Annotated in this window: 50 protein-coding genes and 2 pseudogenes (1 of these 52 only partly in view); 31 read left to right on the top strand and 21 right to left on the bottom strand. The window is 66.5% G+C overall.

Going from position 1 to position 57,671, the window contains the following annotated elements:
* A protein-coding gene (locus tag ACFWPH_RS19875) for an ABC transporter substrate-binding protein (RefSeq protein WP_378753017.1) crosses the window boundary here: on the bottom strand, positions 1–899 show its 5' portion. It extends 739 nt beyond the left edge of the window; the window shows 899 of its 1,638 coding nt (coding positions 1–899); the start codon lies at positions 897–899; its stop codon lies off the left edge, out of view.
* Entirely contained in the window at positions 896–2,296 is a 1,401-nt protein-coding gene (locus tag ACFWPH_RS19870; RefSeq protein ID WP_378753015.1) for an NtaA/DmoA family FMN-dependent monooxygenase, read from the bottom strand. The genes ACFWPH_RS19875 and ACFWPH_RS19870 overlap by 4 nt, the downstream gene beginning before the upstream one ends.
* A 298-nt stretch (positions 2,297–2,594) precedes the next feature.
* Here ACFWPH_RS19870 and ACFWPH_RS19865 point away from each other — a divergent pair, with 298 nt between their 5' ends.
* Positions 2,595–3,680: an LLM class flavin-dependent oxidoreductase gene (locus ACFWPH_RS19865; protein WP_378753013.1), complete on the top strand. Its 1,086-nt coding sequence runs from the start codon at positions 2,595–2,597 to the stop codon at positions 3,678–3,680.
* 112 nt (positions 3,681–3,792) lie between these two features.
* Here the strand turns inward: ACFWPH_RS19865 and ACFWPH_RS19860 are convergent, their stop codons facing one another.
* The 3 genes from ACFWPH_RS19860 to ACFWPH_RS19850 all read right to left on the bottom strand — a co-directional run bounded on the left by ACFWPH_RS19860 (position 3,793) and on the right by ACFWPH_RS19850 (position 6,739).
* Positions 3,793–5,163 (bottom strand): MFS transporter, encoded by a 1,371-nt coding sequence (locus ACFWPH_RS19860; protein WP_378753011.1) that lies wholly within the window; start codon positions 5,161–5,163, stop codon positions 3,793–3,795.
* Between the two features lie 31 nt (positions 5,164–5,194).
* The gene (locus ACFWPH_RS19855) at positions 5,195–5,587 is read right to left on the bottom strand and encodes a carboxymuconolactone decarboxylase family protein (RefSeq protein ID WP_378753010.1); all 393 of its coding nucleotides are present in this window, start codon (positions 5,585–5,587) and stop codon (positions 5,195–5,197) included.
* A gap of 141 nt (positions 5,588–5,728) precedes the next feature.
* Positions 5,729–6,739, bottom strand: a complete 1,011-nt coding sequence (locus ACFWPH_RS19850) for an AraC family transcriptional regulator (protein WP_378753008.1) — start codon at positions 6,737–6,739, stop codon at positions 5,729–5,731.
* 183 nt (positions 6,740–6,922) lie between these two features.
* Between ACFWPH_RS19850 and ACFWPH_RS19845 the strand changes: the two genes are divergently transcribed.
* From ACFWPH_RS19845 to ACFWPH_RS19810, 8 genes are all read left to right on the top strand, one after another.
* Positions 6,923–7,897 carry a quinone oxidoreductase family protein gene (locus ACFWPH_RS19845; RefSeq protein WP_378753006.1) on the top strand — a complete coding sequence of 325 codons (975 nt, stop codon included), beginning with the start codon at positions 6,923–6,925 and terminating at the stop codon, positions 7,895–7,897.
* Between the two features lie 102 nt (positions 7,898–7,999).
* Positions 8,000–8,848 carry a TauD/TfdA dioxygenase family protein gene (locus ACFWPH_RS19840; protein ID WP_378753527.1) on the top strand — a complete coding sequence of 283 codons (849 nt, stop codon included), beginning with the start codon at positions 8,000–8,002 and terminating at the stop codon, positions 8,846–8,848.
* A 56-nt stretch (positions 8,849–8,904) separates the two neighbouring features.
* A complete protein-coding gene (locus ACFWPH_RS19835) occupies positions 8,905–9,957 on the top strand; it encodes a 3-keto-5-aminohexanoate cleavage protein (RefSeq protein WP_378753004.1) in 1,053 nt (350 codons plus the stop codon).
* 86 nt (positions 9,958–10,043) lie between these two features.
* Positions 10,044–10,625: an RBBP9/YdeN family alpha/beta hydrolase gene (locus ACFWPH_RS19830; RefSeq protein ID WP_378753002.1), complete on the top strand. Its 582-nt coding sequence runs from the start codon at positions 10,044–10,046 to the stop codon at positions 10,623–10,625.
* 88 nt (positions 10,626–10,713) lie between these two features.
* Positions 10,714–12,282, top strand: coding sequence for a long-chain fatty acid--CoA ligase (locus ACFWPH_RS19825; protein ID WP_378753000.1), 1,569 nt, complete (start codon positions 10,714–10,716; stop codon positions 12,280–12,282).
* Between the two features lie 53 nt (positions 12,283–12,335).
* A complete protein-coding gene (locus tag ACFWPH_RS19820) occupies positions 12,336–13,352 on the top strand; it encodes a YeiH family protein (RefSeq protein WP_378753525.1) in 1,017 nt (338 codons plus the stop codon).
* Positions 13,353–13,518: 166 nt separating this feature from the next.
* Positions 13,519–13,968, top strand: a complete 450-nt coding sequence (locus ACFWPH_RS19815; RefSeq protein ID WP_378752998.1) for a hypothetical protein — start codon at positions 13,519–13,521, stop codon at positions 13,966–13,968.
* Positions 13,969–13,995: 27 nt separating this feature from the next.
* A complete protein-coding gene (locus ACFWPH_RS19810; RefSeq protein ID WP_378752996.1) occupies positions 13,996–14,637 on the top strand; it encodes a pentapeptide repeat-containing protein in 642 nt (213 codons plus the stop codon).
* A 2-nt stretch (positions 14,638–14,639) separates the two neighbouring features.
* Here the strand turns inward: ACFWPH_RS19810 and ACFWPH_RS19805 are convergent, their stop codons facing one another.
* Positions 14,640–15,200 carry a TetR/AcrR family transcriptional regulator gene (locus ACFWPH_RS19805; RefSeq protein ID WP_378752994.1) on the bottom strand — a complete coding sequence of 187 codons (561 nt, stop codon included), beginning with the start codon at positions 15,198–15,200 and terminating at the stop codon, positions 14,640–14,642.
* Between the two features lie 137 nt (positions 15,201–15,337).
* On the opposite strand from ACFWPH_RS19805, the gene ACFWPH_RS19800 reads away from it, so the two are divergent.
* Positions 15,338–17,848: an FAD-dependent monooxygenase gene (locus tag ACFWPH_RS19800; protein ID WP_378752992.1), complete on the top strand. Its 2,511-nt coding sequence runs from the start codon at positions 15,338–15,340 to the stop codon at positions 17,846–17,848.
* An 11-nt stretch (positions 17,849–17,859) separates the two neighbouring features.
* Here the strand turns inward: ACFWPH_RS19800 and bla are convergent, their stop codons facing one another.
* Positions 17,860–18,804, bottom strand: a complete 945-nt coding sequence (gene bla, locus ACFWPH_RS19795) for a class A beta-lactamase (RefSeq protein WP_378752990.1) — start codon at positions 18,802–18,804, stop codon at positions 17,860–17,862.
* Between the two features lie 163 nt (positions 18,805–18,967).
* Here bla and ACFWPH_RS19790 point away from each other — a divergent pair, with 163 nt between their 5' ends.
* Together ACFWPH_RS19790 and ACFWPH_RS19785 are read left to right on the top strand one after the other, a co-directional pair.
* Complete coding sequence (locus tag ACFWPH_RS19790) at positions 18,968–19,843, top strand: LysR family transcriptional regulator (RefSeq protein ID WP_378753524.1); 876 nt, start codon at positions 18,968–18,970, stop codon at positions 19,841–19,843.
* Positions 19,840–20,736 (top strand): serine hydrolase, encoded by an 897-nt coding sequence (locus ACFWPH_RS19785; protein ID WP_378752988.1) that lies wholly within the window; start codon positions 19,840–19,842, stop codon positions 20,734–20,736. The genes ACFWPH_RS19790 and ACFWPH_RS19785 overlap by 4 nt, the downstream gene beginning before the upstream one ends.
* A 15-nt stretch (positions 20,737–20,751) precedes the next feature.
* Here the strand turns inward: ACFWPH_RS19785 and ACFWPH_RS19780 are convergent, their stop codons facing one another.
* The 4 genes from ACFWPH_RS19780 to ACFWPH_RS19765 all read right to left on the bottom strand — a co-directional run bounded on the left by ACFWPH_RS19780 (position 20,752) and on the right by ACFWPH_RS19765 (position 24,242).
* Positions 20,752–21,405, bottom strand: coding sequence for a Uma2 family endonuclease (locus tag ACFWPH_RS19780; protein WP_378752986.1), 654 nt, complete (start codon positions 21,403–21,405; stop codon positions 20,752–20,754).
* 49 nt (positions 21,406–21,454) lie between these two features.
* The gene (locus ACFWPH_RS19775) at positions 21,455–21,874 is read right to left on the bottom strand and encodes a hypothetical protein (protein WP_378752984.1); all 420 of its coding nucleotides are present in this window, start codon (positions 21,872–21,874) and stop codon (positions 21,455–21,457) included.
* Positions 21,875–22,079: 205 nt separating this feature from the next.
* Positions 22,080–22,916, bottom strand: a complete 837-nt coding sequence (locus ACFWPH_RS19770) for a mycofactocin-coupled SDR family oxidoreductase (protein WP_378752982.1) — start codon at positions 22,914–22,916, stop codon at positions 22,080–22,082.
* Between the two features lie 57 nt (positions 22,917–22,973).
* A complete protein-coding gene (locus tag ACFWPH_RS19765; RefSeq protein ID WP_378752980.1) occupies positions 22,974–24,242 on the bottom strand; it encodes a cytochrome P450 in 1,269 nt (422 codons plus the stop codon).
* A gap of 213 nt (positions 24,243–24,455) precedes the next feature.
* Here ACFWPH_RS19765 and ACFWPH_RS19760 point away from each other — a divergent pair, with 213 nt between their 5' ends.
* Positions 24,456–25,040 carry a TetR/AcrR family transcriptional regulator gene (locus ACFWPH_RS19760; RefSeq protein ID WP_378752978.1) on the top strand — a complete coding sequence of 195 codons (585 nt, stop codon included), beginning with the start codon at positions 24,456–24,458 and terminating at the stop codon, positions 25,038–25,040.
* Between the two features lie 11 nt (positions 25,041–25,051).
* On the opposite strand, the gene ACFWPH_RS19755 is transcribed toward ACFWPH_RS19760, so the two are convergent.
* Positions 25,052–25,816, bottom strand: a complete 765-nt coding sequence (locus ACFWPH_RS19755) for an enoyl-CoA hydratase/isomerase family protein (RefSeq protein ID WP_378752976.1) — start codon at positions 25,814–25,816, stop codon at positions 25,052–25,054.
* Positions 25,817–25,861: 45 nt separating this feature from the next.
* On the opposite strand from ACFWPH_RS19755, the gene ACFWPH_RS19750 reads away from it, so the two are divergent.
* The 6 genes from ACFWPH_RS19750 (at position 25,862) to ACFWPH_RS19725 (ending at position 33,547) form a co-directional block, all read left to right on the top strand.
* Positions 25,862–27,490: an AMP-binding protein gene (locus tag ACFWPH_RS19750; protein WP_378752974.1), complete on the top strand. Its 1,629-nt coding sequence runs from the start codon at positions 25,862–25,864 to the stop codon at positions 27,488–27,490.
* A gap of 38 nt (positions 27,491–27,528) precedes the next feature.
* On the top strand, positions 27,529–28,725 hold the full coding sequence (locus ACFWPH_RS19745; RefSeq protein WP_378752972.1) for an amidohydrolase family protein: 1,197 nt from the start codon (positions 27,529–27,531) through the stop codon (positions 28,723–28,725).
* Positions 28,726–28,735: 10 nt separating this feature from the next.
* Complete coding sequence (locus ACFWPH_RS19740) at positions 28,736–30,163, top strand: FadD3 family acyl-CoA ligase (RefSeq protein ID WP_378752970.1); 1,428 nt, start codon at positions 28,736–28,738, stop codon at positions 30,161–30,163.
* A gap of 160 nt (positions 30,164–30,323) precedes the next feature.
* Complete coding sequence (locus ACFWPH_RS19735; protein WP_378752968.1) at positions 30,324–31,592, top strand: amidohydrolase family protein; 1,269 nt, start codon at positions 30,324–30,326, stop codon at positions 31,590–31,592.
* Between the two features lie 133 nt (positions 31,593–31,725).
* Positions 31,726–32,382, top strand: a complete 657-nt coding sequence (locus tag ACFWPH_RS19730; protein WP_378752966.1) for a hypothetical protein — start codon at positions 31,726–31,728, stop codon at positions 32,380–32,382.
* A 424-nt stretch (positions 32,383–32,806) separates the two neighbouring features.
* A complete protein-coding gene (locus ACFWPH_RS19725; protein ID WP_378752964.1) occupies positions 32,807–33,547 on the top strand; it encodes a hypothetical protein in 741 nt (246 codons plus the stop codon).
* A 468-nt stretch (positions 33,548–34,015) separates the two neighbouring features.
* On the opposite strand, the gene ACFWPH_RS19720 is transcribed toward ACFWPH_RS19725, so the two are convergent.
* On the bottom strand, positions 34,016–35,203 hold the full coding sequence (locus ACFWPH_RS19720) for an erythromycin esterase family protein (RefSeq protein WP_378752962.1): 1,188 nt from the start codon (positions 35,201–35,203) through the stop codon (positions 34,016–34,018).
* A 79-nt stretch (positions 35,204–35,282) separates the two neighbouring features.
* Here ACFWPH_RS19720 and ACFWPH_RS19715 point away from each other — a divergent pair, with 79 nt between their 5' ends.
* Positions 35,283–35,996 (top strand): MerR family DNA-binding transcriptional regulator, encoded by a 714-nt coding sequence (locus ACFWPH_RS19715; protein WP_378752960.1) that lies wholly within the window; start codon positions 35,283–35,285, stop codon positions 35,994–35,996.
* Here ACFWPH_RS19715 and ACFWPH_RS19710 read toward each other — a convergent pair whose 3' ends face one another.
* From ACFWPH_RS19710 to ACFWPH_RS19695, 4 genes are all read right to left on the bottom strand, one after another.
* Positions 35,997–37,223 (bottom strand): cytochrome P450, encoded by a 1,227-nt coding sequence (locus ACFWPH_RS19710; RefSeq protein WP_378752958.1) that lies wholly within the window; start codon positions 37,221–37,223, stop codon positions 35,997–35,999.
* A 19-nt stretch (positions 37,224–37,242) separates the two neighbouring features.
* Positions 37,243–38,283: a radical SAM protein gene (locus ACFWPH_RS19705; RefSeq protein ID WP_378752956.1), complete on the bottom strand. Its 1,041-nt coding sequence runs from the start codon at positions 38,281–38,283 to the stop codon at positions 37,243–37,245.
* Positions 38,284–38,761: 478 nt separating this feature from the next.
* Positions 38,762–39,856, bottom strand: a complete 1,095-nt coding sequence (locus tag ACFWPH_RS19700; RefSeq protein ID WP_378752954.1) for a cytochrome P450 — start codon at positions 39,854–39,856, stop codon at positions 38,762–38,764.
* Positions 39,857–40,175: 319 nt separating this feature from the next.
* Positions 40,176–40,613, bottom strand: coding sequence for a TIGR03667 family PPOX class F420-dependent oxidoreductase (locus ACFWPH_RS19695; protein WP_378752952.1), 438 nt, complete (start codon positions 40,611–40,613; stop codon positions 40,176–40,178).
* 206 nt (positions 40,614–40,819) lie between these two features.
* Here ACFWPH_RS19695 and ACFWPH_RS19690 point away from each other — a divergent pair, with 206 nt between their 5' ends.
* On the top strand, positions 40,820–41,077 hold the full coding sequence (locus ACFWPH_RS19690; RefSeq protein ID WP_378752950.1) for a hypothetical protein: 258 nt from the start codon (positions 40,820–40,822) through the stop codon (positions 41,075–41,077).
* A 24-nt stretch (positions 41,078–41,101) separates the two neighbouring features.
* On the opposite strand, the gene ACFWPH_RS19685 is transcribed toward ACFWPH_RS19690, so the two are convergent.
* On the bottom strand, positions 41,102–43,267 hold the full coding sequence (locus tag ACFWPH_RS19685; protein ID WP_378752948.1) for an acyltransferase family protein: 2,166 nt from the start codon (positions 43,265–43,267) through the stop codon (positions 41,102–41,104).
* Between the two features lie 528 nt (positions 43,268–43,795).
* On the opposite strand from ACFWPH_RS19685, the gene ACFWPH_RS19680 reads away from it, so the two are divergent.
* Together ACFWPH_RS19680 and ACFWPH_RS19675 are read left to right on the top strand one after the other, a co-directional pair.
* Entirely contained in the window at positions 43,796–44,896 is a 1,101-nt protein-coding gene (locus ACFWPH_RS19680; protein ID WP_378752946.1) for an acyltransferase, read from the top strand.
* A 182-nt stretch (positions 44,897–45,078) separates the two neighbouring features.
* A pseudogene (locus ACFWPH_RS19675) lies at positions 45,079–45,243 on the top strand (hypothetical protein); the annotation flags it as partial.
* A 59-nt stretch (positions 45,244–45,302) separates the two neighbouring features.
* On the opposite strand, the pseudogene ACFWPH_RS19670 reads toward ACFWPH_RS19675, so the two are convergent.
* A pseudogene (locus ACFWPH_RS19670) lies at positions 45,303–46,301 on the bottom strand (LacI family DNA-binding transcriptional regulator); the annotation flags it as partial.
* A gap of 158 nt (positions 46,302–46,459) precedes the next feature.
* On the opposite strand from ACFWPH_RS19670, the gene ACFWPH_RS19665 reads away from it, so the two are divergent.
* The 5 genes from ACFWPH_RS19665 to ACFWPH_RS19645 all read left to right on the top strand — a co-directional run bounded on the left by ACFWPH_RS19665 (position 46,460) and on the right by ACFWPH_RS19645 (position 52,064).
* Entirely contained in the window at positions 46,460–47,779 is a 1,320-nt protein-coding gene (locus ACFWPH_RS19665) for an aryl-sulfate sulfotransferase (RefSeq protein WP_378752944.1), read from the top strand.
* A gap of 39 nt (positions 47,780–47,818) precedes the next feature.
* Positions 47,819–48,673: an ABC transporter permease gene (locus ACFWPH_RS19660; RefSeq protein WP_378752942.1), complete on the top strand. Its 855-nt coding sequence runs from the start codon at positions 47,819–47,821 to the stop codon at positions 48,671–48,673.
* Position 48,674: 1 nt separating this feature from the next.
* Positions 48,675–49,445, top strand: a complete 771-nt coding sequence (locus ACFWPH_RS19655) for an ABC transporter ATP-binding protein (protein WP_378752940.1) — start codon at positions 48,675–48,677, stop codon at positions 49,443–49,445.
* A gap of 19 nt (positions 49,446–49,464) precedes the next feature.
* A complete protein-coding gene (locus ACFWPH_RS19650) occupies positions 49,465–50,439 on the top strand; it encodes an ABC transporter substrate-binding protein (RefSeq protein ID WP_378752938.1) in 975 nt (324 codons plus the stop codon).
* Positions 50,440–50,612: 173 nt separating this feature from the next.
* Positions 50,613–52,064, top strand: coding sequence for an MFS transporter (locus ACFWPH_RS19645; protein WP_378752936.1), 1,452 nt, complete (start codon positions 50,613–50,615; stop codon positions 52,062–52,064).
* Between the two features lie 64 nt (positions 52,065–52,128).
* Here ACFWPH_RS19645 and ACFWPH_RS19640 read toward each other — a convergent pair whose 3' ends face one another.
* Both ACFWPH_RS19640 and ACFWPH_RS19635 read right to left on the bottom strand, forming a co-directional pair.
* The gene (locus ACFWPH_RS19640; protein ID WP_378752934.1) at positions 52,129–53,337 is read right to left on the bottom strand and encodes a CaiB/BaiF CoA transferase family protein; all 1,209 of its coding nucleotides are present in this window, start codon (positions 53,335–53,337) and stop codon (positions 52,129–52,131) included.
* A 148-nt stretch (positions 53,338–53,485) separates the two neighbouring features.
* Positions 53,486–54,952 (bottom strand): aldehyde dehydrogenase family protein, encoded by a 1,467-nt coding sequence (locus ACFWPH_RS19635; RefSeq protein ID WP_378752932.1) that lies wholly within the window; start codon positions 54,950–54,952, stop codon positions 53,486–53,488.
* A 232-nt stretch (positions 54,953–55,184) separates the two neighbouring features.
* Here ACFWPH_RS19635 and ACFWPH_RS19630 point away from each other — a divergent pair, with 232 nt between their 5' ends.
* From ACFWPH_RS19630 to ACFWPH_RS19620, 3 genes are read left to right on the top strand one after another with little or no spacing between them, the layout of a single operon-like run.
* Positions 55,185–55,892, top strand: coding sequence for an SDR family NAD(P)-dependent oxidoreductase (locus ACFWPH_RS19630; protein ID WP_378752930.1), 708 nt, complete (start codon positions 55,185–55,187; stop codon positions 55,890–55,892).
* A gap of 47 nt (positions 55,893–55,939) precedes the next feature.
* The gene (locus ACFWPH_RS19625) at positions 55,940–56,134 is read left to right on the top strand and encodes a ferredoxin (RefSeq protein WP_033245846.1); all 195 of its coding nucleotides are present in this window, start codon (positions 55,940–55,942) and stop codon (positions 56,132–56,134) included.
* A gap of 25 nt (positions 56,135–56,159) precedes the next feature.
* Positions 56,160–57,512 carry a cytochrome P450 gene (locus ACFWPH_RS19620; RefSeq protein ID WP_378752928.1) on the top strand — a complete coding sequence of 451 codons (1,353 nt, stop codon included), beginning with the start codon at positions 56,160–56,162 and terminating at the stop codon, positions 57,510–57,512.
* Positions 57,513–57,671: the final 159 nt, after the last annotated feature.

Here is a 57,671-nt window from a genome sequence, read left to right as displayed (position 1 = left end):
CGATCGGTGAACGGCCCCTGGGCGGTGTTGAAGGTGAGGGCCTGCGGCCGGCCGGTGGCAACGTAGTTGAGCACCTGGTAGTCGCGGTTGGCCGCCTGCCACTGGGACGAAGGAATGTCGTACACCGCGTCTGCCTGGCCGGTCAGCAGTGATCCCCAGCGGGTGGTGGCGTCGGGGACGAACTTCCAGTCGAGGCGTTCGGCGTAGGCCGGTCCTTGATGCCGGGCGTTGGCAGGTGCCGAGTTGTAGTCGTCGTTGCGCACGAAGTGGATTCCCTCCCCCCGCTTCCATTGTTCGACGATCCACGGCCCGGTACCGACCGGGGCGAGGCAGTTCTGCTCGGCCGAATGTTCGCGCAGCGCCGTCGGCGATTGGATCCCGAAATGACCGTTGGCGAGTTCGTTGAAGATCTCCGGGTTGGGTTCGCTCGTGTGCAGGACGACCGTGTGCTCATCGACGGCTTCGGCGCCGGTGAGGAACGAATAGTCGACCCAGCCCAGGTTTTCCAGCCAGTAGTCGACATTGGCGACCACGGCCTGCGCGTCGAACGGGGTGCCGTCGGTGAAACGGATATCACGCCGTAGCGTGAAGGTCACTGCCTTGTCGTCTGCGGACTGCTTCCAGGATGTGGCAAGCCACGGACGGATCTCGCCGTTGTCGTAGCTGACCAGTGAGTCGAATACCTGGCGCGACAGGTATGCCTGCTGCACCCAGCCTCCCCACAAGCAGGGTGGCTCCTGATAGTGAGCGTAGGTGATGGTGCCGCCCTCCACCCGCCGGGTGGCCGCGGAATCGGGGAGCGTGGTCGCCGCGCCGCATCCGCCGGCCAGTACCGCGGTGAGGATCAGCGCCACCGCGGCACCGGCGGCGCGAGGCGCACGTCGTAGCGGACCGGTCACGCGTCGACAGCCCGCCCGGCGCTCAGGGTGACCGTATGCGCGCGGTGCGTGGGATCGATCGCGGCGCCGTTGCGGAACAGTTTCTCCCGCAAGGTGCCGGGATGGTACTCGCGCTGGGCCAGACCGCGGCGCTGCAGTACCGGCACCACCTGGTCGACCCATTCGTCCCACCAGCCCAGCGTCGTGATGGGGACGACGTTGAACCCGTCGACGCCGGCGTCGGCCCAGCGCTGCACCTCGTCGGCGATCTGGTCCGGAGTTCCCGCGAATCGTCCCGGTAGCAGCGCGTGCCGCAGCAGGTAGTCGCCCCAGGTGACAGGCTCGCCGTTGCCGTGGTCGGCGTCGGCCGCGGCTCGCAGGGTGGAGCGAACGTGCTCGCCGAACGAGGCGCGCTCCTGCAACTCGGTCAGCGTGGTCGCGGGATCGAGTCCGAAGAAATCGATACCGGTGCCGCCACTGTAGAAGGCCTGCAACGCGGCGAAGTCGATGTTGTCGTGCAGGTGGCGTTGTTTGCGCAGCGCTTCTTCCTCGGTCGATCCGATGACCGTGGACAGTTGGACGATCTTCTTCAGCGACGCGGGATCGCGACCTTGCGCGCGGGCGAGATCATCGAGGATCGCGATATCGCGGCGCGCAGCCTCCGGCGTCACCGACGGCAGGAATGTGACTTCCGCATTGCGCACGGCAAATTCCCGGCCGACCGGTGAATTGCCGGCCTGAAAGAGAACGGGTGTGCGCTGCGGAGAGGGTTCGACAATATGCGGACCGGCGACGCGATATCTCGGGCCACTGTGGTCGATTCGGTGAATCTTTTCCGGATCGAAGAATCTGTTCGTCTCCGGTTCGTGCAGAACGGCACCGTCTTCCCACGACTTCTCCCAGAGCTTGTACGTCACATCGACGTATTCCTGCGCCCATTCATAGCGTTCGTCGTGGCCGATGATATCGTCGTACCCGAAATTCTGGAATCCGTTGCGCAGATATGAGGTGACAATATTCCAGCCGACCCGTCCACCGGTGAAATGGTCCAGCGAGGACAACTGACGCGCGAAGGCGAACGGGTGACTCTGAATGATATTGCTGGTCACCGCGATACCGAGATGTTCGGTGACCAGACCGAGCGCCGAGACGATGGTGACCGGATCCGGCTCCGGGAACTGCGATCCGGCCCGGATGGAGGCGGTGCCGTCACCGAAATCGAGATCGTAGACACCGGAGACATCGGCGATGAAAAGCGTATCGAATCGCCCTCGCTCCAGCGTTTTCACGATTTCCACATACGGCTCGAGTTTCGAATAACCGTACTGAACCTGCCCCTCGGACGTACGCCAGTAACCATGACTGTGATGATTCGGGGTCAAGTGCAGGAAAGCGTTGTACAGCAATTCGCGCGGCACCGGTGCGACTCAATTCTCTAGACTAAGTAACCAACCGGTAGTGGACGCTATCACCGGGCCGGGGAGCACCGGAATACTTAAAATCATATGGTTCAGCAATTCCCATCGAGCAGATTCCGCGACGCGATGCCGGAACTTCGCGTGGTGGCATCCGGTCGGCCGAGCGAGGCCTGGCCCGCCGCCGTCCCACAGATATTGCGTTCGCGCCGATCTCAACCCTGGCCGGCAAGGCCGGCGCGCGGTGAGATCGAGACCGGCGGGAACGGCGCTCAACGGAACGGCTGCGGAGGAGCATTTCATGACGACACCGGCAACCTCGGCCGATCCGATGAGCGCCGGCAGACCGTCGATCGCAAAGCTCTCACTGCTCACCCCCGGCAACTATCCCGACGGGGACCCCGCCACCGGGCTCGAGGACACCCTGCTGCTGTTCGAATCAGCCGAACGCCTGGGTTTCGACGGTGCCTGGATCCGGCAGCGCCACCTCGAGCACGGGGTGGGGTCGGCGGCGGTGTTCCTCGCCGCCGCCGCCCAGCGCACCAGCCGGGTCGAGCTGGGCACCGCCGTGATCCCCATCGGTTACGAGAGCCCGTTCCGGCTGGCCGAAGATCTGTCGATGGCCGATGTGCTGTCCGGTGGGCGGCTGCAGCCCGGTTTCAGCGCGGGCACACCGCCGCACGCGGAACTGATCGGCGACCTCGTCTTCGACGGCGACTGGCGCGGCTACGACCTGTCCTACGGACGGATCTCCCGGCTGATGGACAATCTGCGCGGCGATTACCTGGGCGGCCCGGATACGGTGATCCACTCCCCCGGCAATATCCAGCGTCCCCGTCTCCAACCACACAGCCCCGGGTTGATCGACCGGCTCTGGTACGGCGGCGGCAGTGCCCGTTCGGTGGGCTGGGCCGGCGTGAACGGTTTGAACCTGCTCACCGGGAATGTCGTATTCGGCGAGCACAGTGACGATTTCGGCACCACCCAGCGGCAACTGCTCGAGGAGTACCGCCGGCATACAGATCCGTCGCGGCCGGCCAGGGTGGCGGTGGGCCGGGTGATCGTCCCCTTCGACAGCGCCGACCGGGCGACCCGCGAACGCTACCGGCAGTACGCGGCCGCCCGCCACGACCGGACCCTGGCCCCGCAGGGCGAGCGGCGAATCCTGTTCGCCCCGGATCTGGCCGGCACCGCCGAGCAGATCGTGGAGCGTTTGCGCACCGACCCGGTGCTCGCCCATACCACCGAACTGCGCCTGGAACTGCCCTACGAATTCCACCGCGGTGACTACGAACAGATCCTGTACGACACCGTCGAATTCATCGCCCCCGCCCTCGGCTGGAAACCCGCGGGGGCGAGTGTACGAAGTTCGGTGGAGCAGTCGTAGCGGTCTACTGCGACCGAGGTGGGGCCCGGGTACTCGTGCTCCCAGCCGCGCCACATTCGGTCACGAGAAGGATTCCGGCCGCTGCTCGGCACGGTTTCTCGGCTGTATTCGATCAGTTCGGAGCCGCGGCGCTTTGCCGCGCGAGCTTCTCCAAACCCGCCGCGTACAACCGCCGGCCCGCGAACAACGCCACGATAGCCAGTACGTAGACCAGCGGTGTCAGTTGTAACGCACCGAGCAGGCCCAGGTGGTCGGCGAGGATACCGACGACGAATGGCCCGGTCGCCAATCCGAGGATGTTGTTGGCGACGGTGAGGCTGCCGAGCGCGGAAGCTCGCACCGACTGGTGGGTCAGGCTCGCCACCATCGCCGCCGTGGGTCCGGAGGAACCGGCGGCGAAAAAGGCACCGAACCCGATGAGCGCTAATTGCGCCGGACCGGGCGCCAGGTGGAATCCGATGCCGAGGCACGCCAGCGAGATAGTGCAGAACGCGATGGCGCTGGACCATTTCGCGGCGGGATTGTGGCGGCTGACCCGGTCGGTGATCATTCCGCAGACCACCATGCCGGTGCCGATCAGCAGCACGAAGACCGAAGCGATCACGCCGGCCCTGTCCGGGGCCATACTGTATTCACGGTTGAAGAAACTGGGCGTCCACGACAGCAGCACAGCGGCGGTGAACATCTGCAGACCGCCGCCGAGATACGCGCACCAGACAGCAGGGTTGGTGAACAGCGTGGAGACCGGGACCCGGAGCGGGGGCGAGTCCGGACGCGTGGCCGGCGCGACGTCCTGGTCGGCCGCGTGCGCGGACAACCGGCGTTCGGTGACCACGGCCCGGAACAGCGCGACGAGAATCAGGCCGAGTACCGCCATGGCCGCGAACGACCATCGCCAGCCCAGGTGCACAGCGACAACGCCGCCGACCGATACACCGATGACCGAACCGAATGAGCCGCCGGCCATGAACGCACCGCTGAGGGCGGAATGGACCCGTGGCGCGAAAACGCTCAGGACTACTGCGATTCCGACGCTGCCGTACGCGGCTTCGCCCACTCCGACCAGAAAGCGTGCCGCCAGCATCTGCTCGTAGTCGGCCGCCACGGCGCAGAACAGGGTCGCGACACTCCAGATCACGGCCATCAGGATGAGGCTGCGCACCCGGCCCCAGCGGTCGGCGAGGAGCGACAGCGGGAAGGTCAACAGGCCGACCATCAGTGCGACGATGCTGGTCAGGGACGCGAGCTGAGAATCCGACAGTGCCCAATCGGCCTTCAGGAACGGGAAAACAGCGCTGAGCACCTGGCGCGACATATAGTCCGACAGCAGCAATGCGAACGTCAGCGCGAAGACCAGCCAGGGGTAGACCGAACGCCGCCGGGTCCGCTCGTCAGAAGCGGTGGGGCGGGCGGCCACGTTATCGGCCGGAGAACCGGGGCCCGGTTCGATGGGGGTACTGATCGAGGCGGGTGGATTTCCCATGGGTGCTCCTCGAGTGGGGGAAATGGAGTGGTCAGGACGCTGCACGCCGCGCCTGACGCGCGTCGAGTTCTTCCTCGAGGATCGGGACGCCGAGATTGCAGGCATGGATTCCGAGAACGCTGACCATCTGCAGGACGGTCAGGATCTCGTCGCGTGAGACGCCCAGGTCGAGCGCCGCCCGAATATGCCGGCGGACGCCGGGCGCGTACATGTGAGTAGCGGCGGCGTCGATCGCGATGCTGAGAAGTTCAACGAATTCAGGCGTGAATATGCCCCTCCGGATCGGGGTGGCGTTCATCGCCATGAATTGTTCGGTCCATTCCGGATCCCAGTCGGAAAGGGTGTCCCACAGTGGATTCCATTTACCGTCCTGGCGCATTGCCTCCAGAGTCGGGGTGGGGATCGGGTCGGGTTTCGTCGTCACGCGGCACTCGTTTCACGCAAGGGGCGAAGTGTGGTGTGTCATGCACGCCGTCCCACGTTGATCGTGGTGTACGTCACGTTAATCCTCGAGCCCGGGGCTTAGTTATCCCGTCGGGACACAATTCTGTCCATTTCGGGACACTTACTCTTGCGAACGCTTGCGCCATTCGCGTGGGCTCATGCCGAAATGCCGCGCGAACCATCGAGAGAAGCCGCTCGGCGCCGAGAACGACAGCATTGCGGAGATCTCGGCAAACGTATGACGGCCGCTTGCCACCATTTGCTGGGCGAGTTCGGCGCGGGTGGTATCGACGACCCCGGTAAAGGTCTGACCCGACTTGGCAAGATGCCGGTGGACCGTGCGCCGGTCCACGCCGAGACTCAGGGCCACCTGGTCGACAGAGCAGCGCCCGGTGGGCAGCAGCAGTTCGACGAGCTCCCGTACGCGCTGGTCGAGGGCGGGCGCCTCGGGCGCGGCAAGCTCGTCGAGGACGTGTTGCGCGTAGCTGCGGAGCAAGGGGTCGGAGAGGCGATTGGGCTGGTCCAGGTCGTTGGCGTACATGACGATCCCGGAGTAGCCCGCGCCGAAGCTCAGTGGCGCATCGAAGAGGCGGCGGTGGGTGCTGTCGTCGCCGGGCCGGTCGTGCGCGAAGCACACCGAAACGGGTCGCCACCGGTCGCCGAGCAGGTGCTGCAGTAACTGGTGGATCACCGCGGTGGCCAGTTCCGTGGACTGGCGGACGGGCATCGGTTCGCCGGGTTCGACGCGGAGAACAATCGTCGACAACCCGTCACGTTCGGTGACACTGATGAACAGCGCTTCGTTGTAGGTGTGCTGATATCGGATCAGCATCCGCAGAGCGCTACGAGCGTCCGGCTCGTCACGGATCCCCACACTGACCGGCCCGAGGGTCGATAGGCGACGCCGTTCGGCGAGCCTGAGCGCGAAATCCTGACGGCCGGTCACCGCCGCCGAGAGTTCGAGCAGCCGGGCGATGGACGCGGCAGGAACCCAGCGGTCCTGGAGTTCGAGCCCCGCGGGATCGAGATTGACACTGCGCAGCAGTTGGACCGGGTCGACCGCGAGCGAGCGCCCCAGGTCGACGAAGCCGGTCAGCGCGGCGTATCGCGCCAGAGGTTTGGCCGAGGCCATTGCCGCTCCTCCCTCTTTGTGCGTAGGAACGGGTCGACGCCTCGGACCTGTCCCGAAAAGGCAATAAATATGTCCCCTGGGGATAAGTATAACGAACAAGTTCTGACTACGGTCGTGTTATCGGCGTCACACGAACCTCCGCGCAGGCCGAACGCCCACCAGCGAGACCAGAGGAGAACAGAGATGGCACACGCGATTCGCTTCCACCGGACGGGCGGTCCGGAAGTCTTGGAGTGGGAGTCCGTGGAGGTCGGCGCCCCGGGGCCGGGCGAGATCCGGATCCGGCACGAAGCCGTGGGCCTCAACTTCGCCGACACCTACTTTCGCACCGGGATGTACCCGGCCCGCCTCCCTGCGGGAATGGGCGTGGAGGCCGCCGGTGTCATCGAGGCGGTCGGCTCGGAGGTCACCGGCTTCCAGGAGGGTGATCGTGTCACCTACACGGGCAGCCCACTCGGTGCGTACAGCACCGAACGGGTGATGCCGGCCGAACACCTCATCGCCCTTCCGGACGAAATCCCCTTCGACACCGCGGCCGCGATGACCATGCGCGGCCTGACCACGTCCTACCTCCTGCGCCGGATCCACCCCCTCGAGGCCGGCGATACCGTTCTGCTGCACGCCGCAGCCGGTGGCGTCGGACTGATCTTCTGCCAGTGGGCAAAGCACCTGGGTATCAACGTCATCGGCACCGTATCCAGTGACGCGAAAGCGGAGGTGGCGCGGTCGCACGGTTGCGGCGAGGTCATCGTCTACACCCGGGAGAACGTCGCCGAACGCGTTCGGGAACTCACCGACGGGGCCGGCGTGCCGGTGGTGTACGACAGTATCGGCGAGTCGACCTACCGGTCCTCGCTCGACTCCCTCGCTCGCCGTGGCCTGCTGGTGGCGTTCGGGACGGCCTCCGGCCCCATCCCGCCGATCAGCGCCATGGACCTCGCCGTCAAGGGCTCACTGTTCGTCACCCGGCCGGCGCTCGCGGACTACATCGCCGATCCGGCCGAACGAACCGAACTGGCGAACGAACTGTTCGGACACGTCGCGGCCGGACGCATCGAGATCGAAATCAATCAACGGTACAAGCTCGACGAAGCCGAGCAGGCACACCGCGACCTGGAGGCCGGTATCAGCGTGGGCTCTTCGGTGTTCTCGGTCTGACATTCGTCGCCCTATCCCCCCATCGTCATGCACAGGAGGACCGTCATGACCACCACCGTCGACCGCGTCCACACCAAGGACGAGACACCGGCGCGAAATCCGATGGACGCGCGTCCGTTGACCGGCAGCATCGGCGCGGAGCTGCACAGCGTGCAGCTTGCCGAAGTGGCCCGTGACGACCGGCGATTCGCCGAGCTGAACGCCTTGCTGCTCGAACACAAGGTGCTGTTCTTCCGAGACCAGAATATGAGCCGGGCCGAACACGTCGCGCTCGCGGAGCGCTTCGGCTCCCTCGAGGACCATCCGGTACTCGGCAGCGATCCCGAACATCCCGGCCTGGTCCGCATCTACAAGGACCTCGACAGCCCACCCGAAGCATTCGAGAATTCCTACCACTGCGACGCCACCTGGCGCGAGCACCCGCCCATGGGTTCCGTACTCCGATGTGTCGAAGGCCCCGCCGTCGGCGGCGACACGATCTGGGTGAACATGGCGCTCGCGTACGAGCGCCTGCCCGAGCGGGTGAAGGACCAGATCTCCGGGCTGCGCGCAAGACACAGCATCGAAGCGTCGTTCGGTGCGCGCCTCCCGATCGACAAGCGCCTCGAATTGAAGGAGCGCTATCCGGACGCGGAACACCCCGTCGTGCGCACCCATCCGGAAACGGGTGAACAAGTTCTCTTCGTCAACAGCTTCACCACCCACTTCACGAATTTCCACAACTCGGACAATGTCCGGTGCGGTATCGACTACGCGCCCGGCGCAGGCGAGCTGCTCCGTTACCTCCAGAGCCAGGCGACGATCCCCGAATACCAGGTGCGCTGGCGGTGGACACCGAACAGCGTGGCGATCTGGGACAACCGGTCCACGCAGCATTACGCCGTCCAGGACTACTGGCCCGCAGTACGCAAGATGGAACGCGCCGGAATCATCGGCGACCGGCCTTTCTGACCGCCGGAAAATTGCTTCGGCCCACCACTTTTCCACTCGATCGACAGGAGACTGCCATGCATTTCCACGACGATGCCCTGTTCCCCGAATGCCAGGAGAAACTGGTCATCACCGCCGCCCCGTACGGACCGGAATGGGAACCGGACGACTTCCGGGAGGATCTACCGCTGACGATGGAGGAGCACGTCCAGCAGGCGGTGGATTGCTACCAGGCCGGCGCCACGGTGCTCCACATCCATGTTCGTGAACTCGACGGCAAGGGCAGCAAGCGGCTGTCGAAGTTCAACGAGCTGCTCACCGGCCTGCGCGAGGCGGTTCCGGATATGATCCTGCAGGTCGGCGGTTCGATCTCGTTCGCACCGGAAGGCGAAGGCGCGGACGCGAAATGGCTGTCCGACGATGTCCGGCATATGCTCGCCGAGCTGGATCCGAAGCCGGACCAGGTGACCATCGCGATCAACACCAGCCAGATGAACATCATGGAACTGATGACCGCGGACGATATCGCGGGCACCTCGATGCAGCGTCCGGAGCTCGCCGCGACCTACCGGGAGATGACGGTGCCTGCCGGGCCCGAATGGGTCGAGGAGCACCTGCGCCGCCTGCAGGCGGCCGGGATCCAGCCGCATTTCCAGCTCTCGTCCATCCCGCAGCTCGAAACCGTCGAACGCCTGATCCGGCGCGGTGTGTACACCGGTCCGCTGAACGTGACGTGGGTCGGCATCGGCGGCGGTTTCGACGGCCCCAACCCGTACAACATCATGAACTTCATCCAGCGCGTTCCGGATGGCGCGTGCCTGACCCTCGAAACCCTCATGCGGTCCGTACTGCCGGTGAACGCGATGGCCATCGCGATGGGTCTGCACACTCGCTGCGGTAACGAGGACACCCTCTGGGGTCGTAAGGGCGAGAAGATGACGTCGGTCCAGCAAATCCAGCAGCTGGTCCGCGTCGCCGGCGAACTCGGCCGTGAAATCGCCACGGGCAAGGAGGCCCGCGACATCTACAAGATCGGCACCACCTACGCCGGCGCGGACGAGACGCTCGCCGCGCTCGGCTACGCCCCCAACCGCCGGCCCGGCCAGGTCGGCTTCACGCACCACGCCTGACATCCCTCCGCGATCGGGGCCCGCCGCCACCGCCGGGCCTCGATCACACCTGTCTTCAGGACGCTCTCGTACACATTGGGAAAACAATGAACAACACCGAACCGACTGTGGTCATCGTTCCCGGCCTGCGCGACCACGTCGCGGACCACTGGCAGACCCTGCTCGCCGATCGGCTCGACCGGGTACGCACCGTTGCGCCGCTCGAGCACGACAAGTTGAGCCTGGCGGCCCGGATCACCGCTCTCGACAGGGTCTTGGCCGAGGTCGACGGACCTGTGGTCCTGGTGGCGCACAGTGCCGGTGTCCTGATCACGGTGCACTGGGCGCAGCAGCCGACCAGGGCGATATCCGGTGCTCTGCTCGCGGCACCGGCCGACCTGGAAATGCCGCTGCCCGTGGGCTACCCCACCGTGGACGATCTCGACAAAGGGGGCTGGCTCCCGGTACCGCGCCGCCGCCTCCCCTTCCCCAGCATCGTCGCCGCCGGTAGCAACGATCCGCTCGCGGACCGCCGCCGGGTCGCCGGGCTGGCGGAGGTGTGGGGCAGCCAGTTCGTCGACCTCGGCGAGGTCGGGCACCTCAATCCCGCGTCGGGATTCGGTGAGTGGCCCCGGGCCGATATGTTGCTGCGGGAATTGGCCGAGCAGCCCACAGCGGCCCCGTTCTGACCCAGGTCGACGCGACCGCCACGAAGCGGTCGCCGACCCTGCTGCCCGCATCGCCACGCGCCGCCGATCGAATCCTGAAAGCGAAGCCATGCTCAATCTGTCCGTACTTCTCGAGGATTCCTCCCGCCGGTATCCGCACCGTGACGCACTCGTACTCGGGGACACCCGAATCAGTTACAGCGAACTGGACGCCCGATCGAACCAGGTGGCCAACCTGCTGGTCTCCCGGGGAATTGCGCCGGGCGACACCGTTGCCATGTCCTTCCCCAACGTGCCGGAATTCCCCATCGTCTACTACGGCATTCTCAAAGCCGGTGCCGTCGTGGTGCCGTTGAACATCATGCTCAAGGGCCGTGAGATCGCCTACCATCTCGAAGATTCCGGTGCTCGGGCGTTCCTCTGCTACGAAGGCGGGCCGGACCTGCCGATCGGTGAGTTCGGCCGGGCCGGGTTCGCGGCGGCCCCGCAGTGCCGGGACATGTTCGTCGCAGGAGGCAGTTCCGGATCCGCGGGCGTGCAGAGCCTGGATACCGCACTCGCGGGCATTCCGGAAGACTTCGCCGCGGTGGCGCGCGGCCCGCAGGACACAGCGGTGATCCTCTACACCAGCGGCACTACCGGAAAGCCCAAGGGCGCGCAGCTTTCTCATTCGAACATGGTGATGAACGCGTTGACCGCGAACCGCCTGTTCGACAGCAACCCGATCCGCCACGACACCCACCTGGTCACATTGCCGCTTTTCCACTCCTTCGGCCAGACCGTGACGATGAACGCGGGACTATCGGTGGGCGCCACCCTGGTGCTGCTGCCTCGTTTCGAGGCGCACACCGCACTGAAACTGATGACCGACGAGGACGTCACGGTCTTCGCCGGTGTCCCGACAATGTATTGGGGCCTGCTCAGCGCATCGGGCGAGGGGGTCGACGGGAGACGGATAGCTACGACGCTGCGCCGGGCGATCTCCGGCGGCGCAGCGTTGCCGGTCGAGATCCTGGCCCGCTTCTCCGAACGGTTCGGCGTCCAGATCCTGGAAGGCTATGGGCTGTCCGAGACCTCACCGCTGGCGTTGTTCAGCGACCCGGAAAGCGAGCCACGGCCGGGGTCGATCGGCGTCCCGGTGTGGGGTGTCGAGGCGCGCCTCGTCGACGCCGACTGGCACACGGTCACGGCTGTCGGCGCGGTCGGCGAAATCGCGCTGCGCGGGCACAATGTCATGTCCGGTTACCTCGGCCGGCCCGAGGCCACCACCGAGGTGATGCGGGACGGGTGGCTCCGTACCGGCGATCTCGCCCGGCGGGACGCCGACGGCTTCTACTACATCGTCGACCGCGCAAAGGATGTGATCGTACGCGGCGGATTCAACGTATATCCCCGGGAGATCGAGGAAGTATTGATCACCCACGACGCAGTCTCGCTCGCGGCGGTGATCGGCGTACACCACGAGACCCACGGCGAAGAGGTCAAGGCATTCGTCATTCTCGAACCAGGTGAGCAGATCACCGAAGCGGAACTCATCGCCTGGTGCCGAGACCAGATGGCGGGCTACAAGTATCCGCGCTCGATCGAGTTCACCACCGTGCTGCCGATGACAGCGACGGGCAAGATTCTCAAGCGCGAGCTCGTCGCAGCGGTGGGAAACCGGGGGTTCTCGAGATGACCGGTGATCTGCACACCACGCCGGCGCCACAGCCGGTTACGCGACCCGAGAAGATGCGTGTGTCTTCGCCGCGCTCGCGAACAGCCGCCCTGGCCGCCGGTATCGCGCTGTGCGCGGGCGGCGCCGGGGTCGCGATGGCGGTCGGCCGGCTGGTACCGGCGTTGAACCCGATGTTGATCGCCATCGTCCTCGGGGCATCGGCGGCCAATTCGGTCGCGATCCCCGCGTGGATCCGGCCCGGCGTGGAGTTCTCGGCCAAACGACTACTGCGCGTGGGCATCGCCGTCCTGGGGCTGCAATTGATGTTCAGCGATATCGTCGCGTTGGGGTGGGGCGTGATAGCGATCGTCGTAGCCGTTGTCGCGCTCGGTATCGCGGGAACCATGTACATGGGCCGGCTCCTCGGGCTGCCCTGGACTCAACGAGTTCTCATCGCGTGCGGATTCTCGATCTGCGGCGCCGCGGCAGTCGCCGCCGCCGATGGTGTCGTCAAGGCGAAGGACGAGGAGACAGTCACCGCGATCGCGCTGGTCGTGATCTTCGGCAGCCTGATGATCCCTGGAATTCCGCTACTGGCGCAGAGTGCAGGGCTGGATGATCGCCGGTCCGGCATGCTCGCCGGCGGGGCGATCCACGAGGTCGCGCAGGTGGTTGCCGCCGGAGGCGTGATCGGCGGTGGTGCGCTCGCTGTCGCTACGGTGGTCAAGCTCGCGCGGGTGCTGATGTTGGCGCCGGTGATGGCGTATCTCGGTATCGTGCAGCGACGACGGGCCCGGGATGGGGGTGTCCATGGTGCGGCCGCCGGTAAACAACCGCCTATCGTCCCGCTGTTCGTGATCGGGTTCCTCGTGTCGGTGGCGGTCCGGTCCTCGGGCCTACTACCTGATTTCGTGATCGACCAGGCCGCCCACTTGCAAACCGCCCTGTTGACCACGGCGATGTTCGCGCTGGGCCTCGGGGTCCGGATCGGTCTGCTGCGCTCGGTCGGCCCGCGGCCGTTCGTCCTGGCCACTGCGTCCACGCTGTGGGTGGTATTCATCGCGTTCATCGGCATCCTTCTTGTGGGCTGAATCGACTCCGCTCGCGCGGGCAGGACGCGGCAGGCCCACACGGACGATATGGACAACCTGCGATAACGTACTCCGCGGCGCACAATGAAACGCGCGGCCCGGCTCCTCCGACACACTGGGCAGGGCTTCCCGACCGTAGCCGAGCCGAGTTGATGAGGAGTGCAGGATGAAGCGTGTTCTGGCGAAAGCAGCCGCCGTCGCGGCCGCCGCGGGCCTGGCGCCCCTGATGTTCACCGCGAGCGCCCAGGCCGACCCCGGCACAGTGCATTTCACCAGCGGGAGCTTCAGCTGCGCCATCTACGGCGACGGCACAGTGGGCTGCGATCTCGCCCAGCCGACCCGCCTGCACTACGAGGGCCTGCCGTTCCTTCTGCACGTCGGTGAAATCGTCATCGACCAGTCGTGGCTGCCGGCCCACCCGACCTTCGATCCCGGCACCCCGTACACCCTGCCGGGTGGAAATCCTCAGCTCAACGACGTGAAAACCGGAGACGGGGCGTGGGGTCCGTATATCGAACACGCGGGTGCGCGCTGCGAGGTCGGCTTCCACGGCAGCTTCGGATGCCAAGCCAAGGGCCGCGGTTTCACCATCTACAGTGGGACCATCTCGGCGTAATCGCCACAGTCACCGCGAAGGAGCTGAATGCCACGGGAACTGGCCGATCTACCGTTCGCACAATGGCTGGAACCGGTCGGCGACCTCGACGTCGAGCGTGAGTACGACTGCGCCCGATTCGAGGATATGGTCCTGACCGAACCCGATCTCCGCAATACGGTGTTCGGCCAGTGCGCCTTCCGTTCGGTGCATATCGACCACGGTGTGGCCGGTGGTGCCCGGTTGGCCGATGTCTGGCTGCACGGTGTCCGGTTCACCGGTACGGATATGCCGGACGCCGCGTGGCTGGACGCGGAAGTGGTCGATGGGGCCTGGTCGGGCGTGGAGGCCAGCGGTGCCGAACTGCGCCGGGTGGTCTTCCACAATTGCAAACTGGATTCGGTGAACTTCCGGAATGCCCGATTGACCAAGGTCCGTTTCGTCGATTGTGTACTGCGGCATGTCGATTTCGGTAGCGCGAAGCTCTCGGAAGTGAGCTTTCCGGGTACCGAAGTGTCCGCGTTGACGGTGCGCAATGCACAGCTGAAGAAGGTCGACTTCCGGCACGCGCACCGGATCGGTATCGCCGACGGGGTGGAATCATTGCGTGGCGCCCTCATCACACCGGGTCAGCTGCTGGACCTTGCACCGACCCTGGCCGCGGCGGTCGGACTGACCGTCCAGGAGTGAGCTCAGCGGGTGACCGCGCGGGCGACGGTGCGGGCGACCTCTTCGTCGCCGAGGCTGCTGTCCTGGATCAGCGCGTGCGATAGAACCGTGCGCACCACCACTTCGGCCGCTTGGCGCGGGGGGAGCGCGAGCGCTGCGCCGTCACCGGCCGCGACGAGCGGTTCAGCGAAGGCCGCCACGGATTCGACCAGATTCAGCCGCGCTCCTTCGTGTGCGACGGCAACGCCGAGCAGCCAGCCGGGTTCGTGCATCCGGAGATAGTTGAACGCGCGGTGACCGCGTAGGTAGTCGAGCGCGAACACAGTTGCCGCACAGACTGTTTCGGAGGCGGAAGCAGTGATGTCGATCGCGGTGAACGCGGCGGCCACCATCTTGGCCACCTCATGGCGGCCCACGGCGGAGACGAGCCCGTCCTTGTCGCCGAATTCTCGATAGGCGGTGGCGCGCGAGACCCCGGCGCGCGCGGCGACGGCAGCGTGGGTGAGGCCGTCCAAACCGCTTTCCGCGATGAGCGCGACCGCGGCTTCCAGCAGCTCGTCCGACGATCGGGTGGAAGAGGCCATGGGTCTTTCTACCTCGGGAGGCGGCGATCGGGGTTGCCTCACCCAGGCTACTGAGACTAATTTGTCGATCAGTCTCAGTATGGGTTCGGCGCACGCCGAGACTCTGGGATTTCGGGACAATGACGACGGAGGCACAGATGGCGAGAAGCGGGAACACCGCGGCTCGCGGCCGGGCGGTGGTACTGGGCGCGAGTATGGCCGGTCTGCTGGCAGCCCGGGTGCTGGCCGAGCATTTCGCGGAGGTCATCGTGCTCGAACGCGACGATCTGTCGGCTCCCGGTGACCGTCGGGGAGTTCCTCAAGGCCGGCACGTCCACGCGTTGCTCGCCCGGGGCCGGCTCGTCCTCGAGGAGTTGTTCCCGGGGATCACCGCGGAACTGCTCGCCGACGGCGCCGTCGAATGCCGCTCCCTCACCGAGATGCGGATGACGGTGGCCGGGCACACTCTCCGCCAGGCCGATGCCGGATACTCGCTGCTCCAGGCCAGCCGCCCGTTTCTCGAATGGCGGGTCCGCGGCCGGGTCCGCGCACTCCCCGGTGTGGAACTGGTCGACAACACCGCCGTTGCCGGATTGCTCTCCGACACCGGCCGCGCGCGGGTCACGGGCGTGCGCACAACCGACGGACGGGCATTCGACGCCGACCTGGTGGTGAGTTGCCTGGGCCGGCACGGTCCGATCAACGAATGGCTGGCCGGGCTCGGCTACGAGCGCCCCGCCGAACACGGTGTGCGGATCGATATGAAGTACGCGAGCCGATACGTGCGGTTACCGCCCGGTTCGGCCGGCGGTGACAAGGAGATCGTGATCGCGAACCAGGACCCGGCCCGGGGGCTGGCCCTGTTCGCGGTGGAGGACGGCGCACATATCCTCACGTTGATCGGCTACGGCAGTGACCACCCGCCCACCGATCCGGACGGGTTCTGGCGTTTCGCGGCCTCGGTGGCACCCCGGGATGTGCGGGAAGCGCTGGTGGGCGCAGAGGTCCTGAGCGATATCGCCACCTACCGGTATCCGGCCAACCAGCGCCGCCGCTACGAGCGGCTGACCCGGTTTCCGGACGGACTACTCGTGCTCGGTGACGCGGTATGCAGTTTCAGCCCCGCCTTCGGACAGGGGATGACCGTCTCGGCGCTGCAGGCGCTGCAACTGACCGAAGCACTCGCCGCCGGCGACCACGATCTGCGCCGCCGCTACTTCCGCGCCGTCGCCCGGGTGATCGAGGATGCCTGGCGGATCACCGAGTTGTTCGATCTGGCGATGCCCCATGTGGATTCGGCGGGCCGCGAACCGCTGCGGGCGCTCGGCGCGCTGGCCGGGGTCGCCATGGCCGTCGGGGAACGTGACGCGGCGATCGGTACCCGTATCGCCCGGATAGCCGGTCTGCTGGACCGCCCGGAAACGCTACTGCGGCCCGAACCGGCCGGGCGCGCCGCTCTCGCCGTGGGCACTCTCGCCGCCTCCGCTGTGCTCCGGCTCCCCCGGGACCGGAATCCACGGCCCGCGCCGCTGTTCGACCCCCTGCCACACGGCCCCGCACGCGGTTTCCACCGGCTCGTGGTGCGTTCGGTGGTCCGCGATACCGAAAACAGTGCGATCGTCGAATTCGATATTCCCGCGCACCTGCGCGCCCGGTTCGCCTACGCCGCCGGACAGCATCTGGTGATCCGCGGAACCCGTCGCGGCGAACCGGTTCGCCGCAGCTACTCGCTGTGCGATGCCCCGGGGTCGGGCCGGGTGCGTATCGCTGTGAAACGGCAACCGGGTGGCGCGTTCTCGTCTTATGTCCTCGACCAGCGCATCACCGGGTCGGCGCTGTATGTTTCCGAACCGTCGGGGCATTTCACCCCCGAACTCGACCCCGCTGCCCGCACCGAGTACGCGGCGGTCGCCGCCGGATCCGGGATCACCCCGATCGTCTCGATCATCGCCGCCGTACTCGGAGCCGAACCGCACAGCGCCTTCATGCTGTACTACGGCAGCCGCGACCGCGCGAACATCATGCTCGCGCAGTCCGTGCGCGAGTTGTGCGACCGCTACCCCGGGCGGCTCCGGGTCGTCCACCACCTGTCCCGGCAGCGCCCGCGAACAGCACACGATGCGGGCGCGCAGTACCGGTCCGGGCGGATGGCGGCAGCCGATATCGCCCGGCAGCATGCCGACCGCTGGTTCCTGTGCGGGCCGAAAGAACTGGTTACCGAAACCGTCGACGCCTTACGCACGCGCGGTGTACCGGGGTCGCGAATCCGGGTGGAACTCTTCGACACCCGGACACCGGATCGCCCCCGGACCGCCGCCGGGACCGCGACCAGCCGGATCACCCTCACCGGGTACGGCGAACCGCTGGAATTCGGCATGCCCCGGGACCGGGCGATCCTCGACGCCGCACTCGACGAACGCGAAGACCTCCCGTACTCCTGCCTCGGCGGCTCCTGCGGCACCTGCCTGGCCGTCGTCGCCGACGGGCACGCCGAGATGGACCCCGACCCTCTGCTGGCGATCACGGACGACGAGATCGCGCACGGCCGGGTCCTCGCCTGCCGGGCGCGGCCGGTCACCGAGCAGGTCACGCTGTGTTTCGAGCCCGGCCCGGCCGACGAGCCACGGACACCGGAGTCGGCCCCCGGCCGGTCTCGGACCTCCCCGTAGCGGCGCGGGCGCTAGCTGGTCACGGTCTCCAGGACGGCCGTGGTGGCGTCGGCGATCGCTTGGTTGCTGGGGGCGGCCATGGGGTAGCCGATGGTCGAACGGCTGAAGATGACCAGCACGACCGAGGTTCCGGTGGGGCTCCACACCACACCGGCATCGTTGACGGTGCCGTAGGCACCGGTACCGGATTTATCGGCCGCCACCCAGCCGACCGGTAACCCCTCCCGCATCCGCTCCCTCGAGGTGACGCTCGACCTCATCCAGCCGGTGAGCATGCGCCGGTGTTCGGGGATCAGCGCGTTACCGAGGATCAGCCGGTGCAGACCACCGGCGAACGCGGCGGGGGTGCTGGTATCGCGGGTATCGCCGGGGAGGGCTTCGTTGAGTGCGGGCTCCCACCGGTCCAGCCGGGTCTCGGTATCGCCGATCATGCGGGCCAGGGCGGTAACCGCGGGCGGGCCGCCGATCCGGCGCAGGATCAGATTGGCGGCCGTGTTGTCGCTGCGTACGAGGGCGGCTTGGCACAGGTCGTACCAGCTGAGGGTCTCACCGACCCGGTAGCTGGTGGTCGGCGACGCGATCACGATGTCCTCGCGCAGGATAGGCACCCGCTCGTTCAGATCCACTTCCCCGCGTTCGGCGAGGCGCAGCAGCGCGGCGACCGCGTACACCTTGAAGGTGGAGGTGAGGGCGAACCGGTCCGCGGCATTCCACTCGAAGGTTCGTGCGCCCGTCGGGCTGTAGGCGGCGATCCCGAACAGCACATCGTGGCGTTCCTGGATCTCCATCAGCGTATTGCTGAGGTCGGCGACGGCCGGTGGGCTGATCGTGACCGGCGCCGAGGTGGTGGGCTCGCTCGGATCGGAACCGCATGCGGTGACGGCGAACGCGGTGACGGCCAGTACGGCCGCCAGCGATCGGCGCGGGACGCGGAATTCGGATCGGATCGGTTTCACATCGGCAGCACACACGGGTCCGTGGCCGGTCGCCAATATCCGACACTCCCGCACACGATACGCAACAGATATAGCCGCAGGTAAAACACAGTTTCGCCGTGCTATATCTGCCCAGAAACCGCAGTTGGACGGTGACCACACGGGACGCTGGTTCAATATGGCTATGGACCTCATCCGCCACCTCGGCTATTTCGTCGCCATCGCGGACGAGGGCCATTTCGGGCGGGCGGCCACAGTTCTCGATATGACCCAGCCGCCGCTGTCCCAGGGTTTACGACGCCTGGAGACCCAGCTCGGGGTCGAACTCGTACACCGCACGCGGCAGGGCGCGGTACTCACAGCGGCCGGCCGGCAACTCCTGCCGCGGGCCCGGCTGCTGGTCGACGACGCGACCCGGCTGCTGGCCGAGGCGCAGCGCATCGCCCGCACCCGCGGCACGGTGCATTGGGGCGCGACCACCGCGCTGCCCGACCGGATCCTCACCGCCTGTGTCACCGCTCTGCGCGCCGAGAAGAACAGTGGTGACGCGGTATCCACCACAGTGGCCGGCACGGTCGACCTGGTGTCGGCGGTGCGGTCGGGGTTGTGCGATGTGGGGGTGATCGAACATCCGGCACTGGTCGACGGCGTAGAGGCCAGGCCGGTGGTGAAGCTGCCGCGCTGGATCGTGGTGCCCGCCGATCATCGCAGCGCCATTTCCGAACGTCCGGTGTTCCCGATGCTCGCCGACCTCACCTATGCGGCGTATCCGCGCGCCGCCAATCCCCCGGCCTCCGATACGGTCCGGGATCTACTGCGCGAGCGGGGACTCGACGCGCCGACGGTCACCGTGCACGACGATCGCTCGGTACTCGCCGCGGTGGCCGCCGGGACCAGTTTCGGTCTCACCACCACCCCGCCCTCCGATATCCCGGGCGTCGCCTGGCTGCGGATGGCACCGCAGGCGGTGGCGTTGCGCTGCCGGGTCATCCACCGGGCCGGCGCCGAAGAACAGGCCGATGCCTTGGACAGCGTGCTGTACCGGGAACGAGTACGGTGACCGTCGCCGAGCGGATCCACGCGGTATTCGCCGATGCGGGCTGCACCGGCCGATTACATGCCAGGCGGTGTGACGGTGGCGCCGCGGAGGTCTCGATCGGTGGCACCGAACGGGTGGTGACCGCCTCGGTGTACAAACTTCCGCTACTGCTCGCGTACTGCCGCGCGGTGGACGCCGGCCGGATCGACCCGCTGGAGCGGCTCACCCTCACACCCGCCGAATGCACCCCCGGACCCACCGGGATTTCCGCCCTGCACGATCCGGTCGCCATGAGCCGCCGAGATCTGGCGACCTCGATGATGACGGTGTCCGATAACGCCGCGGCAGACCTTCTGCTGAGCGAGATCGGCGTGGCCCGCGTGCACGACCTGCTGGAATCCCTCGGACTCACCCGGACCCGGCTGGTCGGCGGTACGGCCGATCTCCAGCGCAGCCTGATCTCCGATACCGATACCCACAGCACGGTGGAGGCCTTCGCGGCGCTGGCCGACAACGACGAGGCCTGGACGGTCTCGGCCTACGATCCCGCCTATACGAGCGCCACGACGCCGGAGGAGATGACCCGCTTGTTATCGGCGCTGTGGCGCGGCGAGGTGGTATCGGCACAGCAAACGGATTTCGCGCGCGCGGTGATGCGCCGCCAGGTCTGGCCGCACCGGATCGCGGCGGGTTTCCCGCATCGCGCGGTATCGGTGGCGGGTAAAACGGGAACCATCGGCATCATCCGCAACGAGGTCGCCGTGGTCGAATTCCCGGGTGAATACCCGGTTGCGGTGGCGGTGTTCACCCGCGCCGCCCGCGCGGACCCCGCGCTCCCGGCGGTCGATGCCGCCATCGCCGAAGCCGCGCGAATAGCGGTCACCGAATTACGCCGAGCCCTACCACTCGATTGATTCGGCTCTGCGAGCTCAGAAGGCCAGTGCCGACCACGGGATATCGATCGGAAACGGGAAGCCGATCGATATCCGCTCGGAATCGCCCGGCGACCACTTACCGGCCAGCAGATAGTTGGCGGGGTAGAGCGGGCGTACCCCCTCTGGTAGCCGGCCATGAGTTGTCTCCAGCGCGAATGCCCTGACCGTCTCGATGGCACTTATCTCCGGAGCCAGGGTTACTTCCCAATACCAGGGAATTCCGGCCTTTGCGTAACGAGACTTCTTCTCGTCCATATCGTTGCGGGTATTGGAGGGCGAAAGTACCTCTCCGGCGAGAAGGACATCGTCGGCACGGAGATCCTGATAAGCCTCCGCAAGGCACCGGGCAACCAAGAAATCCGGGGTGACGAAATCCGACTTGCCGCTTCGGCCGAAAAAGATATTCGTTTCGGTATGCACCCGCCAGCACAGTTCGGGGGCCCGCTCCATTTCTTGCCGGGCGCATCGGCGTAGCCCACTCCACAGCAGATTGGTGAACTCCTGATGCTCGGCCGGGCCTCGGCGAACCCACACAACGCGACCATCCCAGAGTTCGATCTGCTCTGCGATCTCCACCGGTAGCTCCTCGAGCTCCTCCCACGTCATGTATTCGGGGAGGTCGGGATATTCGACGGATGGACGAGACATGCCCACATCGTAGCCGCCTGCGCGACCGCAACCTACGTCGTGGACGGGATCACTCCCGGGTGACCAGGAGGTTCACACGATACTCGGCCAGGGGGATCTCGCCGGCGGAACCCGGCGGCTGTATCGACCGCAGCGCGATCCGGTAACCGTCCGTATGCGCTTCGGTGGGGAACTGTGGATTCGCGTGGAGTTCATGGGCCGACTGCCTACCGGCCACGGTGGTCTCGATGTGTACGACGGCGTCGCCCTCCCAGACACACATCGCCCCTTCGGGGCACCTGCCGTCATCAGTGACATCGCTGAGCAGGACCGTCACCCGGCCCGCTTCCAGAACAGCGGTATCACCGACCGCCAGGGTGAACTCGGTGCCCAGTTCCGGGGGTGGCGCGGGCTCGGCCGGCACACAGCCCGCCACGGCCAGGGCGATCCCCAGAGCGGCTGTCCACCGACCCAAACGCGCGGTACTCATCCCGACCGATCCTCGCACAGGAAAGTCGCCGGTCGGCACCTTTCATTGTGCTTCGTCCACACTGGAGCCGGGGCCGGTGCGCACGCCGGAAAAGTGACCGGACGCCCGCGCCCGCCCCGGCAACACAGACTGTCCGCCGGCAGTCCGGGCGGGCGGCGGTACGCCGCGATGAGCCGACCGCACCACTACGCAGCGGTGTCCCGGGTTACTTGAGCATCGAACCGCAGTCGACCGGCAGCGTGACGCCGGTGAGGTAGCGGGCCTCTTCGGAGGCCAGATACAGCACGGCGTTGCTGATATCGATCGGGTCCACCCACGGCACCGGCAGTGTGTGGAACATCTGGCAGATCGGCGCCATATCGTCGGCCGTCGGATTCTCCAGATCGGGGCGGAACATCTGGAACGTCTTCTCGTTCATGATCATGGCGGTACTCACGTGCGTGGGGTGCACCGAGTTCACCCGGATCATGTGCTGGCCGAGTTCCACCGCGAAGGCCCGCATCAGGCCGACGACACCGTGTTTGGCGGAGACGTAATGGCCGGTCTGCGGGTAGGCCTTCAGGCCGCCGACCGAGCTGGTGAGCACGATGGAACCGCCGCGGCCGCCCTCGAGGATATGCGGGACACCGGCTTTCACCGATTTCCACACACCGCTGAGGTTGATATCGATCGTTTCCTGCCAGACGTTCTCGTCGGTTTCGGCCAGGGTGTCGCCGCCGCTGGCGATACCGGCGTTCGCGACGATGATATCGAGGCGCCCGAGTTTCCCGACGCCCTCGGCGAGGGATTCCTTCAGCGCGTCGGCGTCGCGGACGTCCACCTCGGCGGTCACGATTTTGCGACCGGTGGCCTTGACGAGTTCTTCGGTTTCGGCGAGATCGGCGGGTGTCGCCGGGGGGATCTCGGCCGTGTCGATGGGTTTACAGATATCGATGGCGATGATGTCGGCACCTTCTTCGGCCAGCCGCACCGCATGGCTGCGCCCCTGGCCGCGGGCCGCGCCGGTGATGAACGCGACCTTTCCTTCGACCCGTCCGGTCATGACTTCCTCTTTTCCTCGATGCGGCAGTGCTCGACTGTCGTCGCAATAGTGGGTATTTCAGGATTTCGGCGTGTAGGTGATGTGCAGGTCGCTCAGGCCGCGCAGGATGAAGGTGGGCTCGAAGTTGAACACCGGGTTGTCGAGGGAACCGTGCTTTTCCGGATCCACCCGGATATCGAGCATCCGGTCCAGGATCCGCTCCAGCGAAACCCGGCCCTCGACGCGGGCCAGTGGGCTGCCGGGGCAGGTGTGCACACCACGCCCGAAGGCCATGTGCTCGCGGAAATTGGGGCGGTCCAGGTCGAACACGTGCGGGTTCTCGAAGCGCCGAGGGTCACGGTTGGCGGCCCCCGGGCACACCATCACCAGGTCACCGGCGGCCAGTGGTACATCGCCGACCTCCACGGGCTTCTTCGCCAGCCGGAAACCACTCTTCACCGGTGCCTGCATCCGCAGCGTCTCCTCGATGAAGACAGGGATCTTGCTGCGGTCGGCGCGCAACACGTCCTGCAGGTGCGGCTGGGTGACGAGGAACTGCATCGCGCTGCCGAGCAGTTTGGCGGTGGTTTCCTGACCCGCGCCGAAGAGGAAGGTCGCGGTACGTACGACCTCGATGACCTCGGGCGTCGATCCGTCCGGATACTTCGCCTCGGCCAGCGAAGTCAGCACATCGCCCTGCGGGTTACGCCGCCGGTCGGAGATCAGCTCGCTGAACAGATTGTCCAGCCATTCCAGCGGATTGATGGGCACGATCTCCTTGTCGATCGAGCCCACGGTGGGTCCACCGGCCAGGTTGACGCGTAGTTCGTCGTGGTATTCCTCGGGCACGCCGAGTAGGTCGGCGATCACCAGCAGGGTGAAGACCTTGGCGTAGGCGCCGAGGAATTCACAGCGGCCGTCGTCGATGAATTCGTCGAGCTGCTTATCGGCCAGCTTCCACATGAACTCCTCGTTCTCCTTCAGTCGCGAAGGAACAAGGAGCCTGTTGAGCAGCGAGCGGGCAGCGGTGTGGTCCGGCGGGTCCATGGTGACCATGTGTTCCCACAGCGGTAGCTGCTGGCGATGTTCGGCGATCTGCGCAGTGATGTCGTCGCCTGCCGGGGTGAACGGCAGCGGCGGGAACGGACCGCCCACGGCGATACACGAGGAGAAGGTGTCCGAATCACGGAGCACATCGTTGGCTTCCTCGTAGCCGGTGACCGCGTAGACGCCGTAGTTGGGTTCCTGCGTCACCGGGCATTTGGCGCGCAGATGGTCGTAGTAGGGGTGCGGATCGGGCACCAGCGCCGGGTCGGTGAAGTAGTCGACCGTATCGAAATCGGTCACGGGAACCTCCTGTTGTCAGCAGAAATAGGCGCTCGAGCGTGGATGACCGGTTGATACGGAACGCCCCTTGCTGAGCGACTGCTCAGATGTGATGCTGAGCACATGCTTAGCATGCGCGGCACGCGGACGTCAACAGTCGCCGCTCGCGGGATACCATCCCCGGTGATCACGAGACCGCCTCGGCCGCGCGGAAATCCAGGAGGAGTCACGACCATGTCAGCACCCCGCCGGCTCGGCGCACCCGACGCCAAGAATCGCACCGTCCTGATGGACGCCGCCGAACAGCTGATGCTCGAACAAGGGTGGGCCACCGTGACCTCCCGGCGCATCGCCGAGCACGCCGGCCTCAAACCACAACTGGTGCACTACTACTTCCGCTCGATGGACGAGTTGTTCCTCGAGCTGTTCCGGCGCCGCGCCGACCAGGGACTCGAAGCCCTGGCGCAGGTTTTGAAATCCGAACGTCCGCTGCACGCCCTGTGGGAGTTCAGCACGGATGCCACCGCGGCGCGGTTCACCATGGAGTTCGTCGGCCTGGCCAACCAGAAACCGGCCGTCCGCGCCGAGGTGGTGCGCTACTCCGAGCAGTTCCGTGCCGCCCAGACCGAGGCCCTGAGCCGGATGCTCGAGGGTTATGGGGTCGATACGAGCCGCTTCCCCGCCGACGTACTGTCGGTGCTGATGACCAGCGCCGCCCGGATGGTGGTGCTCGAGCAGGCGCTCGGGATGACCGCCGGGCACGCCGAAACCTTCGCGTTCGCCCGACGCGAGATCGATCTGCTCGAACCCGAGCAGTAGGCGTACCGAAATCATTTACCGCGATTCATGGCCCGGTCCGCCGCGGCCCAGTGCGCGTCGGACACCCAGAGTTCGGCGAAGGCGTCCACCGCCTCCTGCGCAGTGACACCGTCGACCACTCGTTTGATCGCGCCGGCCGACGGGTTGGCCAGCGCCCGGGCCAGCGAACGCCAGCCCGCGTCGAATTCCGCGCGCGGTAGGACCCGGTCCACCAGACCCAGCCGTTCGGCGTCGGGCGCGGTGAGAATCTCCCCCGAACCGGCCAGCAGGAGCGCCCGGCTCCGCCCGACCAGTCGCGTCAGCCGCTCGGCTCCGCCCCAGGCAGGCATGATCGCCAGCGCGACCTGATTGAACCCGATCTTGATATCGGCCGCCGCGATCCGGATATCGGCCGCGACGGCCACCTCGGCCCCACCACCTAGAGCGTGCCCGTTGAGAGCAGCGATCACCGGCCCGGGGAACCCGGCGAGTTTGTCGCATACCTGCCGCATCTTGTTCGCCATTGCCGCGGCCTGTTCATGAGTACGCAGCGCGGCGAGTTCCTTGAGGTCGCCGCCGGAGACGAAGGCCTTGTCGCCGGCGCCGGTGATCACCAGGGCCCGCGCGCCGGCCGCCCCGTCGATCGCTTTGCCGAGCTCGTCCATCGTGTCCAGCGCGATGGCATTGCGAGCGTGCGGGCGGTTGATGGTGACGACGGCCAGTCCGTCCGCCAGTTCGAGCTCGATCACGTCTTGTTCTCCTCGACGGAAATATGATTCTCTTACATAGAGAACCATATACTTTCCCGCTGGTTTCCGGCGCTCGGATCGGGAGTTCGATATATGCCACATTCAGGGCACACGAGCGAAGACCCCGCACGGTCACGCTCCACCACCGCGCCCGATCTGTTCACCCGCCGGGTTCCCGCCGACCTGGCCCGGAGCTACCGCGAAGCAGGCTGGTGGAGCGACGAAACACTCGGCGAACTCCTCGCCCGCGGTCTCGCGGCGGCCCCCGATACGACCTTCGCGGTGCACTCGCGCATCCGCCCGTACACCGGCACATTCGGCGATGTGGAACGGACCGCCCGGCGACTGGCCGCCGGATTGCATCGGCGCGGTGTGGGCCCCGGCGATATCGTCGCCTTCCAGCTACCGAACTGGATGGAGGCCGCCGCCACCTACTGGGCGTGCGCCCTGCTGGGCACCACGGTGGTGCCCATCGCGCATTTCTACGGCCGCAAAGAGCTCGGCTACATCCTCGGCGCCGTCGGGCCGAAAGCGTTCATCACCTGTGAACGCTTCGGGCAGAACGAATTCGACCCGCAACTGTGCGCCGGCGTACCGGTGGTGGGCGTGGTCGACCGGGATTTCGAGGATCTGCTCGACCCCGAACCACTGACCGGCACGCTGACCACCGATCCGGACAGCCCCGCCTGTATCGCCTTCACCTCCGGCACCACCCGGGCACCCAAAGGGGTCGTGCACAGCCACAACACCCTGGGCTACGAAGTACGACAGCTTGCCGGGATGTATCCGCCGGACCGGGGCGATCAGCTCACCTCGGCCCCGGTCGGGCATTTCATCGGCATGCTCAACGCCCTGCTCATCCCGGTGCTCGACGGGGCCCCCATCCACCTGCTCGACCTCTGGGATCCGGGCTGGGTCCTCGAGCTGATGGAAGCCGAGAACATCTGCGTCGGCGGCGGAGTCAGCTATTTCGTCACCAGCTTGCTCGACCACCCGAACTACAAACCCACCCACCTCGCACAGTTGCGTTATGCCGGACTCGGCGGCGCGGCGGTACCGGCCGCGGTCAGCACCCGGCTCGAGGATCTCGGGATCACAGTGTTCCGCTCCTACGGGAGCACCGAGCATCCCTCGATCACCGGTTCGATGTCCACCGCGCCGGCCGCGAAACGGATGTTCACCGACGGCAACGCACTACCGGGGGTGGAGGTCCGGCTGGGGGCGGACGGGGAGATCATCAGCCGCGGACCCGATCTGTGCCTGGGCTACACCGACCCCGAACTCACCGCCCGCACCTTCGACGCGGACGGCTGGTACCACACCGGCGATATCGGCGCGCTCGACGCGGACGGCTACCTGACGATCACCGATCGCAAATCCGACATCATCATCCGCGGCGGCGAGAACGTCAGCGCGCTCGAGGTGGAGGAAGTGCTGCTCACCCTCCCCGGCGTGGCCGAGGGTGTGGCGGTGGCGGTGCCCGATCCACGCCTGGGCGAACGCACCGCCGCGGTGGTGCGCTGCCTGCCGTCGCATCCGGAACCTGATCTCGCAGCCCTGCGAACCCATTTCGAACAGGCCGGTATGGCCAAACAGAAGTGGCCCGAGGAACTGCATATCGTCGCGGACTTCCCCCGCACCCCCAGCGGAAAGATCCAGAAATTCGCCATCCGGCGTGATCTGGCCACAGCGCACACCGAGGCCGTTGCGACCGAACCATAATGAGAATACGATTCTCATTAATAGCCAAGGAGGATTCCATGAGTGAAGTCGAGCTGCCGTACCAGCTCTTCGATGCGGACAACCATCTCTACGAGACAAAGGAAGCGCTGACCCGGCACCTGCCCAAGGAATACGACGGGGCCATCCAGTACATCGAGATCAACGGCCGCACCAAAATCGCGGTGCTCGGCCAGATCAGCGAGTACATCCCCAACCCGACCTTCGACGTCGTGGCCCGTCCCGGCGCCATGGAGGAGTACTTCAAGCACGGCAACCCGGAAGGCAAGAGCCGCCGCGAGATCTTCGGCAAGTCGATGAAGGCGATCGACGCCTTCCGCAATCCGGAGGCCCGCTTGAAGGTCATGGACGACCTCCAACTGCAACGTGCGCTCATGTTCCCCACCCTGGCCAGCCTGGTCGAGGAACGGATGCGCCACCACCCCGAACTGATCCATGCGGTAATCCACTCGCTGAACCAGTGGATGCTGGAGGATTGGGGCCAGGACGGCAGCTTCGTGCACTCCGGCCGGATCTTCACCGTCCCGGTGATCACCCTGCCGATCGTCGAGAAGGCGATCGAGGAGCTCAACTGGGCCGTCGTCGAGCACGGCGCCAAGGCGGTCCTGATCCGCCCGGCCCCGGTACCCGGCCTGCGCGGTATGCGGTCGTTCGCACTGCCCGAGTTCGATCCGTTCTGGAAACGGGTCGTCGAACTCGACGTGCTGGTCACCATGCACTCCTCCGATAGCGGCTACTCGCGGTTCGACGCCGAGTGGGAGGGCAGCGCCCTGGAGATGCTGCCGTTCAAGACCAATACCTTCGCGATGACCAACCAGTGGCGCCCGGTTACCGACGCGGTCGCGTCCTGGGTGTGCCACGGTGCGCTGAACCGCTTCCCGGACCTGAAGATCTCCGTGATCGAGAACGGCTCCGCCTGGCTCGAGCCGCTGCTGCAGCAACTGACCGACGTCTACAAGAAGGCCCCGGAGGGCTTCGGCTTCCGCGATCCGGTAGAAGCCATCAAGCAGAGCCTCTACGTCAGCCCGTTCTGGGAAGAAGACCTGCAGCGGTTGTCGGACGTCATGGGTGTCGATCACGTGTTGTTCGGCTCCGACTGGCCGCATCCCGAGGGGCTGGCCGAGCCGGCGCGCTACATCAACGAAATCAAGGATATGCCGCTGGAGAACCAGGCCAAGATCATGGGCGGCAACCTCGCGCGCCTGCTGAAGGTCTGAACGGAACCCTATGTCCTGGGAGACCATCCCGCAGTTGGCCCTGTCCACCGCCGACCGCTTCGGTGACGCCGAAGCGGTCGTGGACGGGGACCTGCGATTGACCTATACCGAACTCGCGGACCGCATCCGGCGGGCCGCGGGCGCGTATGCCGAAGCCGGGATCGGCAAGGGCGACCGGGCGGCCATCTGGGCGCCCAATTCCGCCGAATGGATTATCGCCGCGCTCGGCCTGCTGACCGCGGGCGGCGTGCTGGTGCCGGTGAACACCCGGTTCAAAGCCGAGGAAGCGGCCGATGTGATCCGCCGCAGCGGCGCCAAAGCGCTACTTGTCCAGAAGGGCTTCCTCGGCGCCGACTATCCCGCGCCGCCCGGAGTGCCGGTCTTCGACCTGAAGTCGGATTTTCTCGGCAGCGGCGCACCGTTCGAACGCGAGATGGCCGGCACCGATATCGCCGACATCATCTACACCTCGGGCACCACGGGACGCCCCAAGGGCGTGATGATGAATCATCTGCAGACGCTGCGGCTCTACGCGGAATGGTGCGATCTCGCCGATCTCCGCGAGGGTGATCGCTATCTGATGGTGAACCCGTTCTTCCACACCTTCGGGCTGAAGGCGGGAATCGTCTCCTCGCTCATCCGCGGCGCCACCATGCTGCCGGTGCCGGTGTTCGATGTCGCCGAGGTGCTCGAGCTGGTGGAGAAGGAACGGGTCACCATGCTCCCGGGTGCGCCGACCCTCTACCATTCTCTGCTCGAATACGAGGGCACACGCGATATCTCGTCGCTGCGGGCCGCGGTCACCGGGGCCGCCGATATCCCGGTCGACCTGATCCGCCGGGTCCGCCAGGAACTGCCCTTCCAGTCGATCATGACCGGCTACGGGCTCACCGAAGCGGGTACGGCGACCGCGTCCCGTCCCGGCGACACCTTCGAGCAGATCGCCACCACCGCGGGAACCGCCTGCGACGGTATCGAACTGCGTATCGCCGACGACGGGGAAGTACTCATCCGCGGGTACAGCGTGATGCAGGGCTACCTGGACGATCCCGAAGGCACCGCCGCGGCGATCGACGCCGACGGCTGGCTGCACACCGGCGATCTGGGCAGTCTCGACGAAGGCGGCCGGTTGAAAGTTATCGGGCGCAAGAAGGATATGTACATCGTCGGCGGATTCAACGCCTACCCGGCCGAGATCGAAGGCTTCCTGCTGGAGCATCCGGCGGTCGCCCAGGCCGCGGTGATCGGGGTACCCGACGAACGCATGGGGCAGGTGGGCAAGGCATTCGTGGTGGCGCGCGAAGCGGTCCGCGAAGCCGACCTGATCGCCTGGGCCAAGGAGCGAATGGCCGGCTACAAGGTGCCGCGGTCGGTGGTATTCCTCGACGAACTACCGCTCAACGCGACCGGAAAGGTGATGAAAGACCAGTTGCGCTGAGCACGCCCGAGCACTTCCACGATCCGCTCCGATCGTCTCGACCCGGCACCGGCCGCGGTGTATCGTCGAACACAACCGAGAGCGTAATTCTCATAATCGGAGACTTTTACTCTCCCAGCCCGGGCGCGCCCGGCGTCGACCATGAACAGCGAGGAATCCGGTGAATATCGACGACATGATCCTGGTGAGCATCGACGACCACGTGGTCGAGCCGCGCAATATGTTCGACAACCACGTGCCGAAGAAATACGCCGAGTACGTACCCAAGGTCGTCGTGGACGACCAGGGCATCGACCGCTGGATCTACCGGGACCGGCCGACCGGCGTCACCGGCCTCAACGCGGTCGTCTCCTGGCCACCCGAAGAGTGGGGCTACGATCCCGCGGGCTACGCCGAGATGCGGCCCGCGGTCTACGACATCCACGACCGCGTACGCGATATGGATGCCAACGGCGTGCTGGGCTCCATGTGCTTCCCGACCTTCACCGGCTTCAGCGCCGGCCATCTGAGCCGCGGCGGGATGGATGAGATCACCGTCGCGATGATCTCCGCCTACAACGACTGGCATATCGAAGAATGGGCGGGCGCCTACCCGGGTAGGTTCATCCCGATCGGCATTCTGCCGCTGTGGGAACCACAGCTGGCCGTCGACGAGATCAACCGGCTCGCCGCCAAGGGCTGCCGTTCGGTGACCATGCCCGAACTGCCGCATATCGACGGCCTGCCCAGCTACCACGATATCGACTACTGGGGCCCGGTGTTCCAGGCGCTCTGCGATAACGACACCGTCATGAACCTGCACATCGGACAGGGTTTCGGTGTGCTCAAACTGGCCCCGGACGCGCCGATCGACAATCTGATGGTCCTCGCGCCCAGTATCTCGCTGATCGGTGTCCAGGATCTGCTGTGGGGCCCGGCCTTCCGCAGCTACCCGAAACTGAAGGTCGCGATGTCCGAGGGGGGTGTCGGCTGGATCCCGTTCTTCCTGGACCGCTCCGACCGGCACTACACCAACCAGCGCTGGCTGCGCCGCGATTTCGGCGGCAAGATGCCCAGCGAGGTGTTCCGTGAGCATGTCATGGCCTGCTACGTCACCGACCCGACCTCGCTGAAGCTCCGTCACGAGATCGGGATCGACAATATCGCCTGGGAATGCGACTACCCGCATTCGGATTCGCTGTGGCCGGGTGCCCCGGAATTCGTGCTGGAGGAACTCGAGGAGGCCGGCGCCGACGATTCCGATATCGACAAGATCACCTGGCAGAACGCCTGCCGCTTCCTGAACTGGGATCCCTTCGCCCATCAGACCCGCGAAGAAGCGACGGTCGGCGCGTTGCGCGCCAAGGGCGCCGATGTCGACCTGTCCACCACCACCCGCCAGGAATACGCGGACCGCTACGCCGCCAAGTACGCGAGCTCGTCCGGGTAGGGAAACTCCCATCGCACTGGCGTTCACGCCGGTCTCCTGGATACCACCTGATCCAGGGGCCGGCGGTATGCCCTGGCCGGGCGGGTGAGCTGCGCATTGGGAACCTGTCGGACCCACTCGATACTCTGCCGGGATGGTCCGACCCGATCCGGCGCTGCGCCGTCTACTGCGGGAAACGCAGAAGTTGCTGGAACCGTACGGATTCCACGGCAGCGATCCGCGCTGGGTACGGGTCGAACCGGGCGGTGTCGCCGCCGTCGGGCGCACCCGGGCGTCCCGCACCTGGACCGACGGGCACCAGGTGCTCCGATTCGACCTGCACCTCACCGCCACACCGGCCGCGTGGTGGGAATTCGGCAACTGGCGCAATACCCGGCTGGGCCTGCCCGCGATACCACTGGAACAGGCCACGGGCCCCGATCTGCTCACCACCGCAAACGCCTCCGGCGACCCGATGGGGCCGTGGAGCCTGCGATCCGCCCCCGACGGGCATGTCCTGCAATCGGATATCGACACGGTCCGCGCCGAACTCCCCCGCCGGATCCACGCCTGCGCACGCCGCGCACTGCAACTGGTCGAACCGGACCGCTACCTCGATGAACTCCTGGCCCGCGCGGATCCACATATCGGCACCTGGGAGACGATCGTCGTCCTGCTGGCCGGCCGCGGGCCGGGGCCGGAACTCGACGACGCGGTAGAACACCTCCGGGGGTGCTTCCTCGGCCGCGAACTACCGGCCTACACCGAGGACGTCATCGCCTACGCACAGAACAGAAGCGCCCTGGTCTGACTCGAACCCCCGAAACCCGGCCCGTGGCCCCTTATGTTCGCCGGTGCGAGTGTCCGACCGTCGCGCCGGCGCGCGGCCGCCGCTTCTCGAACACTTGCCGCCACACCTGGTCGCGCCACACCGGCCCCGTCACCCGTACCTCGGTGACACCATCCGTGCCGACGGTGAATACCCGGCTGTCACCCGCGCACCCTGCCGACTGACCAGGCAAGCAGCTCGCGCACCGAGCTCCCGGACGCACTCCTGGGCGGTCGGCGAGCACGGCGCGGGCACCGGCACCGGGCCCGCCGACCGTCCGGTCCTCTCCGAGCGCCGGACCGAAGGCCACTGCGATACAGGAGGGTCCGCGCCGGAACCACCCTTCCGTACAGCGTAAGAACGCGCTACCGTGACCGAAAGAGGCCAAGACGAGAAGGAGCCGGGAATGTCGATCGGCGCGACGGTGAACAAACATATCCAGGAACTCGGCGGCGGATTCATGTTCTCCCGGGAGGCACGTACCTACGCCGCCGAAACCGGTATCGACGAATTCTTCGGCCCCTACACCCGTGGCCGAGGCGGCGTCCTCGGCGAGGTGGATGCCGATGTCGTCACCGCGGCGTTCGGGTTCTTTCCGGGGCATTCGATCCGTACCGCGTGGGAATCGGTTTCGATGCCCGCCGAGAAAGCCGCGCAGCGCTACGCACAGGCCTGCCAGGAATTCGGCCGCCGCAAACTCGGCGCGTTCGAGGATGCCGCGCGCCTCGCAACACTCATGGAAACCGTTGCCGCGGCGGCCGATCCCGCCGGGACTCCGCTGTTCGCGGGCTGGCGGGCAATGCCCCTGCCCACCGACCCGGCCGCGCGAGTCATGCAACTCGCACACGTCCTGCGCGAACTCCGCGGCGGCCTGCACCTGATGGCCGTGCGCGCATCCGGCATCACCCCGCTACAGGCGGTCCTGGTCTCCGGCTCCCCGCTGAACGACGGCCCCGGGCAGGCCCGCTGGTACGGCTGGCCCGAACCCTTCGAGGAGATCACCGACGATATCCGCGACCGCTGGCAGCAGGCGGAATCGATCACCGATACGCTGATCGCCCCGGCGTTCGCGGTGCTCGACGATACCGATGCCGCCGATCTCATCCGGCTCACCGCCGCCGCCCACGCCGCAACTTTCGCCCGCTGAAGACACCGGCCGGGCCGCGGCGGCGTCAGCGGTTACCGGGATCCGCAGCTGCGCGGAACCTGTACCGGGCGAACTCCGCGGCAGCGGTTCACAGACCTGTAGCCCAGGACCGGGGCCACTACCGAGAGACTCCACAGTCGCCGATTATCGGTCGACCCGAATTGAGTTGCGTCGACACGACATCACGTGGTGCCGGGATCGGCGCGGCCGCCGGCGCATCGTGCCGATCTCCGGATTGCGTGGCCACCGGCCGGTTGCGCCAGGATATTCGTTCGCATCGCGCGCCGATGCCGACCTCACATTTCACCACCGCAATGCTGCCGCTCCGCTCGACATCCGACCGCTTCCGGACCGTCGTACTCGACGGGCGTCCCCGCACGCGACCACACGAGTGGCCCCGCGCGGCGACGAGGGCGCAGGAAGTCAGGCTCCGCGGGCGTCCGAGTACCGGATACCGGCCGAGGGGGCTTATCGGAGTTGCGGTGCAGTCGACGGGTGCGGATTCGGCAATCCACCTCGGTAGCCGGCACCGTCGTGGATATGCAGGATCGCATCCGCCTCAGCTATCGTCTCCCGGTCGAGCGGGAAATAGCCGTGAGCCGGTGTGTGGTCGATTCGCGTGGTGGCGGCGGGGACTTCGGAGGGCGCTACGAACCCTCGGGTGGCAACCCGTCCCTGCAGGAAACCCTCGTAGGTGCCGCCTTCGGGTTCCGGCATACCGATGGTGTCGTCGCACCCCAGACTGCCGATGACGACGGCGTACCGGGAACCCAGTAGCGATCCGGCGATGGCGCCGGCGCCGGACCATTCCAGGTCCATATCGCCCAGGCGCATCCGGCTCGTATTGCGCTGCAGGTGCAGGTTGTGGGCGAACACCAAGGTCGCACCCCGCCTGCTCTCGACCTGTCGGATATCCAGGAGGTTCCGGGCCATGAGTGCGTCCCGGGTGGCGCACATCCCTGTCCAGCGGGCTTCCTGTTCGATACGTTGCGCTGCCTGCCGGTGGTACCGCAGCATCCCGAGTCCGGCCGTCAGCTGGGTTTCGGCCCGGAGCCATTGGGTCTGCGAGGTTTTCGCCACCATTTCCGGCGCCCGTGCGTAGAGCTCGGTGAGCATATCGTCGGCCAGCACCCGGAGATCGCCGGCTTCGCGGGTGGCACCGGGAGATTCGTCCGGGTCCATGACTGCCTCCGTGCGGTGCCAGCGTTCGTCCGCCCCTGCGAGACCGGCCACGTCATGATCGAGACCCAGATAGTCGCGGGCGTATTCGAGATACCGGCGTGGACTCGGTGCGTTCATCGTCTCCATCGACCCGTCGAAGCCGTGGAACGCCACACGGTCTTCGGCAGCCCGGTTCTCGTTGTATTCCCGCATCCAGGCAACCAGCTGCCGGTTGGCTTCCAGTTCACCGAAACCGTGCGAGAACCCTGCCCCCATGGCCTCGTCCAGGGTGCCGGCGCCCTGTCGCACGTAGGCGTCGACGACGAGCGCGGCCACGCGATCGCTTTCGAGTGCTATCGACCGGAAGCCGCGGCCCGCCAACTCGGCGAACAGCTCGTTGCGGGTCCAGCCGAAGGCGGGTTCGACGTGGGTCGGTTCACCGAATCCCAGCAGGCCGGCGGAGCCGATATCGAAGATTTCCGTATCGAAGTTCATCTCTTCGATCGTATCTTTGAAAGATCGGTTGAGACTTCTCCATCATTTACCTGGGGACAGTGGAATATAGTCTCAAACGGTGAGCACACTGCGCCCGGCCGACCTCGCCCGCGAGCACGGACTCTCCACCCAGGCCGTCCGGAACTACGAACGCGACGGGTTCATTCCCGCCGCCGAACGCACCGCCGGCGGTTACCGCATCTACACCGAAGCGCACGCCGCGGCGCTGCGCGCCTACCTCGCCCTGGTCACCGCATACGGCCACGCCCTCGCCGGACGGATCATGACCGAAGTACACGAGGGCGGCCTCGACACCGCCCTGGAGCTCATCGACCGCGGCCACCACCAGCTGCTGCGCGACCGCGAAACCCTCGACACGGTGCGTAGGGCGATCGGCCATCTGACCTCCGGGCCCGGCGCCACCGCGGACCACGCCACCGCCACCACCCGCACTGTCGGCGAACTCGCCCACCACCTCCGCCTCACCCCCGCGACCCTGCGCAAATGGGAAACCGCCGGCATCCTCACCCCGGTGCGCGATCCGGCGACCGGATATCGGGTCTTCCACGCACCCGATATCCGCGACGCCGAACTCGCCCACCTGTTGCGGCGCGGCGGCTACGGCCTCGCCCATATCGCCACCGTGGTGGAGCAGATCCGCACGGCCGGTGGCACAGCTGCCCTCGCCGCCGCGCTCGACGACTGGCAGCGCGCACTCACCGCGCGTGGGGTCGCGATGCTGGTGGCAGCCGGTCTGCTCGGGCGCTATCTGCACGACACCGAGCGGATGTGATCAGCTCTCGAGGACGACGGGCAGCCCGCGCAACCCGTGGAGCGCGCGCGATTGCAGGGGTTCGGTCTTACCTGCGATGCGTGCGTCCGGAAACCTTTCGAAGAAGCGCCGGACCGCGATGGCCGCTTCCGCACGGGCCAGCGCGGCACCGATACAGAAGTGGATTCCGGCACCGAAGGTGAGGTGGCGGTGCGGTTCCCGGCGCCGGGGGTCGAATACGTGTGGGTCGGTGAAGATTTCCGGGTCGCGATTCGCTGCGGCGAGGAGCAGCACGATCGGCGTTCCGGCGGTGATGGCGCGATCGGCAAGCCGAGTATCGGTTTTCGCTACTCGGACGACGTACTGGACGGGAGTGTCGTAACGCAGCGATTCTTCGATCACCGCTGTGTAATCACCGTCGGCCGGATGGAGGCCGGGCTCCCGTAGCAGCATGTGCAGGGCATTTCCCAGCAGATGTGTGGTGGTGCCGAAACCGCCGACCAGCAGCATGCTGCAGGTGGCGATGGCCTCGCGCAGGGTCAGCTGCGCCGGGCATTGCTGTGCCAGACCGGGGATGAGGCCGGCACTCTCCGGTTCGGCCTGCTCCAGACGATCCTTGAAATACGCTGTCATCTCGGTGACGAGAGCTCGGGAACGCTCCCTTTCCTGCGCTGTTCTGGCCCCGTCCAGCAACGAGGCGAGAACGTTGCCCCAGGCGGCGAAGCGCGGGGCATCCGTCTGCGGTAAGCCGAGAATATGCGAGATCATCGCCATCGGAACGGCTTCGGCATAGTTCGTGACCAGGTCGGTGACCCCGCCACGCGGGAGCTCGTTCAGGCAGTGCTCGACACTCTTTTCGATCCGGGGCGTGAGGTCAGCGAGTTCGCGCCGGTGGAACGTCGGCGCGGCCAAGGACCGCAATTCCGTGTGCCGGGGTGGTTCCAGCTTGAGAAAGGAATCGTCGACCGGATGGACGAGCGTGACGTCGCCGGTGGCATGGCGCCGGCGTGCCGACGCACCGATCGGCGCCGGCCCGAAATCGCCGCTGGTGAGCACCTGCTGACACAGTCCGTGTGAGGCGGTGAACAGCAGGCCGCGGCGGCTGGTGGCCAGCGCGCCCCGGGCACGGACCTTCTCGTATTCCCGGTGCCGATCGGACCCGGGGCGGGCCCAGAGGATCCGCGCACCCGGGTCGCCACGAAGGACATCGGAGAAGAGCCGTGCCTTTTCCAGAGACATTGCTGCCATGATCGGTCGCTACCCGCCCCTATGCGCCGACCGCCGGCTGGGCGGTGACCTGCCGGGCGGGATGATAGCTGGACCAGTAGTACTGGCGGTAGAAGTTTTCGGCCAGATTCACCCAGGTGTTCAGGTGGTCGAGATCGCCCAGGAAACGATGCATATTGACGAGCAACCAGCTCCATACGGCCTGACTGTCCCGGCAGTTGTCACAGTCCCCGGTGGTGGCACAGTACTGGACGCTCTGGTCGGTCCGGTACGCGTTGAACCGGCCGACGATCGGATGCCCCTCGGTCAGGCGCTCGGCGTGCGCGGGGTGATCGTTGCTGATACTGGGGCAGGTTTCGGCGCCGAAGGTACCCCAATGTGTACGCCCCGTGACCAGCGTGCGGAAGTAATACGGGTCGCCGATAACGGTATCGGGGTAGGTTTCGCGCATCCGGGTCATTTCCTCGATGGCCCGTTCTTCGTTGTGCAGCCGGGCGGTGGGATCTGTGCCGTTGTCGCTGTAGTAACCGAAGTTGATCTGGTTACCGTTTTCGGCGATGGCCTCGACGGTGCGTTCGAGGTACGGCATCCCGGCCTCGCTGAGCGTGTAAACCCAAGTGGCTCGCGGATCGTCGGTATAGGTGCGCAACGCCTTATCGAACAATCCGCTGATCCGCCGGCCGTTGACTCCGTAGCCGCGTAACTCGTCGTCGACCGGTCCCCCACCCCACAGCGATACTGCGATGGCGAGATCTTCCAGCCCGTCGTACGGTATCGGCCGCGTCCCGTTCGTCACCACCGTGACATTGCGAATCGTCTCCGCGAATACGCGCACTCGGTCCAGGACGAGTGCCGGTTCACCGCCGATCAACAGTGTGCTGGTGATCTTCTTGTTGTCGCGGAGATCTTCGGCGAATGCGCGGATCGTCCCCAGATCACGGATTTCGACGCTCTGCTTGTCCATATCGTGTTCGAAGAACCAGCAGCCCTTGCACCGCAGGTTACAGGCGTCGGTAACCCAGACCTCCACCGTTCTGATTCCCCGGGCCACTTCGTTCACACGCATCAAACGTTCGGCCAATGCCGGATCCTCTTGCGCGAGTTCGAATGCTCGGGTTAATATGCGTTCCTTACTTGGCCTGACGTCCAGGAAAACGGGCTGAGCCACGACATCCTCCTCGGGGCGATGCGGCAAGTTCTGCGCGCTGCTAGATGTCACCGGCTAGCCGAACATGTCCGAAAACGACAGTGCTGCCGATGCGTAGCCGAATCAACGGGATTCGACGGTGGTTGGTAAGAGAGCGGATTGGGAGCGGTCTTACTGAACTGAAATCATTAGCGCCACAAAGAATTCTAGGATAGCCCCGCTGACAGCGCGAGACCCCAGCGTTATCCTTGACATTTTTATAACATTCCTGACATATGTCAGGAATAATTACGACGCGTCGGCATCCGTTGCGTAAATCCTACATGCCCCTGTTGTGGGGTCGCGACCCGGTACGCACGCGTCGGCGTGAATCATCCACGGCGGAGCCGCATCCGGCCACACCGCAGCAACATCACGGACCCAGCGGTGGCGACGGCGGAAACATCACCGGCATCGATGAGAGTGCCCGATGGAAAGGCCCTGGCCGCCAATGCAGTTCCTCGGGCCGGCAGGCGAGCTGCACCTCGGGAAGCGCGTCAAGCAACTGATCGATCGCATTCTGGGCAACCATATAGCCAATCGAGCGGGCCGGGCAGGTATGCGGGCCCGAACCCCACGCCAGATGCGCGTTGTTGTCGGTGTACTGGCCCGCATGGATCGCCGGATCGTTGTTGCAGGCCGACATTCCGATGAGGACCGGCTGATCGGCCGGTAGCCATACACCGTCGAGCATGATCGGTTGCCGCGGATAGCTGAGACAGTAATTCGCCATCGGCGGATCGGTGTACAACAGCTCGTTGAGCGCGTCCCGGGTCGTCGGCGCCACACCGGAGGACGATGTGCCGGTGAACCGCGGGTCGGTGATCATGAGAAGCAACGTGTTGACCGTCAGGTTGGTCAGCGGCTCGATACCCGCCCCGTACAACACGGCCAGCTGGTGCACCATCTCCGAGTCCTGCAGCTGCGCCGGGTGCGCCAGCAGCCGGGAGGTGACGTCCCGGCCGGGTTCGGCGCGCTTGAGCGCGACCAGCTCCAGGAGCCCTTCGTTGATCTGGGCATCCGCTTCGGTAGCGGCGGAACCACCTTCGAACATGGCGGCCATACCGGCAGCGATGTACTGCCCGATATCCGGCGGGCAACCCAGCATGGCGTTGAGCACCTGGAAGGTCAGCGGAAAGGCGTACTGACCGATGAGTTCGGCTTTGCCGTCCAGACAGAAGTCGTTGATCAGCGGGGTGGCAACCGCTTCGACGTTCTGGTGCATGGAGAACAGATCGACCCCGTCGAGTGCGGCCGTGATCGCCTGCCGGTACCGGGCATGCTCTCGTCCGGTACTGCGCATCACATTGGGCCGCCACGCCATCATCGGCATGAGCGGGTGATCGGCAGGGACGGACTTCTCCCACGAGCGCGCGTCGGCCGGAAAGTGTTCGGGGTCATTGAAAATCCGGATGGCAGTGTGGTAGCCGATCACCAAAGTGGCCGGAATACCCGGCGCCAACTCCACCGGCGCGAGAGTTTCGTGCCTACGACGCATTTGAGTGAACCAATGATGCGGATCGGCGGCGTACTCCTCGGTGTACAGAGCGACGCGCGGCGGGGTACCGGTTCGGGCGGGGGCGGAGTACGGGCAGCCGACAGTGCCGGTTTCGGACGACGGTAGGGACTTGGCCAATGCCTTGGAACTCCAATGAAAGCAACAACAACAGAGCAGAAGTTGTCTCAGTTGGGACATCTCCTGCGTCGGAACATTATTGGTGTAGCGAATCGATCGCAACCCGGCGGGGAAGTGCGTTCGGCCACTACGAGCCGCCGCGGCAGGGTATTCAGAAACCCCGGAGTCGGTCGGGGATCACCCGGATCGGCACCGAATACTCCGCACGGAACTGCTCGGCCGTCATCGACAGGCCTGCCAGCCCGTCCTGGTACTTCTCGAGATAGGCCGCAACCTCATCCGGGTCGGTGGTCAGTTCGAGCCGGGCGGGACCGCCGAAAACAACGATATCGCCGCCGGATCCGGTGCTGTTGAAATGCAGCGCCACCCGGGGGTCGCGGGCGATATTGCGGAGCTTGGGCCGGTCGGGCTGACTGAAGATGAGGAAGGACCCCGCCTGCCAGTGGAACCAGACCGGGTTCGGTTGCGGAGTGCCGGTCGGGCCGACGGTGGTCAGCCAGATGATCTCCTCACGCGCCAGGCGCGCGGCAACCCGTGCACCGAACTCCGTCGCTGGGTCGAATAGTTCGTTGACCTGCGGTGTTTCCATGGGCCGACCTCCAGATCATCGGGGATTTCGCCGGAACAACACCCTCACCCGCGCACCGGTTCCCCGCAAGAGCGACGACCGAGGCAAAACCGTAAGTATTCGATAACAGCTTATTTTATAGGTCTCTTTTCCGTCTAAATAGGTTCTCGGAGCCCACTTCCGTGCGAAACTTCTGCCGTTCGTCAACCCCTCTGAAAGAAGACGCCATGAGAACACTCGCCTTGCTGGGCTCGGCCGCACTCGCCTTCGCCGCCGCCGGAACCGTCGTCGCCGCCCAGCCCGCCGCAGCCCAGCCCGCGGAATGCCACTCCTCCTACGAACCCTGCGTCCCCGTCACCAGCGACGTCGACTGCGCGGGTGGCAGTGGTAACGGGCCCGAGTACACCGGGCAGGTTCGAGTGATCGGCCCCGACGAATACGACCTGGACCGCGACGGTAATGGAATCGGCTGCGAAAACAGCTGATCCGCACGGTTCATCCGGGCGCCGTCACCACCATCCCAGCAGGGGATGCAACGCGCGCCCGAGTGGGCCGGCCAGGGATCGGGAGAAGCTGGCGCTCAGATGGTGTTCGTCGTGGTAGGCGAGAATATTTCCCACGACGACCGGGCACAGGTCATCCGTACACACGGCGTCACTGAGGTCTATGGGGAAGACATTCGGAAAGTACGACGCAGGTTCGAGGCCGGGGTTGATCTCGTCCAGCGCATCGATACGGCGCATCCCGCAACCGGCCGCGGACCCGCCGAAGGCGAGACAGTCACCGGCCCGGTACGGGACGCCGCCATCGCGGCGCAGCCACGGAGTATCGCGGATCGTGATCACATTCAGGCCCTGATCGGCCAGCGCCGCCCAGACGTCGAGATAACCGGGTGGGGTTTCGTCACCGCTTTCCAGACGCGGATGGGTGCCGATGGTGAACACCCAGTCGGGCCGGTCGGTTCCCAGCCGGTCGATGACGTCCCGGGACCAGTCGCGGCAGTCCGGGATGGCCTCACCTTTGTAGGTGGCGTCTTCCGCGAGTGTCAGTGCGCAGCCCATCTTGAGGTAGGTCCGGATTCGGAAATTATGCTGTTCGGCGAGGACCTGCAGAGCCGGCAACCAGTGCTCCACATGCGAACTCCCCGCCATGGCCAGGGTGCGCTCCGCGTCCGAGTCGCCGTAGGTACAGGTCACGACATCGCGGGTGTCCCAATCGGCGATACAGCCGTCCACCGTCGAGGGCGGCAGATCGGCCGAGACCTCCAACGGGCTCGGACGCACCCGGGCTTCCGGAACGGGCGCACCGGACGCGAGCGCCTCCGCACCGGGATAGCGGACGGGGTCGAGCGCACCGGGCACGGTCGCCCGGCCCACGACCAGCACCTGCCAGGCGACTGTTACCGCGACCATCGCGACCGCTACCGCCGACACCGCCACTCCCGTCACCCGCCGGTACCGCGAGGACGCGTCACCCGCGGGCCCGGACCCGGAGCGCAGCCGGAGCGGCTGTTCGACCCAGCGATGCGTGCACCAGGCGAGCATCACCGACAACACGACGATCGCGAGCCCACCGGCCAGACCCGCCCGCGGCTGGTCGCGGTAGGCGAGGTAGAAGATCAGGATCGGCCAGTGCCACAGGTACAGGGGGTAGGCGATATCGCCGAGCTTGCGTGCGACCGGGGTGGCCAGAATCCGGTTCGGCCACGGCCGGTCCTCCGGGGCGACACCGGTACCGGACAAGATGAGCGCCAGACAGGCGCCGACAGGTAGCAGCGCGGCCGGGCCCGGAAAGCGGTTTGCGCCGTCGACGATCAGCCAGCCGCAGCCGACGACCCCGGCCAGTCCCGACCAAGCCAGTACCTGCCGTAAGGGTCGTGCCGGTGACCGGCTCGACGCGAAGAGCACCAGGCCCGCGCCGGCCAGCAACTCCCACGCCCGGGCGAAGCTGTCGTAGTAGTTCCAGCCCTGATAGGTGGCCGTACCGTGCGCCGCATACACGAACGACGCGGCCGCGGCCACGGTGAGGACAACCCCCAGTACTGCCCGCATCCGCCCCTGATATCCCAGGTACCGGCACACCGCGGTCACCACCGCTACGACGAGCAGCGCAGCCGCGTAGTACTGCCCCTGGACCGACATCGACCACAGATGCTGCAGCGGGCTCACCGACGGGTCCGCGGCCAGATAGTCCGACCACGTCCACGCGAGCTGCCAGTTCTGGTAGTAGAACAGCGACGCCAGCGTCTGGACGGCGATATCCGCCCATTGCGTATAGGGACGCAACACCACGGCAGCGCTGAGGACCGCGACGAGCACCACGACCAGCGCCGGCAGCAGACGCCGCAGGGTCCGGCGCACGGTGGACCACACCCCTACCGAGCCGGTATTGCCGGCCCGGCGCAGCAGCAAACCGGTGAAGAAGAAGCCGGACAACACCAGGAAGACGTCGACACCGCCGGATACCCGGCCCATCCAGATGTGGAACACCACCACCAGCGCGATCGCCACTCCACGCAGACCGTCCAGATCCGCGCGATAGGCGGTACCCGCGGCCGGTTTCGTACCGGGCCGGGGCGCGGCCGATACCGCGGTCGCCTCGCCGGCCACCGCACCGGGACACCCGGGTGTTCCGGCCGACCGAGGCGTGGGTCCGGGTGAATGCGACGCAGCCATGACCAACCGTTCCCTTACCCGTGCGGAGCCGATCGGCCCATCCGGCGGCCAAGCCCCCTGCCCCGGACGCAGCCGGGCCCAGCCGTCCACCGGCCGTGCGCCGTCCCTGTCTCACCTGTTCTCCACTGTATCGGACACCGATAATGGGCCCGCACCCCCAGCGGCGGCCGTCGGCACCCCCGCCGCTGCCCTACAGTGCCTCCACAGGAGGTGCCGACGGCGATCCCGTGAGCACTCTCTCTCCGCCGCGAAACACAACCGGGGTGCCCTCACCGACGGGCACGGCACCCCGCGGTCGTGTGCGACTCCTCCGGGGCGAGCGGCCCGACGGGCACCATGGAACTCGACGGCCGCCGTTCCGGGAGGGCGGGCCGGGTTTGTCGGTGGGTACACCGATGCGGTAGACAGGTCGCGTTTCATAAGCATGGGTAAGGGTTTTTCGTGGTCGACACGCTCGCAAGGACGGACGCACACACAACACAGGCACCGCCACCGACAACCCGCCCGTACAATCACACCGCCGATTTCATGCGGGTCGCCCTGTTCACCCTGGTGGTCGCCACACACACGCACGGCACCACTCCCGATGTCGCCGGCGGCAGCGGAGTGATGGCCACTGTGGGGCACACCACTCGGTACGGGTTCGTCGCGATCACCGTTTTCGTCCTCTTCCTGGGCTATTCCGGTCGCAAGGTCGCCCCCGGGGCCTTCTGGCGACGACGCTTCGGTCAGGTCGTCCTGCCGTATCTGGTGTGGTCGGTGCTCTACACGGTGTTCCTGGTCTGGTGGGACGATTCCACCCCGATGCCCGGCGCCGGGGAACTGGCCCGGGATTCGGTGGGCAGCATCCTCACCGGTGACGGCCGGTATCACCTGTATTTCCTGCTCATCTCCATGCAGATCTATCTACTGTTCCCGGTGCTCCAATGGTTGATCCACCGCACCGCGGGTCATCATCTGGAATTGCTCGCCGCCGCCGTCACACTGCAACTGGGCATATTCATGTTCTTCGACTGGCCCGGCGCGACCGCGGTGCTCGGCTGGAGTCCCCAGGTGCACCTGTGGAAGGCCTTCCCGATGTACGCGCTGTTCGCGGTGATCGGCGCCTTGCTCGCGGTGCATTTCGGGCGGGTCGATGCCTGGATCCGCGCGAATCTGCCCGTCGTCGTCGGCGTGGCCGTGCTCGGTTGTGCGTACGGTCTGGTGGGGCATCTGCGGGATGCGGATGCCGGTATCGACTCCACGCGCCACTCCTCGCCGTGGAACCCGCAGTTCCTGCCGCTGTTCGTCGGAGCCCTGGTCCTGCTGTATCTCGTGGGTATGGCCTGGAACGATCGCCGCGGCAGCGGCGACGGTCCGGTCGCACGCATCGTCAGCTATGGCGCACTGCGCGCGTTCGGCGTTTTCGCCGTGCATCCGATGATGATCGACGTGGTGTACCGGGTACTGCCGGTGGACCGGATGCTCGATCCCGTCCCGCACCTCCGCTCGGCGGTCCTCACAGTCATAGTGCTGGCCGCCAGCCTCTTGGTGGTCGAGGTCGCCCTGCGCACACCACTGAGCAACGCGCTCGTCGCCCGGCCGCGGCAGCCACTGCGGCGCCGCAAAACCGTTCCCCAGGCAGGCTAGGACCCACCAGGACACTCGCCACTTCTCATGTGCGCACGCGGGTGACCCTCCTGCGGCCACACCACCACACACGGCGTCAACTCCAGCGCGGTCGAATGCACGGCAGTCAGCGGGGCCGGCCAAAGGAAGACGGTATCGGCCTCGTCGTGTAGCGGCGGACGGCACGTGCTCGGCCACCGGTCGTTTACTGCGGTTCCGGGGTCACGGCGGCCGTGACCGTGGCCGCATTGGCGGCCGCCGGCCGCGCGGCGTTTCTGTTCCCGGGGTCGTGGTCCCAGTGGAGTGCGGATCCGTCCAACCCGGTCGAGGCCGGCGAAGCGGTGGCGTCCGGGACCACCGCGGAATAGGTTTCGCGGCGCGCACCCGGAGCCGGGTCGGGGCAGGGCCCGCAACCACAGGATTCGCCGGTGTCCAGCTCGACCCGCAACGGTCCCGGCTCCACGACCTTTGCCGGGTCGGCCGCGTTGCCGAGCAGCCGGTCCAGTGCGGTGCGGATGACGGCGACGATCGGCTGCCGTACCGAGGTGAGGGTGATCTGCCCGAAATTGCCCGCGGTATCGGCATCGAAACCGACCACCCGGATATCGCCGGGTATCCGGTGCCCGGCATCGGTGACCGCGCGGACCGCTGCCGCGGATTGCCCGCCCGTACCGATCACCATCCCACCGGGCGGCCGCACGCCGCGGAGAAACGCGCTCACCGCGGCGTAGGCGCCTTCGGCAGTCAGGTCGGTGCGGATCAGCTCGTGATGCGCACCGGCGACCTCGGCGAAGCCTGCGTACCGCTGGGCGACGGTTTCCCGGTCGCCGTGGCGCACGTCGCCATCGGTGAACCCCCCGACGAAGACGAGGTTTTCGCACCTGTGCGCCGCCGCCAGGTGGCGGGCCGCGAGCCGGCCCGCGCCGCGGTGGTCGGCGCCGACGATCGGCGAGTCGCGCGTACCCCGGCTGTTGTGCACCCAGACCACGGGAATACGCGCCTGTTCACAGATCGCGGCGGTGCCGGGCGCGTCGACCGCGCCGACGACCAGGAGGCCGTCGATTCCGATTTCGATGAAGGCGGCGGCGAACTCCCGCTCCCGTTCGGGATCGAAACCGGTATTGCCGATCATGGTGAGGTGATCCCGTGCCCGCGCCTCGATTTCGACCCGGCCGGCGAACGCACCGAACAACGGCATCGTCATATCGGGAACGAGCAAACCGATCTGGCGCCAGCGGCGCGGCCGGCGCAGGGCCTGTGCGTTGCGGTCGGGCCGGTAGTTCAGTTCGTCGGCCGCGGCGACGACCTTGGCACGTAACCGATCCGAGACCGGTCGCGGCCCGTTGTTCATCACATAGCTGACCACGGCTGTGGAGGTACCGGCGCGGCGGGCGACATCGGCGAGGGTGGGGCGTTTGACACTCACGATCGATCCAGTCTGGTCGTCGGGGACTCCGGTGCCGGAGGGTTTGATTCGCCCCGATTCTTACACTGTGCGCGCTGCCGCGGCCTCCCTACGCTAATCGATTAGACCCATTACGAGCAGGACCCACGGGTGTAACGAGCGAAGGGTGAAGTAGACGCATGGCATATACACGACCGACCGGCGTCACCTGGTGTGACCCCGAGAACGCCTACGACAGTTACGTTCTCTTCACCGGCGCCGACGGGATCACCCGGCTCATCGATCTCAACGGAACGGTGGTGCACGAATGGCCGTTCGCGGGTGTGCCGCCGCGCCTCATCGATCCCGCGCTCAACGGCGGGCGGCTCGGGGATGTCGGAGTCCAGCTATCGGACAGCGGTGACGCGCGCGGCGGGATATACGCCAACGGGACGGTGGGCCAGCTCAGCTGGTCCGGCGAACGCGTCTGGGAATGGGGGCACCAGGCCCCCGGCGGCGCCGCGCGGCAGAACCACGACTGGGAGCTGCTACCGAACGGCCACCGACTGCTGCTGGTCACCGTGCCGCGGGTCGTCACCGGCCTGGCCGACGCGACCGTGGGCGATCAGGGCCTGGTCGAAGTGGACGAGCACGGCGCGATCGTCTGGCAGTGGCTGGCCGGCGATCACCTCGGGGAACTCGAGTTCTCCGCGGCCGGCTGGGCTGCGCTGCGGGAGACGGCGGCACGTGATCCCGAGGACCCGTGGGGGTATCTCGAGATGAACAGCGCGAAATCCCTCGGCCCCAACCGCTGGTACGACCGGGATCCGGACAGTGCGTTCCATCCCGGCAATATTCTGGTCAGCTTCCGCAAGGCCAATATCGTCGCGCTGATCGACAAGACCTCGGGCGCCGTCGTGTGGAAACTCGGCCCCTACTTCGAGGCACTCGCCGGCGCCCAGCATCAGCGGATCAATGTCCACAAGGTGCCGCGGCCGCTGGATCAGATCTCCGGCCAGCACAATCCGCATATGATCGCCGAGGGCTTGCCCGGCGCGGGCAATATCCTCGTCTTCGACAACCAGGGTGGTGCGGGGTATCCACCGGCGGCGCTCGGGATCTACGCGGGGTCGCGGATCCTGGAGATCGACCCGGTCACCGAGCAGATCGTCTGGCAGTACACCGCCGAGGATTCCGGCCGGCCGTCCTGGACGTTCTTCAGCTCCTTCGTCAGCAACGCGCAGCGGCTGCCCGACGGCAACACCCTGATCACCGAGGGTATGCAGGGGCGACTGTTCCAGGTGACCGCGGACGGGGACGTGGTGTGGGAATACCACAGTCCTTACGAGGGCTACGGCGTCGCGGGTGAGCCCGAGGTCCGCGAGCCCCGGGTGCCGGGGGTGGACCGGCTCACGCTCACACCGCTGGTCTACCGGGCCCAGTCGGTGCCCTTCGATTGGGTTCCGGCGGGCACGCCGCGGCGGCCGGCACGTCCCGCCGGCACAGCACCGAATCCGTAAACCCTTGTTCCGGCCAGCACCCCAGGAAGGTTCGCCGACGTGACCACCAGCGTACGAGCCACGACCACCGGGACTTCGCCCGCGTCCACCACCCCGCCGGACCCGGTCCGGCGGAGCACGGTCCCGCGATGGATCGCGCGTTTCCGGGCCTTCGGCTGGACCGTGGCCGGGCTCGCCCTGGCCGCGACCGTCTGGAGCCTCGTCGTGGCGAGTGGCCAGTTTCCGCGCGAACTCTTTCCCAGCGTGCCGGAGATACTCCGGGCCGGATACGACCTGGCGGCAGAGGGTCTGCTCGCCGAGGATGTTGTCGCGAGCCTGCGGCGGGCGTTCGCGGGATTCGGTTTCGGGGCCGTCGCCGGTATCGCCGCCGCGGTGGTCACCGCGAATACCGCGGCGGGGCGCAAGCTGCTGCAACCCGTCCTACGGTTGCTGTCGCCGATCCCGACCATCGGCCTCGTACCCCTGGCCATCCTGTGGTTCGGACTGGGCGAGAGCAGCAAAACCCTCGTCATCGCCCTCGGCGTCTTCGTGCCCGTATGGATCAACAGCCATGCGGGACTGGCGAGTACACCGGCAGATTATCTGCGCGCCGCCCGCTGCCTCGGTGCCGGCCGGTGGCAGACCCTGACCCGCATCGTGCTGCCGGAAGCGACCCCCGATATCGTCTCCGGCCTCCGGGTGGGCGCGGCCATGGCCTTCGTGCTCATCGTCGTCGCCGAAATGACCGGTACCACCGCAGGTCTCGGCTACCGGATCTATCAGGCGCAGTTGTTCTCCCAGGCCGACCGGCTGATCGCCTGTCTGATCGTGCTGGGAGTAATCGGCGCACTGTGCGACCTCGTGATCGCCTCGAGTACGGCACCGGTCACCCGCTGGGCCCGCAAGGAGCAATGATATGTCACTCGAAATCAACGATCTCGTGGTGCAGTTCCCCGGACAGCCGCAGCCGACGCTGGACCGGATCGACCTGACGATTCCGGATGGCTCCTTCTCCGTCCTCGTCGGCGCCTCGGGCAGCGGAAAGTCGACACTGCTGCACTGCCTGGCCGGGCTCATCGCCCCCACCGCGGGCACGATCACCGATAACGGAGAACCGGTCGTCGCCCCGGATCCACGCCGCGGTATGGCCTTTCAGCGCGATGTCCTATTCCCCTGGATGAGTGTCGCCGGCAATATCGAGTTCGCGCTGCGGGCTCGTGGTGTACCGCCGCGCCTGCGGCGTCACCGCGTCCCGGAACTCCTCGAACTCGTCGAACTCGCGGCGGATGTGGGACGCCGGCGCCCCGCCGAGCTCTCCGGCGGAATGCGGCAACGAGTGAGCATCGCGCGCGTACTCGCCGGCGAACCCACGGTCATGCTGATGGACGAACCGTTCGCCGCCCTCGATGCGCTGACCCGCCTGAAGATGCAGGACCTGCTCATCGATCTGTGGACCCGGCTGCACCGGACAGTCGTTTTCGTCACCCACGATATCGACGAGGCGATCCGGCTCGCCGATACGGTCAGCGTTCTGCGCGACGGTCGCATCGCCGACCGGATCACCAATCCGCTCGGCCGCCCGCGTCCCGCGGACGCCCTGGCGGACCAGCCCGGTTACAGCGAGATCCGGAAATCGCTGCACCACGAACTCGGTATCGACCACGCAGTCCCTTCGCACCACCTCTGAAGCAGAAAGTCGCACCATTGTGAACATTCGTCTCCGGCGGTTGCTGTCCGCCCCGCTCGCGGCCGCCACCCTGACCCTGTCCGTCGTCGCCTGCGGCGATACCGGCAGCGATTCCGACACGTTGACTGTCGGTTTCGTCGTCGACCCGTCCTGGGCGCAGATCCCCGTCGCCGCCGAGGGCGGCCATTTCACCCGGCACAGTGTCGAGGTGGAGGTGGTGAACTTCCCGTCCGGAATCGAGGCGTTGCAGGCCGTCGCCGCGGGTCAGGTCGATATCGCGACGGCCGCCGATGTACCCACCTCCGCCGTCCTCACCCGGTCACCGTCGCTGCGCGTGGTGGGTGACGGCTCCCGCTGGGAGGGCTCGCGAATCGTCGCTCGCCGCAGCGCGGGAATCCAGAACATCGATGATCTCGCCGGGAAATCGATCGGGACCCCCATCGGCACGAGTGCGGCCTACTTCGCTGTCGACGCGCTGTCGGAGAAGGCGATCCAGGCGAACCTCGTGCAGGTCGCACCGTCGGCGACGGTCACCGCGGCCACCCAGGGCAATGTCGACGCGGTCTCGATCTTCCAGCCCTACCAGGCGCAGGTGATCCAAGCCCTCGGTGAGGACGCGGTCGAACTCGCGGGCGGCGGCTACAGCCAGCACAGCCTGTACCTGGCCACGCAGGCGGCGATCGATACGAAGGGGCCCGCACTCACGGCATTCTTCGCCGCGCTCGGCGACGCCGGGAAAGATCTGACGAATCTGTCGGATTCCGCGGTGGCGGCCGTCGCCGCGGCCACGCAGCTCGACCCGGAACTGCTGCGCACGGTTCTGCCGCAGTTCGATTTCACCCTGCACCTACAGCCGGACCTCGCCGCGAAACTGACCGAACTCGCCGGATGGGCCAAAACCCAGGGATCACTCCAGGGATCGACCGCGCTGCCCGACTATGCCGCCCTGCTCGACGACCACTTCCTGACGCCGGCCGGTCAGCCGACCTCGTAGTCCAGCGAACACGCGGTTCCCGAGTCGGCCGGGCGTCGTCCGCCGGATCGGTCCGGAACGGAGCGGGACGGGCGACTATCGCGCCCGCCGGTGCGGGTTCGTTCATGATCCCACCGGCCGCGACGCCGGGTGTCGAACACACCGCCCCCGGGCGACCACCTATCTTCACTGTGGTGAGTACCGCTGAGCTGCCGCGGCTCCAGTCCTCCTCCGGCCGGTGGATCGTGCTGGCCACGGTTCTCGGTTCGTCGGTGGCCTCGCTCGACGCGACGGTCGTCAATATCGCCCTGCCCCGGATCGGCGAGGCACTGGAAACCGATGTCGCCGGGCTCCAGTGGACGCTCAACGGCTACACCCTGACGCTGGCCTCGTTCATTCTGCTCGGCGGTTCCTTCGGCGACCGGTTCGGCCGGCGCAAGGTGTTCGTGGCCGGCGCCGTGGGTTTCGCCCTGGCATCACTGTTGTGCGGCGCAGCGGTGAATGTCGAGATGCTGGTGGCCGCCCGGGTGCTGCAGGGCGTGGCCGGCGCAATGCTCACACCCGGAAGTCTCGCGCTGATCTCCGCGTCCATCGATGATCGCGATCGGGGCGCGGCGATCGGGCTGTGGTCGGGGTTCGGCGGGGTGGCGGGCGCGCTCGGTCCCTTCCTCGGTGGCTGGCTGATCGACGCGGCGGGCTGGCGGTCGATCTTCTTCATCAATGTGCCACTGGTACTGGTGGTGGTTCTGGTCTCGCAGCGGCATGTGCCGGAGAGTCGCGATCCGGGGGCCGCGCCCCGGCTCGATATCCCCGGCGCGCTGGTGATCGCGGTCGCGCTCGGCGCGCTGACCCTCGGGCTGATCGATACTGTCCCGCTGCTGGTGGGCGCGGGCGCGCTGCTGCTGGCGGTATTCGTCCTGATCGAGGTGCGCAGCGACCACCCGCTCGTCCCGCCCTCGTTGTTCGCCTCTCGTGTCTTCACCGCGGCCAACCTCGTCACGCTGGCGGTCTATGCCGCGCTCGGCGGGGTGTTCTTCCTGCTGGTTCTCCAGCTGCAATTGGTGGCGGGTTACACACCGCTGCTGTCGGGTGCCGCCACCGTTCCGGTGACCCTCCTGATGCTGCTGCTCTCGGCCCCGGCCGGCCGGTGGGCCCAGCGGCACGGGCCACGCCTGCCCATGACACTCGGGCCGCTCATCGCGGCAACCGGACTGGCGCTGCTGCTGCGGATCGGCCCGGACGCGGCCTACGTGGTGGATGTGCTGCCCGGCGTGCTGGTATTCGGCCTGGGGCTTGCGGTGCTGGTCGCGCCGCTGACCGGGGCCGTACTCGGGGCGGTATCGACGGCCGAGGCGGGTATCGCCTCCGGCGTGAACAACGCGGTCGCCCGGACGGCGCAACTGCTCGCCGTGGCGGCGTTGCCCGGTCTGGCCGGTATCTCCGGTGCGCTGGACGATCCCGCGGCCTTCGATTCGGGTTTCGCGGTCGCCATGTGGATCTGCGCCGGGTTACTGCTCACCGGGGCGCTCCTCGCAGCGGTGCTGCTGCGCCCGACCCGGCGCGCACCGTCGCTGGACTCCGTCGACTGCCTACCGCAATGCGCGATCAGCGGCCCCGCACTGGCGCCGGAACACGCCCCGGACTGATCCGGGCGGACCGACGTGATGCCGGGTTCGCGCCCGGCACCACGTCATCGTCCGGTGACCCGGATCAGGCCACGGCACCACTGGTTTTCAACTCGATGATGCGGTCCCAATCCCAGCCGAGTTCGAGCAGGACCTCTTCGGTCTGAGCGGCGAACTCCGGGCCGGGCCGCAGTTCCGGTGCGGTGACATCGAACTGCACCGGACTCGACACCAGTGCCAATTCCCCAGCGGGAAGGATGTATTCGTTGGAGCGGATCTGGTGGTCGTCGGCAACCTGGCGGGAATCCTGCACCGGCGCCCACGGACCTTTGAGTGTCGCGAACTTCTTCGTCCATTCCGCGAGGGTCCGCTGAGCGATCGCCTCGCGCAGAATCTCCACCCCGGCATCGGTGTTCGCCGCGATCGCGGCCGCGTCGGCGAAACGGGGATCCTCGGCCATATCGGGGCGGTCGATATGGTGACAGACGTCGGCCCAGAACTTGCCGGGTTGCAGCATGACGAACGACAAGAAGCGATCATCGGCCGTTTTGTACAGGCCCGACAGCGGATTCGACATCGCGCCGTGTGTTCCCGGCGGCGGGGCGATCATCGGCTCGTCCTGATAGACCGACAGCGCCACAGTGTGACCGAGGGACCACAGACCACTACCCAGCAGCGAGACGTCCACGATCGACGGTTCCCCGGTGCGTTCCCGTTTCAACAGCGCCGCCGCGATACCGCCCGCCAGGTTGGTGCCGGAGATGGTGTCGCCGAAGGCGGGACCCGGCGGCGATATCATCCCGTCGGTACCTTCCGGAGTGATGGTGGCGGCCACGCCGCCCCGGCACCAGAAGGCCGTCATATCGTATCCGCCGCGATCGGATTCCACACCGCGCGGACCCAGCGCGCTCCCCCGGGCGTACACGATCTTCGGGTTCACGGCCCGGATATGGTCGACGTCGATGCCGAATTTGGTACGTGCCGACGGCAGGAAACTGGTGAGAAAAACATCTGCCTGCTTCGCCAGCTCATAGATCACCTCGCGCCCGCCCTCGACCGACATATCGATGCCGATACTGCGTTTGCCGCGGTTGGCGTGCTCGATATTCGGGTTCGGATCGCCCTCGACCTTGAACTTGCCGATCTGCCGCAGCCCACGCTGCGGGTCGCCGGTGACCGCGTGCTCGACCTTGATCACGTTCGCGCCCCAGTCGGAGAGCACCGCGCCCGCCGACGGTACGAAGCCGTACATGGCGACCTCGAGGACCGTGATCCCCTCCAGCGGTTTACTCACGAGGCATCTCCTTTCGGCATGAGCGAGGGCCCTCCGTGGTTACGCTCCGCTACCTCCTCCGAGCCTGACTCGCTCATGCTGTATCCATCGGGCATGAGCGAGGGCCCTCCGTGGTTACGCTCCGCTACCTCCTCCGGGCCTGACTCGCTCATGCCAGCACCTCGGCGATGGTCTTGCGCTCCATGAATTCCTCCATCCCGACGACGCCCATTTCGCGGCCGACACCGGACTGCTTGTAACCGCCGAACGGCGCGTCGGGGTGGAAGTAGTTGCCGCCGTTGATGCTGAAAGTTCCGGTGCGGATCCGCCGCGCCACCGCGCGGGCGCGTTCGGCGTCGGCACCGAAGACACCGCCGGACAGACCGTAGATCGAGTTGTTGGCGATCGCGACGGCGTCGTCGATATCGTCGTACGGAATCATTGCCAGCACCGGGCCGAACACTTCTTCCTGCGCGATCTCGCTGTCGGGGTCCACGTTCGCCAGCAGGGTCGGCTTGTAGAAGTAGCCCGGGTCCACCTTCTCGCCGCCGGCCACCAGGGTGGCACCGGCCGCGACCGCGCGTTCCACCAGCCCGTGGACCTTGTCGCGCTGGCGTTCGCTGATCAGCGGGCCCATATAGTTCTTCGGGTCGGCCGGGTCGCCGTAGGTGATGTTCGCGAGGTTCGCGGCGACCAGTTCGGCGACCTTGTCGTGGTCGGCGCGCGGGACCAGCAGCCGGGTGGTGATGGCGCAGCCCTGGCCGGCGTGCGAGCAGATACTGAAGGCGGCGAACATCGCGCCCATGGTGTAGTCGGCGTCATCGAGCAGGATCGCGGCGGATTTACCGCCGAGCTCGAGGAACACCTTCTTCAAGGTTGCGCTGGCGGCGGCCATGATCTTGCGGCCGACCGGGGTGGAACCGGTGAACGATACGACGTCCACATCCGGGTGCGTGGTCATCCGTTCGCCGACGGCCACTTCGGAACTGGTGAGGATATTCACCACGCCGGCCGGGATATCGGTGTGCTGCGCGATGAGTTCGCCGAGCGCGAGGGTGATCAGCGGAGTATCGGGTGCACCCTTCAATACGACCGTGCAGCCGGCGGCCAGCGACGGCGCAAGTTTCGCGAACGCCAGCTGGTAGGGGTAGTTGTAGGCGGCGATGGCCGCGACGACCCCGGCGCCTTCCTTCTCCACCCACCGCTGGTGCTGGGCGCCGCGGATCTCGACCGGCCCGAGGTCCTCGGTCCAGGTGTAGTCCTTCAGCAGCCCCGCGTAGTACTTGACGATCTCGAACGGGGTTTCGAGCTGGTTGCCCTTGGTGAGGATGTAGCTCGCGCCGACCTCGGCGATCATCAGGGCGCGCAACTCCTCCACGTTGTCCTGCAGCGCCTGATAGAGCTGTTCCAGGCAGCGCGCGCGGAATTCGTGATTCGTCGACCAGTCGGTGGTGTCGAACGCACGGCGGGCGGCGGCGACAGCGGCGTCGACCTCGGTCACACCGGCTTCGGGTGCATGGCCGACCACCTCACCGTTCGCGGGATTGAGCGAGGCCAGGGTGCGCCCGGTCTCGATCAGCTGCCCGTCGATGAGCAGCCGTTGGGTGGCAGTCACCGCCTCTTCCTGCGTTGACATCCCGCCTCCTCGAAGTTCGTGGAAATAGCATTCTCGTTTCAGGAGAATAGTACATTTGAGAGCAGGGCCTCGCGGCCGATTCGATGAGCTGGAGCTATCCAACCCGCGACGGACCCACAGCCGGATTGCGCGGATCGCCCGGATCTTGCGCAGCCGATCTTTACGAGAGTACGGTTCTCGTATTCGGAATGCATGTTCTTGCGCCGGTGGGCGCGAGAGAGGAGAGGCAAGCGTGAAAACCGCAGTTGTCACCGGCGGCGCCTCGGGCATCGGACTGGCCATCGCGCAGCGGCTCCGCAGCGACGGCTTCCACGTGGCGGCCCTCGACCGCAATGCCTCCGCCGACGACGATTCCGCCTACCGGGCCGATGTCACCGACCCCGAAAGCCTGACCGAAGCGCTGGGCGCCATCCGCGAGAAACTGGGACCGGTCACCGTCCTGGTGAACGCCGCCGGCGTGGATGGATTCAAGCGTTTCCAGAACATCGATTTCGCGGAATGGCAGCGGGTTATCGAAGTCAACCTGCACGGTGTCTTCCATACGATCCAAGCGGTGCTGCCGGATATGCTCGAAGCCGGGTGGGGGCGGATCGTGAACATCTCTTCCTCCAGCGCGCATTCGGGGCAGCCGTTCATGACGCACTATGTCTCGTCGAAATCCGCGGTCAACGGGCTCACCAAATCGCTGGCGCTGGAATTGGGCCCGTCCGGGATCACCGTGAACGCGGTCCCACCAGGATTCATCGACACCCCGATGCTGCGCGGCTCCGAGGAGCGCGGGCTGCTCGGCGGCAGCGTCGAGGACCATATTCAGCGCACCCCCGTGCGGCGTATCGGAAAACCCGAGGATATCGCCGCCACCTGCGCTTTCCTTATCTCCGAAGAGGCCGGCTACATCACCGGCCAGATCATCGGCGTCAACGGCGGACGAAACACCTGAATCAGCCCTCGGAATCCGCCGGCCGCACTCGAAGGGAAGTGACAACCGTGAAGGTCCATGTCGATCAGGAACGCTGCCAGGGGCATACCCTCTGCTCGATGATCGCGCCGAAAGCGTTCGAACTCAGCGAAATCGACGGCCACTCGTCACCGGTGGACGAGAATGTAGCCCACGATCAAGAGGATCAGGTGCGCGAAGCGGTGCACTCCTGCCCCGAGCGCGCCATCACGCTCACCGAATAGACCGAGCAAGACGAGGGGGCATCCGATGTCCGCCACCGAACCCACCGACCGTCGCCGTCCGCATTTCCATTACGACCGCTACGAACCCGGCTACCGGGAGTCGTTCCAGACGATCACCGACCATATGCACCGGCACTGCCCGATCGCTTGGACCGACAACCACGACGGTTATTGGGTGGCGGCGGGCAACCGGGAAGTCTTCGAACTCGCCCGCTGCCCCCACGTCTCCAACGACCGCGATGTCGAGGGCATACGCCGCGGATATCAGGGCATCACGATCCCGTCCACCAATCAGGCCGCCATCCGCAACGGCATCCTGGAGATGGACGATCCCGAACACCGCGAATTACGTTCGGTGCTCAACCCGTACCTCTCCCCGGCCGCCGTACAGCGCTGGATCCCATTCGTCGACGAACTCGTACGGGCCGCGCTCGACGAGAAGATCGCCACCGGGCGTATCGATTTCGTCGACGATCTCGCCAATATCGTGCCCGCGGTCCTGACCCTGGCGATGCTGGGCATCCCGCTGCGCAACTGGGCGGTCTACAGCGAGCCCGCCCATGCCACGGTCTACACCCCGCCGGACTCCCCGGAGTACGAGCGGGTGCACCGGTTGCACCAGGAAATGGGCCTGGATATGTACACCAACCTGGTCGAGATCCGGGAACACCCGCGGCCGGGCCTCGTCCACGCGCTGGCCACCGCGGCGACACTCGGCGGCGAACCGCTCTCCGATATCGAGATCCTGGGCATGCTCGGGCTGCTGATCGGCGGCGGTTTTGACACCACCACCGCGCTCACCGCGCATTCGCTGGAATGGTTGTCCGACCATCCCGCCGAACGCGAAACTCTCAGCCGGGAACGCGACGAACTGCTCGATTCGGCGACCGAGGAGTTCCTGCGCTACTTCACCCCCGCACCGGGCGACGGCCGGACCCTCAACACCGATATCGAACTGGCCGGCGCTCGGTTCGCCGAAGGGGAACGGCTGTGGCTGTCCTGGGCGATGGCCAACCGCGACCCGGCGGTGTTCGAACGGCCCGATACCGTCGTCCTGGACCGGAAAGGCAATCGGCACTTCAGTTTCGGACTGGGTATCCACCGTTGTATCGGATCCAATGTGGCCCGCGCGGTGTACAAGCGGATGCTGCTGGCGGTGCTGGACCGGATACCGGATTTCCGCTGTATCCCGGAGGAAACCGTGCACTACGAGACGATCGCGGTCATTCAGGGCATGCGTCATCTTCCGGCCACGTTCACTCCCGGTGAGCCGCTCGGTCCGGGGCTGGCGGAAACCCTGGAGAAGTTGCAGACGGTCTGCGATGAACAGCGACTCGCCGAACCCGTCACCGTCCGGAAGGACGCCGCGCAGATCTAGCACCGAGGGCATCACGACGGATTCTCCGTGACCGCGGGGGGGGGGGGGCGGGAACCCACCGCCGTCGCAGGAAAACAAAGAAAACACCGGCCGAAAGAACCCCCCCAACGGTACCCCAGGGGGGGAAAAGGTCATCGCGAACAGCGACAATCCCACCCA

This window comes from Nocardia sp. NPDC058499 (genome assembly GCF_042719915.1).
Lineage (GTDB): Bacteria > Actinomycetota > Actinomycetes > Mycobacteriales > Mycobacteriaceae > Nocardia.
Note: the sequence above shows the minus strand (reverse complement) of the source record. Positions and strands in the feature narration are given on the sequence as shown.

Bases quoted from the DNA above. Each gene is read 5' to 3' on its own strand.
- ACFWPH_RS19730 (WP_378752966.1), top strand. From the start codon at position 31,726: ATGGTCCGACCCGATCCGGCGCTGCGCCGTCTACTGCGGGAAACGCAG.
- ACFWPH_RS19805 (WP_378752994.1), bottom strand. From the start codon at position 15,200: ATGGCCTCTTCCACCCGATCGTCGGACGAGCTGCTGGAAGCCGCGGTC.
- ACFWPH_RS19695 (WP_378752952.1), bottom strand. From the start codon at position 40,613: ATGGAAACACCGCAGGTCAACGAACTATTCGACCCAGCGACGGAGTTC.
- ACFWPH_RS19775 (WP_378752984.1), bottom strand. From the start codon at position 21,874: ATGAGTACCGCGCGTTTGGGTCGGTGGACAGCCGCTCTGGGGATCGCC.
- ACFWPH_RS19750 (WP_378752974.1), top strand. From the start codon at position 25,862: ATGCCACATTCAGGGCACACGAGCGAAGACCCCGCACGGTCACGCTCC.
- ACFWPH_RS19820 (WP_378753525.1), top strand. From the start codon at position 12,336: ATGCGTGTGTCTTCGCCGCGCTCGCGAACAGCCGCCCTGGCCGCCGGT.
- ACFWPH_RS19720 (WP_378752962.1), bottom strand. From the start codon at position 35,203: ATGAACTTCGATACGGAAATCTTCGATATCGGCTCCGCCGGCCTGCTG.
- ACFWPH_RS19860 (WP_378753011.1), bottom strand. From the start codon at position 5,163: ATGGGAAATCCACCCGCCTCGATCAGTACCCCCATCGAACCGGGCCCC.
- ACFWPH_RS19835 (WP_378753004.1), top strand. From the start codon at position 8,905: ATGCATTTCCACGACGATGCCCTGTTCCCCGAATGCCAGGAGAAACTG.
- ACFWPH_RS19665 (WP_378752944.1), top strand. From the start codon at position 46,460: ATGGCATATACACGACCGACCGGCGTCACCTGGTGTGACCCCGAGAAC.
- ACFWPH_RS19850 (WP_378753008.1), bottom strand. From the start codon at position 6,739: ATGGCCTCGGCCAAACCTCTGGCGCGATACGCCGCGCTGACCGGCTTC.
- ACFWPH_RS19690 (WP_378752950.1), top strand. From the start codon at position 40,820: ATGAGAACACTCGCCTTGCTGGGCTCGGCCGCACTCGCCTTCGCCGCC.
- ACFWPH_RS19770 (WP_378752982.1), bottom strand. From the start codon at position 22,916: ATGACCGGACGGGTCGAAGGAAAGGTCGCGTTCATCACCGGCGCGGCC.
- ACFWPH_RS19825 (WP_378753000.1), top strand. From the start codon at position 10,714: ATGCTCAATCTGTCCGTACTTCTCGAGGATTCCTCCCGCCGGTATCCG.
- ACFWPH_RS19830 (WP_378753002.1), top strand. From the start codon at position 10,044: ATGAACAACACCGAACCGACTGTGGTCATCGTTCCCGGCCTGCGCGAC.
- ACFWPH_RS19865 (WP_378753013.1), top strand. From the start codon at position 2,595: ATGACGACACCGGCAACCTCGGCCGATCCGATGAGCGCCGGCAGACCG.
- ACFWPH_RS19810 (WP_378752996.1), top strand. From the start codon at position 13,996: ATGCCACGGGAACTGGCCGATCTACCGTTCGCACAATGGCTGGAACCG.
- ACFWPH_RS19755 (WP_378752976.1), bottom strand. From the start codon at position 25,816: ATGGTTCTCTATGTAAGAGAATCATATTTCCGTCGAGGAGAACAAGAC.
- ACFWPH_RS19845 (WP_378753006.1), top strand. From the start codon at position 6,923: ATGGCACACGCGATTCGCTTCCACCGGACGGGCGGTCCGGAAGTCTTG.
- ACFWPH_RS19655 (WP_378752940.1), top strand. From the start codon at position 48,675: ATGTCACTCGAAATCAACGATCTCGTGGTGCAGTTCCCCGGACAGCCG.
- ACFWPH_RS19790 (WP_378753524.1), top strand. From the start codon at position 18,968: ATGGACCTCATCCGCCACCTCGGCTATTTCGTCGCCATCGCGGACGAG.
- ACFWPH_RS19685 (WP_378752948.1), bottom strand. From the start codon at position 43,267: ATGGCTGCGTCGCATTCACCCGGACCCACGCCTCGGTCGGCCGGAACA.
- ACFWPH_RS19840 (WP_378753527.1), top strand. From the start codon at position 8,000: ATGGACGCGCGTCCGTTGACCGGCAGCATCGGCGCGGAGCTGCACAGC.
- ACFWPH_RS19620 (WP_378752928.1), top strand. From the start codon at position 56,160: ATGTCCGCCACCGAACCCACCGACCGTCGCCGTCCGCATTTCCATTAC.
- ACFWPH_RS19780 (WP_378752986.1), bottom strand. From the start codon at position 21,405: ATGTCTCGTCCATCCGTCGAATATCCCGACCTCCCCGAATACATGACG.
- ACFWPH_RS19710 (WP_378752958.1), bottom strand. From the start codon at position 37,223: ATGGCAGCAATGTCTCTGGAAAAGGCACGGCTCTTCTCCGATGTCCTT.
- ACFWPH_RS19740 (WP_378752970.1), top strand. From the start codon at position 28,736: ATGTCCTGGGAGACCATCCCGCAGTTGGCCCTGTCCACCGCCGACCGC.
- ACFWPH_RS19815 (WP_378752998.1), top strand. From the start codon at position 13,519: ATGAAGCGTGTTCTGGCGAAAGCAGCCGCCGTCGCGGCCGCCGCGGGC.
- ACFWPH_RS19745 (WP_378752972.1), top strand. From the start codon at position 27,529: ATGAGTGAAGTCGAGCTGCCGTACCAGCTCTTCGATGCGGACAACCAT.
- ACFWPH_RS19725 (WP_378752964.1), top strand. From the start codon at position 32,807: ATGTCGATCGGCGCGACGGTGAACAAACATATCCAGGAACTCGGCGGC.
- ACFWPH_RS19680 (WP_378752946.1), top strand. From the start codon at position 43,796: ATGCGGGTCGCCCTGTTCACCCTGGTGGTCGCCACACACACGCACGGC.
- ACFWPH_RS19760 (WP_378752978.1), top strand. From the start codon at position 24,456: ATGTCAGCACCCCGCCGGCTCGGCGCACCCGACGCCAAGAATCGCACC.
- ACFWPH_RS19635 (WP_378752932.1), bottom strand. From the start codon at position 54,952: ATGTCAACGCAGGAAGAGGCGGTGACTGCCACCCAACGGCTGCTCATC.
- ACFWPH_RS19800 (WP_378752992.1), top strand. From the start codon at position 15,338: ATGGCGAGAAGCGGGAACACCGCGGCTCGCGGCCGGGCGGTGGTACTG.